We start from the raw sequence: 56929 nt of genomic DNA, 5'->3' as shown, positions 1-56929 counted from the left end.
GGCATCAGCCGCGCCGCCTCGTGCAGGGCATCCTCCTGGAAGCTCATGAGCACGGTCCGCTCGGCGTCGGCCCGATGCTCGGCGAAGTACCGGGCGAGGTGGGGCACGGTCTCCGGCGCCTTGATCTCGAGCTGGATGCCGGTGCTCGTGGCGTCGTACATCTCCGCGAGGGAGACGACCCCGCGCCCGGAATCGAGCACCGCCGCCTGCAGCTGCGCCAGGGTGAGCTCGGCGGCGGGTCCGAGTCCCCGCGCGGAGTCGGCCCCGGCCGTGCGGTCGAGCGTCGCGTCGTGCAGCAGGAACAGCTGCTCGTCCGCGCTCAGGCGCACGTCGAGCTCGATCTCGTCGACCCCTGCCTCCTCCGCGAGCGCATAGGACTCCAGGCTGTTCTCGGGGGCGTGGGCCATCGCGCCGCGATGGCCCACGATCAGCATGCCGGTCATGTATCCGTCCCTACTCTCCGTTCGAACTTCTCCCGAACCCGGTCGATCGCGGGCTCGAGCTCCTTCTCCATCCGCGTCAGCACCTTCTCGGCGCTCTCGCCGGCCGAGTAGACCGACTGGATGGCGTTCTTCGCCTCGACCAGGGTCTCGGGCACGTAGCGGCGCACGATGTCGGGCTCGCGGGAGATCTCCAGCTGGTCGAGGGCGACCTTGTACCGAGGATCCTGCGCGGCGAGCTTCGCGACCTCGTCGGACTCGATCGCATCCTTCGTGCAGGGCACGTACCCGCTGCCCAGGGTCCAGTCGATCGTGCGCTGCCCGGTGCTGAGGAACTTGATGACCTCCCAGGCGGCCTGCTTCCGCTCGGCCGAGGCGTAGCGCAGGATCGACAGTCCTCCGCCGCCCGTCGGCACCCCCGCGTCCTTCTCCCGGGGGAGGAATCCGCACCCGAAGTCGAAGGTCGCCGCCTCCTTGATGCCGGAGAGGGATCCGGTGGACTGCATCGCGGTGGCGCAGGCGCCGGAGGAGAAGTCCCCCGTCGCGTCGGCCGCCAGGTACCCGGAGCCGTCGTCATGGATGAAGGCGCGGTCGTACTCCAGCGCGGCGATCGAGGCGTCGGTGGTCAGGCGCATGTCGAGCCCGTCGGAGTAGGCGCCGCCGAAGGCCCAGATGGACCCCTGGAAGTACCAGTCGTCCCCGCCCACGTAGGCGCGCATCGGGACCTTCTTGCCCTTGTACTCGATCTCGCCGACCGCCTTCCCCCAGTCGCGGTACTCGCTGAAGGTCTCGGGGGCGCGATCGGGCAGGCCGGCGGCCTCGAAGATCTCGCGGTTGTAGTAGAACAGCGGGGTCGAGCGGCCGAAGGGCAGCCACCAGATCTCGTCCTTGACGGTCCCCTCCTTCAGGAAGCGCTCGTCGAAGCTGTCGGTGCCGAAGTCCGCATCGAAGTAGCCTCCCAGGGGCTCGAGCGCCTCGGCCAGGTAGAAGCGGTTCCAGACCACGTCGCTGAACACGGCGATGTCGGGGACCTGGCGCGCCTGCATGCTCGCGGCGAGCTTCGACTCGACGCCGTCGTAGCTGTCGAAGATCTGGACCTCCGCGAAGATGTCGTCCTGCGCCTCGTGGAAGGCATCGAGGTTCGCCTGGATGACCTCGGCGTTGTGCGCCGTGTAGGCGCTCCAGATGACGACGCGCCGGCGGTCGCGGTACTTCTCGGGGACGTCGCCCGCCGGCTGCTCGAGCACGAGGCCGTCAGTGTCCCCGAGACCGAAGCAGCCCGAGAGGAGCGGGATCGCCCCGCCCAGCAGGCCGGCGCCCAGCAGGGTCCGACGGGACGGGGCGGGTCGGCGGGGGCCGCGGCGAGGGTCACTGGCAGGGGCAGTGCGAGGGTCACGGCCCGCAGGATGGATCGGCATGTCTCTCCTTCGACGATCGGTTCCGGCTCAGCGCCCGCTGCCGGCGGCGGCACCGGTGAGGCCGGTGACGATGTAGCGCTGCGCGCACAGGAACACCAGGAGCATCGGCAGGACGACGATGAGGGTGCCGGACATGAGCACGCCCCAGTTGGTCACGCCGTCGTTCGACTTCAGGTACATCAGGCCGATCGGCAGGGTGCGCATGTTCACCGAGTTCGTGATGATCAGCGGCCACACGAAGTTGTTCCACTCGTCGATCACGGCGACCAGCGCGACGGTGGCGACGGCGGGCACGGACATCGGCAGCACGAAGGAGAGCAGCCGGCGCAGGTGGCCGCAGCCGTCGACCTCTGCGGCTTCGAACACCTCGTCCGGCAGCGACATGAAGTGCTGGCGCAGCAGGAAGGTGCCGAAGGCCGAGGCCACCCCGGGGAGGATCAGGCCCGCGTAGGTGTTGATGAGGTGCAGGTCGCCCATGGTCAGGTAGTTGACCAGCAGGGTCACGTGCCCGGGGACCATGAGGGCGCCGAGCATCACCACGAACAGCCACTTCTTCCCGGGGAACGGGAGGAAGGCGAAGGCGTAGGCCGCGAAGATCGCGAGCACCACCTTCAGCACCGCCCCGACCACCGTCACGATCAGCGAGTTCTTGATGAAGGCCCCGAAGGGGGCGATGCGCCACGCCTCGCGCAGGTTGTCGAACGTGAGGCTGCGGGGCAGCCACTTCATGGGCCAGGTGTAGATGTCGCTGTTCGCCTTGAAGGACGTGGACAGCAGCATGTACAGCGGGATCAGGAAGACCAGGCCGACGGCGATCAGCAGCAGGTAGCCCCACCAGTTGCGCCGGAGGGACCCGCGGCGCCGGCGCGGCGCCCCCTTCCGGCCGACGGAGCCCGGCGCCGACGGATCCTGCGCGGCGGACGGGTCGGGGTCCCCGGACGCGGTCCGGGAGGACACGGAGGTCGTCATCAGTAGTGCACCTTCCTCTCGACGAACCGGAACTGGAAGGCCGTGATGATCATCAGCAGCACGAACATGACGGTCCCCGCAGCCGCGGAGAGGCCGACGTTCGAGCGCAGGAACGCCTGCTCGTAGATGAACCAGCTCAGGGTGGTGGTCGAGGAGGCCGGCCCGCCGCTGGTCATCACCGCGATCAGGTCGAAGGCCTGGAATGCACCGATGGTCTGGGTGATGACCAGGAAGAACGTCGTGGGCGAGAGCAGCGGCAGGATCACCCGCGTGAAGCTCTGGAACGCGCTCGCGCCGTCGAGCTTCGCGGCCTCGAGCACGTCCGAGGGGAGCCCCTGGATCCCTGCCAGGTACACGATCGAGACGAAGCCGACGCCCTTCCAGATCGAGACGATCAGCAGGGCGGGAAGCGCCCAGTGGGCATCGGTGGTCCAGCTGGGCGACTGGGCGCCGAAGAGGTCGAAGACGACCCGGGCGAGCCCGTAGTTGGGGTCGAAGATGAACAGCCACACCACCGCGATCGCCGCACCGGAGACCACGTGCGGCGCGAACACCACGCCGGTGACGACCGGGGTGCCGCGGAGCTTCTTGGAGAACAGTGCGGCCAGCAGCACGCCGAGCAGAAGGCTGATCCCCACGACCACCACGACCCACACCACCGAGACCCACAGCACCTTGTGGAACGAGGGCGAGGCGAGCATCGACGTGTAGTTCGTCAGCCCGATGAACAGCGGCTGGGGCGAGATGAAGTCCCAGTCGGTGAGGCTGAGGTAGAGGTTCGCGAGGATCGGCCAGTAGGCGAAGACCGCGATCAGCGCGAGGTTCGGGAAGGCGAACAGGGCGAACAGCGCGTAGCCGCGGCGTCTGCGCCGGCGGCGGGCGGCCAGCCGCTGAGGCGGGAGCGGACCGAGCCCGGAGGCCGCCGATCCTGAGGCGCGATCGGCGGGGAGGGCAGGGGCTTCGAGGCTCATCTCAGAGCGGTTCCTCTCCGTGGAGCTCCATTGTTCGTGCACGACTGCGCGCCGCAGCATCCGCGGGCCCGCAGTGACCGCCGTCACCGTAGCAATGGCGCTCCGTTGTGCGAGGGGCTCGCACATAAGTGCACGCCGAGTTCATCGGATCGCGACCCCGACTTCGTCGCCCGACCCAGCCGTCGCGCCACCTGGCCTACGCTCGGAAGAGGTCCACCGTCGGACCGACGGCGGACCACGATCCCTGGAGGGCAGCATCGTGGACAGCACCGTGGACATCACCCGAGCCCAGACCGTCGCACACCAGCTCATCGCGTCCCATCTCGTCGAGGGCGACATGGAGCCGGGCGGCGAGATCGGTCTGCGGGTCGACCAGACGCTCACCCAGGACGCGACCGGCACGATGGTCATGCTCGAGCTCGAGGCCATGGGCCTGGACCGGATCCGCACCGAGCTCTCCGTGCAGTACGTGGACCACAACCTGCTGCAGACGGACGAGAAGAACCCCGACGACCACCTGTTCCTGCTCTCGGCCGCTCAGCGCTTCGGCCTCTGGTTCTCCAAGGCGGGCAACGGCGTCTCCCACCCCGTCCACCAGGCCCACTTCGGCCGCCCGGGGGCGACGCTGATCGGCTCGGACTCCCACACCTGCGCCGCAGGCGCGCTCGGCATGCTCGCGATCGGCGTGGGCGGCCTGGAGATCGCGATGGCGATGGCCGGCCAGCCCCTGTACGTCTCGATGCCCGAGGTCTGGGGCGTCGAGCTCACCGGCGAGCTGCCGGACTGGGTGAGCGCGAAGGACGTGGTGCTCGAGATGCTGCGCCGGCACGGCGTCAGCGGCGGCGTCGGCCGCATCATCGAGTACCACGGCGAGGGTCTCGCGCAGCTGACCGCGATGGACCGGCACGTGATCGCGAACATGGGCGCCGAGCTCGGCGCGACCGCGACCGTCTTCCCCGCCGACGACGCCGTCCGCGACTACCTGCGGGCCGTCGGCCGAGTCGACGAGTTCACGCGTCTCGAGGCCGACGACGGCGCGGAGTACGACGTCACCGAGCACATCGACCTGAGCGCCCTCGAGCCGCTGATCGCGGCGCCCTCCTCCCCCGGCAACGTGCGTCCCGTCGCCGAGGTCGAGGACGAGAACGTGTTCCAGGTGGTCGTCGGCTCCTCGGCGAACCCCGGACTGCGGGACTTCGCGGCGTTCGCCGAGGCACTGCGCGGCCGCCAGGCGCACGAGGCCGTCTCGGTCGACGTGAACCCGACCTCCCGCGAGGTCCTCGCGGACCTGATCGGCGGCGGCTGGCTCACCGATCTGGTGGCCTCCGGGGCGAGGATCCACCAGTCCGGATGCCTGGGATGCATCGGGATGGGCCAGGCCCCCGCGAGCGGGCGCAACTCCCTGCGGACCATGCCCCGCAACTTCCCGGGCCGCTCGGGCACCGAGGAGGACTCGGTGTGGCTGTGCTCGCCCGAGACCGCGGCCGCGGCGGCGCTGACCGGGCGGATCACCGATCCGCGCACGCTCACCGACTCGTTCGGGATCCCTGCCCCGAAGCCGCAGCTGCCCGAGTCGTTCACCCGTATCGAGGACATGCTGCAGCCGCCCCTTCCTCCCGAGGAAGCCCGCCACGTCGACCTGGTGAAGGGGCCCAACATCTCCTCCCTGCCCGAGTTCTCTCCGATCGACGACGACCTCCGCGCGCCGGTCGTGCTCGTGATGGGGGACGACGTCTCGACCGACGAGATCATGCCCGCCGGCTCGCGCGTTCTGCCCTTCCGATCGAACATCCCGAAGATCTCCGAGTTCACCTTCACGCGCATCGACCCCGACTATCCCGCGCATGCGGCGGAGACGAAGGACGCGGGAGGACATGTGGTGGTCGCGGGGAAGAACTACGGGCAGGGCTCCTCGCGCGAGCACGCCGTGATCGCTCCCTGCTACCTGGGTCTGAAGGCGGTCATCGCGGTGTCCTTCGCCCGCATCCACTGGCAGAACCTCGCGAACTTCGGGATCCTCGCCCTCGAGTTCGACGATCCCGAGGACCATGACCGCATCTCCGCGGGAGACGTCGTCGAGATCGACGGCATCCATGCGGCGCTCGCTGCGGGCACATCGCTCACCGCACGCATCGGGGACCGGGAGATCGCCGTGCACCACCGCCTCTCGCCGCGCCAGGTGGAGATGGTGCTCGCGGGCGGACGGATCCCGCTCGCGGCGCGCGAGGCGTGAGTCGCGAGTCGTGAGGCGTGGTTCCCGAGGGACGACAATGGCCCCATGATCGACTGGGACCTCATCTGGCGCGACTACGTCGGGATCAGCGGCAGCGCAGTCCTCGGCGTGATCGCCTCGACCATCGTGCTGTACGGCTTCTTCTCCCTGCTCATGCAGGTGATCGGCCCGCGCCTGATGGCTCGGCCCAGCGCCGGCAGCTTCGTGGTCCTCGCCGTCGTCGGCGGCATCACCGCCCGCGCGACCCTCGGCGAATCCCCGACGATGCTCGGCGCGATCGTCGTGCTGAGCACCCTGGTGGTCCTCGAGTACGTCACGGGCAGGTTCCGCCGCGTCCCCCTGCTCCTGCGGCGCACGCGTCCCGTCGTCGTCATGGTCGACGGGGAGCCGATCGCGGCCGGCCTGCGTCGCAGCAGGCTGACGCGCGGCATGCTGCTGGATCGTCTGCGCGTGAGCGGGGTGCTCGCCCTCGACGAGGTGGAGCTGGTGATCCTCGAGGTCCGCGGCACGCTCACGATCGTCCGGCGCGGCAGCCGGATCGACCGCGATCTCGTGGCCCAGGTCGACGGTGGAGACCGGATCCCCGAGCGTCTGCTGTCCGAGCTGGGGTCCGCCTGAGGACACGCCCGCTCATTCCAGGACGGCCAGCGCGAGAGTCGCCAGGGGCACCGTGATCACCACCGCGACCGCGCCCAGCGCCATGAAGCGCACCCAGGGGATCCGCACGCCCATCGCCTGCATCCGCTGATGCCACAGGAGCGTGGCCAACGATGCCCACGGGGTGATCAGAGGACCTACGTCCACACCGATCAGCAGGGCCATGGTGGAGGCGGGATCGTCCCCCGCGCGATGCTCGAGGAGGAGAAAGGCGGGGAGGTTGTCGAGCACGTTCGCCGCGAGCGCCGAGGTGCCGGCCGTGCGCAGCAGCCCCATCGGCCCCGTGCCGCCGTCGGCCGCGCGCAGCACGAACGACGTCGCGCCCTGCACGTGCGCGGTCTCGACCAGCACGAAGAGGGCGAGGGCGATCGCGAGCGGACGCCAGGGCACCAGGTGCGCTCCGATCGCCTCGCGGCGCCGCAGCGCGAAGGCGAGCAGCAGCACGAGCGCGGCGGCGCCCGCCGGGATCCACACCGCGGGCACCACCACGAGCAGGGGCAGCAGCACGACGACCACGCATCCGCTGATGCGCAGCAGCGCGCGGTCGCGGATCTGCGGGGCGGGCGACGCCCGGAATCGACCCTGCAGCTCCCGGCGATGGACGACGGCCAGGATCGCCACCGGCACCACGATCGCGACCAGGGTCGGCGCCGCGCTGCGGGACAGGAAGGCCGCCGTGCCCCCGCCCAGGACGTCCCTGGCCAGCAGGTTCGTGAGGTTCGAGACCGGCAGCAGCAGAGACGCCGTGTTCGCGAGCCACACCGTGGCCAGGGCGAAGGGCACCGCGGGCACGTCGACGCGCCGCGCCGTGAGCACGACCACAGGAGTCATGATCAGCGCCGTCGTGTCCAGGGAGAAGAAGGCCGTGCACACCACGGCGAGCGCGCACACGGCGCACCACAGCACCACGGTGCGTCCGCGTGCGAGGACGGTGAGGCCGTGGGCGATCACGTCCAGGAGCCCTGCCTCGCGCGCCAGCTCGGCGAGCACTGCGATCGCGAGGACGAATCCGAGCACGGGCGCGACCCGCGCCATCAGCGCTGCGAGATCCTGCGAAGGGAGCCCGCCGCTGAGGATGCACAGCACGGCGGCGAGGACCAGCGCCCCGATCGCGAGCGCACCGGAGCGCCTGCGCAGGAGTCCGAGCATGCTGCGAAGCGTAGACCGCGGCGCCCTCCCGCAGGTCCCGCTCCCTCTCACGCCGCGGGACGGCCGTGTCCGATGGACTCGGCGGCGATAGCCTCGCACGTGCACGGGGTGCCCTGACCAGGGCTGAGAACACACCCGCTGAACCTGATCGAGCTCGTACTCGCGGAGGGATTGCCGCCATGACACCTGCCCCACGTCCGTCCACCGAGGACGCCGCCTTCACGGCGTCCCTGCGCCACCAGCACGCCCGGGCGTGGGAGCGCGCCGTCGGCCACCGCTTCGTGCGCGAGCTGCACGCGGGCTCCATCCCGGACGAGGCGATGGCGCGCTACCTGGTGCAGGACCATCGCTTCCTCGATGCCTTCCTGCAGCTGATCGGCGCCGCGCTGGCCACCGCCCGCACCCCCGCCGCCCGGCTGCGCTTCGCACGCTTCGCCGGGGAGGTCGCCGGCGACGAGAACACGTACTTCCTGCGGGCCCTCGAGGCGCTCGGCGTGAGCGAGGAGCAGCGCGCACAGATCCCGAACACCGCGGCCACCGACGGCTTCCTCGACGTGTTCCGGGAGGCCGCGGAGACCCGCGACCACGCCGCGATCCTCGCGGTCCTGCTGGTCACCGAATGGCTCTACCTGGACTGGGCGAGCCGGGCGCCCTCTCCCCTGCCCGCGAGCTTCGTCCACGCCGAGTGGATCTCCCTGCACGACGGTCCCGGCTTCCGCGATCTCGTGGGCTTCCTGCGCGCCGAGCTCGACGCCGCCGAGATCGAGGACCCCGAGCGCGTGCGCAGCTTCTTCGCGCGCACCGTCCAGCTCGAGAACGACTTCTTCGACTCGGCCTTCGAGGCCGGCGGCGAGGAGGCGACGGCATGAACTCCTCCGTCCTGTTCGACGGGCTCAAGGCCTCCGCCGCCGAGGACTGGGATGCCTACGTCCACCATCCCTTCGTCACGCGGCTGGGCGAGGGCACGCTCCCCCTGGCCGCCTTCCAGGACTATCTGGTCCAGGACTACCTGTTCCTCTTCCAGTTCGCGAGGGCCAACGCCCTGGCCGCGTACCAGGCCGACACCCTCCAGGGCATCCGCTCCGCCGCGGACTCCCTGACCGCGATCCTCACCGAGACCGCTCTGCACGTGCGGCTCACGGCCTCGTGGGGCATCGACCAGGAAGTCCTCGAGACGGCCGACGAGAAGCCCGGCACCGTCGCCTACACGCGCTTCGTCCTGGACACCGGCATGGCCGGGGACGCCCTGGACCTGCAGGTCGCCCTCGCGCCCTGCGCGATCGGCTATGCGGAGATCGGGACCGCCCTCGCGCCGCGCCTCGCCGAGGGCGGCGAGCACCCGTTCGGCGAGTGGATCGCCGAGTACGCGGGGCAGGAGTTCCAGGCGAGCGCCGCCGCGGCCGCCGCGCGGCTCGACGAGCTCGCGGGCGGCGACCTTCCCGCCCGCCGCCGCGCACGGCTCGAGCGGATCTTCCGCACGGCCACCCGCATGGAGGCCGCGTTCTGGCAGCAGGCGCTGGGCTGATCGCCGACGCGAATTCGCGGAGCGCACGGGGACCGTGCGTGCAAGCATGAAGCGGTGAGCACGCACGCGTCCTCCCCGAACCCGTCCGCGGCGCGGCAGGTCGAGAACCACCAGTCGTTCCTCCACGGCCTCGCCGTGGTGCTGCGCGCTCCGCTGCAGGCGTGGTCGGCGCCCGACGGCACGATCAGGGGCGTCGGTGCGCAGGGCATCTATCTCGGCGATGCCCGCGTCATCTCCGACCTGACCTGCGAGGTCGAGGAACGGGCCGAGAACGAGGACGAGGACGAGGACGAGGGGCATCCCACTCTCTCGCCCCTTCCCGCCGAGGTGCGCAGCGCACACGAGGTCGTGTTCCGCGGGGTCGTCACCGCGCCCGATCTGCCGGGCGACCCGCTCGTCGTCCTCGAGCGCACGCGCACAGCGTCCGGCTGCGGCATCCGCGAGACGCTGCGCCTGCGCAACGACGACGACCGCCCGCGCACCCTGTCCCTGCGCCTCGGGCTCGTCACCGACGGTGCGACGATGTCGCAGGTCAAGGACCCGCGCCTGATGCTCGCGCAGGCCCCCGCCCGCCCCGTGGCCCGCATCCGGGACGGCGCGGCGCGGTGGCGGATCGGTGAGCGGGGCGAGGCGGCGCTCCACGCGAGCACAGGCACCGACACCGACACCGACACGCTCGTCCTGGACGTCGACGGACCCGTCGTCACCTGGCGCTGCGTCCTCGAAGCACCGGCGCGCGGAACGGCCGAGGCGGACTGGGAGCTCGCGCTCACCGACCCGGACGTCCCGTTCGAGGCCGCCGAGCCCTGGCGCCTCCCGCTCGCCGTCGAGCCGGACGCGGACCCCGAGCGTCGGGCCGCCCGCGACCTCCTGGTCCGCTCCTTCGCGGATCTCGACGCGCTGCGTCTGCAGGTGCCGGGCGATCCGGCGCGCAGCTTCGCCGCGGCCGGCGCGCCGTGGTTCTTCACCCTCTTCGGCCGCGACTCGATCATCGCCGCCTCACTGGTCCTGCCCGTGGACGTCGCGCTCGCGGAGGGCACCCTGCGCACGCTCGCGAGCATGCAGGGCACCCGCCTCGTCACCGACACGGCCGAGCAGCCCGGCAAGATCCTCCACGAAGTGCGGGCCCAGGGCATGGAGATGGCCGAGAGCCATCTGCCGCCCGTCTACTTCGGCACGATCGATGCGACGCCCCTGTGGATCGAGCTGCTGCACGACGCGCTCGACGCGGGCCTGGACGCCACGGTGCTCACCGATCTGCTCCCGCACCTCGAGGCCGCCGCCCGCTGGCTCCTCGAGCACGCCGATGCCGACGGCGACGGTCTGCTGGAGTACATCGACGAGAGCGGGCACGGCCTGGCGAACCAGGGCTGGAAGGACTCCGACGACTCGATCCGCCGCGCGGACGGCTCCCTCGCGAGCGGCGCGATCGCCCTCGCCGAGGTCCAGGGATACGCCTATGCCGCCTCCCTGCACGCCGCCGACCTGCTCGAGCGCAGCGCCCCGAGGGACCCGTCGTCCGCGGATCTCCCCGCCCGCCTGCGCGCCTTCGCCGCGCGCCTGCGCGAGGCGTTCCACGCGCGCTTCTGGTGCGAGGGGGCGCGCGGCCGGTACCCCGCGCTCGCCCTCGACGGGGCCGAGCGCCCGGTCGACGGCGTCGCCTCGAACATGGGGCACCTGCTGGGGACCGGCCTGCTGGACGCGGACCAGGAGCGGATCGTCGTCGGCCGCCTCATGGACCCGACGCTGTTCTCGGGCTTCGGCATCCGCACCCTCTCGACCGACAACGGCGGGTTCGGGCCGCTGCGCTACCACGGCGGCAGCGTGTGGACGCACGACACCGGGTACATCCTGCGCGGCATGCTCCGCGCCGGTTTCGAGGACGAGGCGCGCGTGCTCGCGCGCGGTCTGCTGCGGGCGGCGGGCGCCTTCGACCAGCGGCTTCCCGAGCTCTTCGGCGGGCAGAGCGCCGACGAGGTCTCCGCGCCCCTGCCCTACCCGGCCTCGTGCCGTCCGCAGGCGTGGGCCGCGGCGAGCGCCGTCCCGATCGCCCGAGCGCTCGGCGTGCTCTGAGCGGAGAGTCGAGCGACAGGCCCGCCAACCCACCGCTCCTGCGACCCGCTCGGGCCCCGCCCATCCGACGACGAGCCGTCGGTCCGGACGAGCTGACGCACCGACGATCAACGGACAGGTTCTGACCTGCATCGGTTCTACGGTCACGTCCATGACGACTTCCCACGCCACCGCCTTCGTATCGACCCGCATCATCACGGACGACCTCGACGCGATGGTCGACTTCTACGAGCAGCTCACCGGCACGATCGCCGTGCGCCCCGCGCCGGTCTTCGCAGAGATCCTCACTCCCACCGCCACCCTCGCGCTCGGCAGCACCGCCACTGTGCCGCTCTTCGCACCAGGGTCTGCCGAGGCGGGCGCCAACAGGCCGACGATCTTCGAGTTCCTCGTCGACGACGTCGACGCCGAATACGCCCGCCTGTCCGCACTGGGCACGGAGTTCGTCGCCGCGCCGGCACTGATGCCGTGGGGCAACAGGGTGTTCTTCCTCCGGGACCCCGACCAGAACCTCGTGGGGGTGTTCAGCCCCGTCACCCCCGAGGCGATCGAGCGCTTCGCCGGACGCTACGGACGCTGAGCACGCGGGACGACGAGTCCGGTCGGTGCCCCGGTCTCCGGTGACCACCGCGGCATCCCGCCCGCTCCGGGGCGACTCAGCGTGAAGGCCGGCCGTGCACAGGGGCCGCTGTCGTCCGTACGATCGACGGAGGCCACCCACGACGATGCGGAGATCCTCCATGACCCAGTCCCCCAGCCCCTCGAACACCACCGCGACCGAGGCCGCTGCCGCGGGGGCCGCGGCCGGCGCGCTCGGCGAGGGCGGAGAGAGCACCCCGAAGCCCGAGGACCGCCTGGAGACCACCGCCCACCTCCTCGAGCTGCCCGACGGCTCCTCCCTCACCTATACGGCGACGGCCGGCACGCACGTGCTCACCGAGGAGCCCGAGGGCGAGGCGTATGCGCGCGGCACCGCCTACGCGGAGCTGTTCGCCGTCAGCTACGTCGCGACCGATCGCGGGCCCCAGCGCCCCGTGGTGTTCGCCTTCAACGGCGGCCCCGGCTCCTCGACCGTGTGGCTGCACCTGGGGCTGCTGGGTCCGCGGCGCGTCGACTCCGGTGACGCCGGCGCCCTCACCCCGCCCCCGTTCGGCCTCCTCGACAACCACGAGACGATCCTGAAGGACGCGGACCTGGTGGTCGTCGATGCGATGTCGACCGGCTACTCGCGGCCCGCGCCCGGCGCGAAGCCCGATCGTCATCACGGGATCACGGCCGACCGCGACCTCGTGGCGGACTTCATCATGGACTGGCTGACGCGCAACGAGCGCTGGCTCTCCCCGGTGCACCTCGTCGGCGAGTCCTACGGCACCACCCGGGCGAGCGCCGTCGCGGGCCGGCTCGTGGACCGCTTCAACGTCGCCCCCGCGGGCATCGCCCTGCTCTCCCCGGTCCTGGACTTCTCCACGATCGTGTTCGCCGAGGACTTCCCCGCCGGCAACGACGCCCCCTACCTCCACTACCTCCCCACGTATGCGGCGATCGCCCACGCGCACGGCAAGCACCCGGGCCGCTCCCTGCTCGAGGTCGTCGACGAGGCCGAGGCGTTCGCCGAGACCGAGTACCCGCAGCTGCTCGCCCAGGGCCACCGCCTGGACCCCGAGGAGAAGCGCGAGGCCGCCGAGCAGATCGCGGCGCTCATCGGCGTCAGCCCCGACTGGGTGGAGCGGGCCGAGCTGCGCGTGGAGCACATGGCCTATCTCGCGGAGGTGCTGCGGGAGGAGGGCAGGATCGTCGGCCGCATCGACGGACGCTTCAGCGCCCCCGCCGGGAACCTCAACGCGGCGAGCATGGAGACCGATCCGTCGACCGACCAGCTGGGTCCCTCGTACACCGCCGCCATCAACCACTACCTGACCGCCGAGCTCGGCTTCACGTCCGACGTGGTCTACGAGATCTTCTCCCCCAGGGTCCACCCCTGGAGCTATAAGGAGTTCGAGAACCGCAGCGTGGAGGTCGCCTCCGATCTCGCCCGGGTGCTGCGGAAGGTGCCGTCCACCAGGGTGTTCGTCGCCCACGGCTACCACGACGCGGCGACCCCGTTCCACGCCAGCGAGCACGTGCTCGCGCACCTGCCGATCCCCACCGACGACTACCGCGAGCGGATCCGCATCGAGTACTACGAGGCCGGCCACATGATGTACGTCCACGAGCCCAGCCGCGTGGCCCTCGGCGAGCACCTCGGCCAGTTCGTGCGCGGGGAGTGAGCGCCATGGCCATACGCGGGCTTCGACTCGGCGTCGACCATGATGAGGCCCACAGCCTCGCCGAGACCGACGACACCTGGATCGACGAGATCACGTCCCGAGTCGACGAGATCCTCGCAGGCGGCGTCGATCTCGTGGATCCCGACGAGACCCTGCGTCTGCTCACCGCGGAGCTCGCCGAGAAGCGTCGATGAGGCTCGCCCAGCGCGAGCCCCCTGAGGCTCGTGCGGAACTGCGCGACGGCGCTGACTGGTAGGCGGGCTCCGGAATCGGCCAGGAGCGCTCGACGTGACACGTGACGCCCGCGCACCCATCGCCCCGTCGACAGAAGCCTTATCGCCGGTGAGCGGCCGATTGCGACGGACTGTCATCCGTCGTCGGGGCGTTCGGGGCTTTGCTCGGCTCATTCATGAGTGCAGTACGTATCGACGCCGACGACTCGTCGGAGGCGCAGTGGGAATCACGATCTCCGCGTTCACGAGTCGTCGGAGTATCGGGCGCAGCGCGGCAACGCTGGATCCCGTGCGCTCGGCAATATCCCGGATCGACAGTGGTGCCGAGGCCGACATCGCATCGACGATAGAGGACTCCGCCGAGGTCAAAGCCCTCGACGCACCCGCGGGGCCCGGCCGATCGGCACCCTGGCTTCCACGCTCCGCCTGGCCCAGCAGATCCCCCGCAAGGCGCCAGCCATCAGGAGTGCGCTCGAGCACCCCATCATCAGTGAGCGTTCGGAGGATGGAGCGCACGTCGTCAGAATCGAGCTGAAGCGCGCCGTGCACTGACTCGACCGTGAGCAGCGGGAACTCCCGCGCTTGCAGAAGCACTTGGCTCTCCCGGTGGTTCGCGTCTCGCCCAGCCAGTTCCCTCAGCCACTCCCGGTTCCCGGGCACCTCGACCCCATGGCGTCCCAGCACCACCGTCACTGACGCGGGAGTGACGGCGAACAGCGGGTCCGGGAGCGTATGAGCTCGCATTTCGTTGACCATGAAGGGAACCCCGCTTCCCTGACCCTCGACGATCGCTCCGGGCGCCTCGTCCAACGGCAGATCCCTCAAGACATGAATCAGCGCCTGATTGCGACATTGCGACACTCCGTCTGCAATGTTCTCCCTGGTTCGACCACCCCAGAGCCCTCCTGGACTCCGCACCTCGACCCGGTCCGTGAACACATCCACAGCAATGCCCTCTCCGAGGAACGGCCCAGCGTACTCGCGATGTATCACGGCATTGCTGATCGCCTCGCGCAGGACTTCTCTGGGGATCTCCAGCTCATCGATACGCCTGGTGCCGGAGACCGTCGAATAGGTCCTCAGGTTCCGCACGATCGCCTGCACAGCTTCCTCCACCATTTCCGCGAGCGACCCTTCGCAGATCCTCCTATCGAGGAAACGAGTCAACGAGTCTGCCGTCGACTTGCTCGCGCCGGGGTGCACAGCGACGTCGATGTGCAGCTGCGGGAAGTGCTGCTGAGGGTAGACCCCCATCGTGAGCAGTCCGGCCATCCGCACCGAGCCGGAGCGGTCCACGATATTCAGGCGACGCAACGCCGTCTGCCTGTCGTCGCCCACGCCTTTCAGGGCCCTCGAGCCGGATCGACGTGAAAGGTACCTCTCGAGCAGGTCAGGGTCGAGGTCTTCGATCGCAGTATCCGGCACCACCGACCGGTCGGCATCGCTGGGCTGCAGCACCCTCTGCATCTCGAAGATCTCGACAGCCGACAACCGCAGATCCTTGTCACCGATTCGCTTGAAGGAGCCGGGATGGATTCCTCTTTGCGTGATAAAACAGGGCTTCGTGTCCAGCGAGTTCTCCATGATGTCGACGACCAGGACCGTTGCCCCGTCGAGAGCGGGAGTCGAGACGGAGTACCGCGGCGGATTGGAAACCTTCGCTCCATCTTTCCCGCCGTCACCCACGCCCTCGATCAATTGGTCGAGCACCCGATCCGGCGAGAATCCCTCCGCTGGGCGGAATCCGTCACCCTCATCGATCCCCAGAAGCAGGGTGCCCCCACGCGTGTTGGCGAAAGCGCTCACCGTCTCCCAGACGTCCGCACTCAGCCTGCGCACCGACGCCTTCGCTTCCGTCGTCTCGTCGTCTCTTCCGAGTGCACGCAAGTGTGCGACGACATCTGCGAGCGTCTTATCGTCCACTTCCCCACCCCCGGATCGCCACGGGACGGAACACCCGTGACAGTGAACTTCCGTCACTGAACAGCGTCACTCTATACAGTGACGACGTCACTGTATAGAGTGACGACCTCTGTGGCGAGCACCGGGCAGGGGCGCGGTCAGAGCCATTCGCACTGGGGCACGACCCGCCCGCTCACTCCGTCAGCAGCGCCTCGAGGTCGGAGGCGTCCACGAGCGGGTCGTCGAGGTCGACGGTGATGCGGGAGCGCGCCAGCAGCCGCGCCGAGCCGGTGGTGGTCGAGTCCCAGGCGGGCAGGCCGCCGACTTCTGCCGGTCCCGTCAGCGTGCCGAGGAACCGGGAGCCGCGCGGGGAGATCGTCTCCAGCGTCCCTCCGGGCGCGAGCTCGCCGTCCGCGGCCATCAGCGCGAGCCGGGCCGAGGTGCCCGTGCCGGTGGGGCTGCGGCAGATCACGCCGGGGTGGACATAGGTGGCCGACGCCGACTCGAGCCCACCGTCCAGCGTGGGGCGGATCTCGCCCATGAAGTGCACGAACGGCAGCGGGCCGACGTCCCCCAGCGAGGGATGCTCGTGCCGCAGGCCGGGGCGGGCGGCGCGCACGAAGGCGTCACCGAAGGCGGCGAGCGCGATCTGCTCGTCGGCCGCGACCGTGAAGCCGTGGTCGGCGGCGCGGACCAGCGCGTAGTAGGCCCCGCTCCACACCAGGTCGAAGCGCACGGGACCGATCTCGGGCACGTCGACGACGAGGTCGCGATCCGCGACGAAGGCCGGCTCCCCGCGCGTGGTCACGGACTCCACGCGACCGTCGGCGCAGTCGGCGGTGACCCGGGCGAGCCCGGCCGGCGACTCCAGGACGACGGACTGCTCGCCGTCGGTCATCTCGATCGTCCCGCTCTCGAGCAGGGCGGTCGCGGTGCAGATCGTGTTGGACCCCGAGTACATCGGGTACCCCATGGCCTCCATGATGATGTAGCCGGCCTGCGCCTGCGGATGCCCGGGCTCGACGATCAGGTCGACCGACATCGCGGGGTCGCCGTAGGGCTCGGAGAGCAGCAGGCGCCGCAGCCCGTCGCCCTCGCGCTGCAGGAATCGCGCCTTCTCGAGCGCCGTCGCGCCGGGGATCGGCTCGATGCCGGCGATCACGATGCGGCTGACGTCCCCGCCGGACTGCGTGTCGATCAGCTCGATCGTGCGTTCACGGCGCATCGGGATCGCCCGCCGCGCCGTCGTGGGCGAAGGGCGCCCCGACCCGGTCCCAGTGCCGGTCGGGCACGACCACGAGCTTGCCGATATAGGTCTTGCCCAGGAAGGTGCGCTGGGCGTCGTGGAAGTCGGAGAGGCGGAACGTGCGGTCCAGCAGCGGCCGGATCCTGCCCTCCTGGATCCATCCCACGAGGCGGCGGAAGGCGGTGCGCGTCCCCTGTGAGGAGCCGTGTAGCTCGAGCTGCTTGAGGTACACGGTGCGCAGGTCGAGGTCGACGACGGGCCCGCCGATCGCGCCGGCCGTCGTGTACCGGCCCTCGGGACGCAGGATCCGCAGCAGATCGTTGAACAGGGGCCCGGCGACGAGGTCGGCGACCACGTCGATCGGCCCGTCGGCGACCCGCCCGACCTCCTCGACGAGATCGCCGGAGCCGCGCAGGATCACGTCCTCGGCGCCGATCGCCCGCAGCGCCTCCTCCTTGCCGGGGCTGGAGACCGCGTACGGGATCGCCCCGCGCACCCGGGCGAGCTGCAGGATCGCCGACCCCACCCCGCCGGATGCGCCGGTGACCAGCACTCTCTCCCCCTCGGAGAGGCGGGCGCGCACGAGCATCTGCTCGGCGGTGAGGTAGGCGCAGCAGAAGGTCGCCAGCCCCGCGTCGGGGATGTCGGCCGTGATCTCGTAGGCGTTCTCCGCGGGCACGGCGACGTACTCGGCATAGCCGCCGTCGCGGCCGTGGCCGATGTAGTCGATGTCGGCGAGGGAGTCGTCCCCCTCCGGCCGGTTGTAGATGCTGAAGTCGACCATCACCCGCTCGCCGATGCGCGAGGCGTCGACCCCGGGGCCGACGGCGACGATGCGGCCGACGATGTCCGTGCCCTGGATCCGCGGGAACGCGAGCGTCGAGCGCCCGCGGCGCCAGGTGGAGACCTCGCTGGGGTCGGTGTCGCTGCCGTAGGCGCCCTCGCGCACCCACACGTCGGTGTTGTTCATCCCGCAGGCGTGGACGTCGATCAGCACCTCCCCGGCCGTCGGGCTCGGGGTGGGGACGTCGCGGGAGTACTCCAGCTGGTCGAGGCCTCCGTGCCCCATGAGCCGCACGGCCGCCATGGTGAGAGGGAGCGTGGGCACGGGGCCGGGCGGGACAGCGCCGGGCGCGGCCGTGCCGGGCGCGGCCGCGTCCGCCGGGGCTGTGCCGGGCGGGCCGACGCCCGCTGGGTCACGCGGATTCGGGTCCTGCGGGGTGTCCTGGGTCGGGGTCATGCCGAGCTCCCGTCGAGGGGTCCACGCGGCGCTGCGCGGAGCGTAGGACGAGCATGGCACCGCCGGACGGCGTCGTAAAGGGAGGCCCCGCGCGGGTCCGGGGATCCGCGCGGGTCCGGGGATCCGCGCGGGTCTGCGGACCATTCACACGCGCGAATGGTCCGCAGACCGGCACGGACTCGAGCTGCCGGACCGGTCCGCCGACCCGATCACTCAGCGCGAAGGACGTCCCGACCCGGACCTCCCCGCCCTCAGCAGCAGCCGGCCGACGGGTTCTCGTCCTGCGCGGCGTACTTCTGCCGCCAGAACTCCTTCTCGCTGAGCGGCGCGTGCGCGCACCCGGTGATGCGGTGATGGTGCAGGTAGCGGTCGTAGGCGTCGGACCCGAGCACGCCGCGGGCGAAGCGACGCACCCCGCGCAGCGCGCCGACGAGGCGACCGGGAACAGCCCCGGCCCCGCCCGTCGGCCGCACCCCCGCCACGACCCGCGCGCTCATCAGTGCCCGACCGTCCCGGCGAGGTCCTTCTCGGGGTGCTCGCGCAGGTGGTCCTGCCAGCGGCCCTCGAGCTCCTTCTCGCCGGGCGTCGGCACCATGCCCGCCGGCGCGAAGTAGGCGGACTCGACACGCGGGGCCTCGGTGTCCAGGAGGTTCCTCCCGTGCAGCGCCTGCCAGGTGCGCCAGAGCGAGACCACGATGACGATGATCGTGCAGACCACGAAGAGGATCGAGAGCGAGCCCTGCACGGCGGTGTTGAAGACGACCGCGTGCATGTCCTCGGGCGTCTTCGCGAGGCCCAGCTCGGTCTTGCCCGCGGCGAGGGCGTCGCGGTAGGCGAAGTGGTTCGCCCAGTAGCCCACGCCGGGGTCGGAGGAGAAGATCTTCTGGAACGAGCCGGTGATGGTGACGACCGCGGTGAAGGCGAGCGGCACGAAGATGATCAGCAGCGACCAGGTGCGGCCCTTGCGGGCGAACACGACCAGGCAGATCGCGAGGGCGACCGCGGCCAGCAGCTGGTTGGCGATGCCGAAGAGCGGGAACAGGGTGTTGATGCCGCCCAGCGGGTCGAGCACGCCCATCATGAGGATCGATCCCCAGCCGGCGACCATCACCGCGGTGGTGATCCACGCGCCCACACGCCACGAGTGGTCGCGGAAGCGGGGCTTCCAGCCACCCAGGGCGTCGGCCAGCATGAAGCGGGCGACGCGGGTGCCGGCGTCGACGCTGGTGAGGATGAACAGCGCCTCGAACATGATCGCGAAGTGGTACCAGAACGCCATCATCGCGGGCCCGCCCACGAGCTTGTGCATGATGCCCGCGAGGCCCACGGCGAGCGTGGGTGCGCCGCCGGTGCGGGAGACGATCGACTCCTCGCCGACGTCCTTCGCGGTCTGCGCGAGCGTCGCCGGATCGAGGTTCACGCCGGTGAGGCCGAGGGAGTTCACGAACTGCGCGGCGCCCTCGATCGTGCCGCCGGTCGCGGCGGCCGAGGAATTCATCGCGAAGTAGATGCCGCGGTCGATGGAGACGGCCGCGACCAGCGCCATGATCGCCACGAAGGACTCCATGAGCATGCCGCCGTAGCCGATCATGCGCATCTGGCGCTCCTTCTCCACGAGCTTCGGAGTGGTGCCCGAGGAGATCATCGCGTGGAACCCGGAGAGGGCGCCGCAGGCGATGGTGACGAAGAGGAACGGGAACAGGCCGCCGGTGAACACGGGCCCGTCGGTGCGGGAGGCGAACTCGGAGACCGCCGGGGTGGAGATGCTGGGGCGCACCACGATGATCGCGACGGCGAGCATGGCGATCGTGCCGATCTTCATGAACGTCGAGAGGTAGTCGCGCGGGGCGAGCAGCACCCACACGGGCAGCACGGCGGCGATGAAGCCGTAGACGATGATGAGGCCCGCGAGCACAGGGCGGTCCAGGTGGAAGAGGGCGTCGCCCCAGCCGGTCTCGGCGACCCAGCGTCCGGAGATGATCGCGAACAGCAGCAGGGCCACGCCGATCACGGAGACCTCGAAGACCTTGCCGGGGCGCAGGAAGCGCAGGTAGAGGCCCATGAAGATCGCGATCGGGATGGTCAGGCCCACGCTGTACACGCCCCAGGCGCTCTCCCCGAGGGAGTTCACGACCACCATCGCGAGGATCGCGACGATGATCAGCATGATGGTCAGGGTCGCGATGAACGCGGCCACGCCGCCGACGACGCCGAGCTCGTCGCGGGCCATCTGCCCGAGGGAGCGGCCGTGGCGGCGCGTGGAGATCACGAGCACGAGGAAGTCCTGGACGGCGCCCGCGAGCACCACGCCCACGATGATCCAGATGGTGCCGGGCAGGTAGCCCATCTGCGCGGCGAGGACGGGGCCGACGAGCGGGCCGGCGCCGGCGATCGCGGCGAAGTGGTGGCCGAAGAGGATGCGGCGGTCGGTGGGGACGTAGTCCTTGCCGTCGTACTCGGCCTCGGCGGGGGTGGCGCGGGTGTCGTCGGGCCTGACCAGCCGGTTCTGGATGAACTTCGCGTAGAAGCGGTAGGCGACGAGGTAGGTCGCGACGGCGGCGAACACGAACCAGATCGCGTTGATGGTCTCGCCGCGCGCGAGGGCGAGCATGACCCAGCCGAGCGCGCCCACGAGCGAGATGGCGACCCACAGCGCGATCTTCGCGGGGGTCCAGCGCTGCTCGGCGCGCACGGTCTGCTCGGGAAGGGCTGCGGGAGGGGCGTCGGCCGTCGCAGCGGCCGCGCCCGAGGAGGGTTCAGGGGACGAGGGGGACATGGGGAAGACCTCCTGGGTCGTCGTCGACCGGCCGCCGGGGAGAACGGCCGACGACAGGCTACCGCCGTCGGACCCGTGCCCCGCGATGTGGCGCGCGACTCACATACCACGCGGACCCGCTGGTCGTCCGGCGATTGCAGGATGTCGCCGCCGAAGGCTCCCTGCGCGGTGGTAGCGTGACCGCCCGGCGGCCAATCCCCCGCTGCTCCTCCGAGTGCCATGAGCGCGCTCGCGACGGCGCCCCTTCCCCTGGACTCCGAGGCCCTGTCATGGTCGACATCCGGTTGGATGCGCAGTGGATCGATTACGCGATCATCGCGCTCTACTTCGTCTTCGTGCTCGGTGTGGGCTGGTTCGCCAAACGCGGCGTCTCCAACTCCATCGAGTTCTTCCTCTCCGGCCGCTCCCTGCCCGCCTGGGTGACCGGCCTCGCGTTCATCTCCGCGAACCTCGGCGCGGTCGAGATCATGGGCATGTCCGCCACCGGCGCCCAGTACGGCATGCCGACGATGCACTACTTCTGGGTGGGCGCGATCCCCGCGATGCTGTTCCTGGGCGTCGTGATGATGCCCTTCTACTACGGCTCGAAGGTGCGCAGCGTCCCCGAGTTCATGCGCATGCGCTTCGGCACGGCCGCGCACCTGGTGAACTCCATCAGCTTCGCCGCCGCGCAGCTGCTGATCGCCGGCGTGAACCTGTACCTGCTGGCCACGATCGTGAACCGTCTGCTGGGCTGGCCCCAGTGGGTGGGGCTCATCGTCGCCGCCGCGTTCGTGCTGTTCTACATCAGCGTCGGCGGGCTCTCCGCGGCCATCTACAACGAGGTGCTGCAGTTCTTCGTGATCGTCGCGGCGCTGCTGCCGCTGACGCTGATCGGCCTGCACCGCGTGGGCGGCTGGAGCGGCCTGAAGGAGAAGGTCGCCGGCGACGGCATGCTCGGCGCCGAACAGCTCCACTCCTGGCCGGGCGAGCAGCTCTCGGGCTTCAACAGCCCGATCCTCTCGGTGGTCGGCATCGTGTTCGGCCTGGGCTTCGTGCTCTCCTTCGGCTACTGGACGACGAACTTCGTCGAGGTGCAGCGCGCGATGGCCAGCAAGTCCATCACCGCCGCCCGGATGACGCCGATCATCGGCGCCTTCCCCAAGATGTTCATCCCCTTCATCGTGATCATCCCCGGCATGATCGCCGGCGTGCTGGTCTCGGACATGACCGAGTTCAAGAAGCTCGACTTCGGGGGCGATGCGGCCGGGGCGGCCGCCACCGGCGTCTCGTACAACGACGCCCTGCTGCTGCTCATGCGCGACGTGATGCCCAACGGCCTGCTGGGCGTGGCGATCGCGGGCCTGCTGGCCGCGTTCATGGCCGGCATGGCCGCGAACATCTCGGCCTTCAACACGGTGGTCAGCTACGACCTCTACCAGCAGTACGTGAAGAAGGACGCCCCGGACAGGCACTACATCCTCGTGGGCCGCATCGCGACCGCCGTGGCCTGCGTGATCGCGATCTTCACGGCGCTCATCGCCGGGCAGTTCTCGAACCTCATGGACTACCTGCAGACCCTGTTCGGGTTCTTCAACGCGCCGCTGTTCGCGACGTTCATCCTGGGCATGTTCTGGAAGCGGATGACGCCGGCCGCCGGCTGGTCGGGCCTGGCCTCGGGCACGGTCGCCGCCGTCATCCTGTGGAGCCTGTCGACGTTCGGCGAGGTGTTCGTCCTGCCGGGCCAGGGCCTCGCGTTCCTCAGCGCCGCCACCGCGTTCGTCGTGGACATCATCGTCTCGGTGGTCGTCACCCAGTTCACGCGCCCCAAGCCGGTGCACGAGCTGAAGGGCCTCGTCTACTCCGAGACCCCCAAGACCGATCTCGTGGACCCCGACGAGAAGGGCCTGCCCTTCTTCCGTCGTCCGGTCCCGATGGCCGGGATCGGCCTGGCGCTGGTCATCATCCTGAACATCGTCTTCGCGTGAGCCGGGACGGAGGAGAGAAGTCATGAACGACAACGAGAACCTCGAGGGCGGCCCCGCCGCAGTCCCAGATTCCGCAGGCGCCAAGGTCGAGACCGCCGGCGCCTTCGACATCCGCAACTTCATCGGACTGCTGGTCGCACTGTTCGGCGTGATCCTGCTGCTGGTGGGACTCTTCGACTTCACCGACGTCGAGGCCGCCAAGACCGGCGGCGTCAACGCCAACCTGTGGGCCGGCATCGTCATGGTCGTCGTCGGCCTGCTGTTCGCCGTGTGGGCGAAGGTCGAGCCGATCCGCATGATCGTCAGCGAGAACGAGGAGGGGGCCGAGGAGCCGCGCGACATCGCGGGCCTCGACTGACCTCCCCCGTCCCCGCCGGCCCTCCGGCCGACGGCAGCGCCCCCGCCGCCCGCGCACCGCTCAGCGCTGCGCCGGCTGCGGGGGCGCTTCGCTGCGCGGATCACCCGTGCGCCGGGCCCCTGCCCGCCCCTACACTTGTGTACGACCGTACGCCTACGTGATCTGGAGACGCCCGTGCCCGGCGCACCCGCTTCCCTGCCCCTGCGCCGCCTCGCGCTGAGCGCCCTGTTCTTCCTGCCCGGGATCAGCATCTCCTCCTGGGTGACGCGCACCCCCGCGATCCGCGACCTGCTGGGCGCCTCGACCGCGCAGATGGGTCTCGTGCTGTTCGGCCTGTCCGTCGGCTCGATGCTCGGGATCCTCACCTCGGGGCCGGCCGTGATGCGCCTGGGCGCCCGACGGGTCGTGCTCGTCGCCTCCGCGCTGCTGGTGCTCGCGATGCCCACGATCGCCGCGGGCGCGGCCACGCAGCAGGCGCTCGTGGTCACCCTGGGCCTCGCCCTGTTCGGCGCCGGCACCGGCGGCGGCGAGGTCGCGATGAACATCGAGGGCGCCGAGGTCGAGCGGGAGTCCGGCCGCACCTTCCTGCCCACCCTGCACGGCTGCTTCAGCCTGGGCACGGTGATGGGGGCGGGCGCCGGCATCCTCGCGAACGGCGTGCACCTGCCCGTGGTGCCCCACCTGCTCGCGATCGGCGTGATCGGCGCCGTGCTGCTGGTCTGGTCGATCCGTCTGCTGCCCGCGGCGACGGGGCAGGTCAGCGCCGAGGAGCGCGCCTCCCGCGGGCACCGCACCGGCCCGCCGGTCTGGAAGGACGGCCGCCTGCTGCTGATCGGGGCGATCGTGCTCGCCATGGCGCTGGCCGAGGGCACCGCGAACGACTGGCTGCCGCTGGTCATGGTCGACGGCCACGGCTTCGACGCGGCGCTCGGCAGCGCCGTCTACGCGGTCTTCGCGGCTTCGATGACGCTCGGCCGCTTCGCGGGCGGACCGATCATCGATCGCCTGGGCCGCGCTCCCGTGCTCGCGGCGAGCGCCGCCTGCGCGACCGCGGGGCTGGTGCTCGTCTCCCTCGTGGACAACCAGATCGTCGCCGGCATCGCGGTGATCCTCTGGGGCCTCGGCGCCTCCCTCGGCTTCCCCGTCGCGCTCTCGGCAGCGGGCGATTCCGGCCCGCAGCCCGCCCAGCGCGTCGCGCTGGCCTCGATCGTCGGTTACATGGCGTTCCTCGTGGGCCCGCCGGTGCTGGGCTTCGTGGGCGAGCACGTGGGGCTGCGCGGCGCCCTGCTGCTGCCCGCCGCGGTCGTCGCCGTCGCGATCTTCCTGGCCCCGTCGACGGGGAACCGGAGCCTGCGCCGCAGCAGCTGAGTGCGCGTGGAGTGGGCGTGAAGGCCGTCTCGGATCCGGCGCGGCACCCTGGCATCGACGGGCGACCCGTGCGCAGGATGGACGCACCATGGATCGCGATCTCGTCTGGTACGTCAGCTACGGCTCGAACATGAACGCCGAGCGCCTCGCCTGCTACATCCAGGGCGGCAGACCGCCGGGCGCGCTGATCGGCTACACCGGGGCCCGCGACCGCACTCCCCCGCGCGAGGCAGCGGGCGTGATGCTCCCGGGCCGCCTGCACTTCGCGGGCGAGTCGCGCGTGTGGAGCGGCGGGATGGGCTTCTACGACCACGACGCCGAGGGGCCGACGCCGGCGCGCGCCTTCCTGCTGACGGTCCCCCAGTTCGCGGACGTCGCCGCCCAGGAGATGCACCGCCCGGTCCAGGAGGGCGACCCCGTCGAGCGCCTCGTGCGCGAGGACCTGGGCATCGGCGGCGGAGACGCCGGCGGCGCGGCGAGCGCGGGCACGCGCGTGGCCGTCGGCCCCGGACGCTACGAGACCCTGGTGGTGCTCGGCGAGCGCGCGGGCATCCCGATGCTCACCTTCACCGCGCCCGACGGGATCGGCGACGTGCCCGCGACCCAACCCGCCCCCGCCTACCTCGACATGCTCGCCGAGGGCCTGCGCCAGTCCCACGGCTGGGACCGCGACCGGGCCGACGCCTACTTCGCAGCGCGCGGCGCGGACCTGGAGCGGGTGGGGGTCTGAGACCGCGCCAGGGCAGTCGTCGCCCTGGGTTCCCCCCATTCCGCCCGAGAGGGCGCAGGATGGAGGGACCGGCCGCGCCGTCGACCCCGCCCGTCGGCCCCGCCCGAGACCACGACTCGAAGGAGCGCACCATGACCACCAAGCCCCGCCTCTCCCCCGCGAAGGTCACCGACCTGCTCGAGCGCACCCCGCGCAGCTCCTTCATCGGCGGCCGCTTCCTGGGCGGCACCCCAGATCTCGACGTCCAGGACCCGGCGACCGGACGCGTCCTCACCCAGATCGTCGACGCCGACGCCGCGCGCATCGGCACCCAGGCCCTCGACGCCGCCGTCGCCGCCCAGGCCGACTGGGCCGCGACCCTCCCCCGCGAGCGCTCAGAGATCCTGCGCCGTGCCTACGAGCTCTGCCACGAGCGGGCCGACGACCTCGCGGCGCTGATGACCCTCGAGATGGGCAAGCCCCTGGACGAGTCGTACGGCGAGGTCACCTACGGCGCCGAGTTCCTGCGCTGGTTCAGCGAGGAGGCCGTGCGCCTGCCCGGCCGCTTCCGGCAGGCCCCCGCGGCCGAGCAGGCGATCCTCACCACCGCGCGGCCCGTCGGCCCGGTCCTCGCGATCACCCCGTGGAACTTCCCGCTGTCGATGGGCACCCGCAAGATCGCGCCGGCCCTCGCGGCCGGCTGCACCGTCGTGCTCAAGCCCGCGCAGATGACGCCCCTGACCTCTCTCGCCTTCGCGCAGATCCTCGCCGACGCGGGCGTCCCCGCGGGCGTCGTGAACGTGGTCGTCACCTCGGACTCGTCCGGACTGTCCTCGACGCTGATGGCCGACGGTCGCCTGCGGAAGGTCTCGTTCACGGGCTCCACCTCGGTGGGCCGCGCTCTGCTCGCCCAGGCCTCCGAGCACGTGCTGCGCACCTCCATGGAGCTCGGCGGCAACGCCCCGTTCCTGGTGCTGCCCTCGGCCGACATGGACACGGCGATCGCCGCCGCCATGCCCGCGAAGTACCGCAACAACGGCGAGGCCTGCACCGCCGCGAACCGCTTCTACGTGCACTCGTCCGTCGCCGAGGAGTTCACCCGCCGCCTGGTCGCCAAGACCGAGGAGCTGCAGGTCGGCGCGGGGATCGACGAGGGCACGACGATGGGGCCGATGATCGAGCCCAAGGCCCTCGACAAGATCGAGGAGCTCGTGGCCGACGCCGTCGAGCGCGGAGCGAGGGTCCTCACCGGCGGGCGCCGCCCGAGCGCCGAGGAGCTGCCCGAAGGCTGCGAGGACGGCTTCTTCTACCTGCCCACCGTGCTCGGGGACGTCCCGGCCGATGCCCGTGTGAACCGCGAGGAGATCTTCGGCCCGGTCGCGCCCGTGATCGTCATGGACGACGTCGAGGAGATGGTGCGCGCCGCGAACGACACCGAGTTCGGGCTCATGAGCTACGCCGTGGGCGCGGACCTCGCCGAGGTCACCGACGTCGCCGGGCGCATCGAGTCGGGCATGGTCGCGGTGAACCTGGGCGTCGCCTCCGATGCCGCCGCCCCCTTCGGCGGCGTCAAGGAGTCGGGCCTGGGCCGCGAGGGCTCCCACGAGGGCTTCGCGGAGTACCTCGAGACCACGTACGTGCGGCTGCCGCTGTGAGCGGGGCGGGCGCCCTCCTGCGCACGTGCATCGCCTCCGACGTCAGGCGCCTCGCTGCCATGCGCCGAGCCCGCGAGCAGTGGATGCAGCAGCAGGGCATCGCCCAGTGGAGGGTCGGCTCCCTCGGCGCGGAGCAGATCTCGATCGAGGTGGGACGCGGCGAGTGGTACGCCCTGGTCCCGGACGGATCCCCTGAGAGCCACCACGAGTTCGAGGCCGCCGTGCGGCTCGTCGACGAGGATCCCTTCTTCTGGAGCGCTCACGAGCGCGCCGCAGAACCGGCCCTCTACGCGCATGGCCTGATGACCGCTCCGTCGGCCGGCGGACGGGGCCTCGGCGCCCAGGTCCTGGACCTCGCACAGGCCGAGGCAGGGCGCCGCGGAGCCCGCTGGCTCCGCCTCGACTGCGCGCCGCACCTGCTGGACTACTACCGGGCCCGGGGCTTCACCCCCGTCGGCCGGAAAGAGACCGAGGAGTTCGTGACGGAGCTGCTCGAGCGGCCGGTGACCTCCTTCCCCGTGATCTCGATCGGTCGCAGCGTGACCTCCGAGGACGTCGTCGACATCCTGGATGGCGGCCGCTGAGCAGCCCCGGCGCCCGGCGCTGGGCACCAAGTGCCCACCCGTGCCCCGCTTTGGTCAGGATTCGTGCCGACAACGACCAATTTCGGCACGAATCCTGACCGAAGAGGCCGCCGCGCGCGGCCGCACCGCGCCGGCCCGCCCGCCAGCCACCCGGCACCCCGCTACTCTCTGAGCATGACGACGATCTACCTGACCGGAGAGGCGAAGTCGCCGAGCAACAATCCGATCACGACGCAGTGGGGACTTTTCTTCATCGGCCTCGTCGTCGATACTGAGTCGCACGTCATCCGCGCGGTCGACTGCACCGCCACCCTCGCTCTCACGGTCGAGTTCGTGAGGGAGCTGCTGGTGGGACGCTCGATCCTCGAGGACGACGCCCTGGTGGAGTCCATCACCGAGAGGTACCACGGGTCCTCGCAGAAGGCGCTCGCCGCCTCCGTGCGCAATGCCGCAGCGAAGTACCGCGACCTCTCGGCGGATCCCACCGCATAACGCCATACGCCTCCGTCCGCCCGGGACCTCACAGAACCGGAACCCGTCGGAAGCACCACGAACGCGCCCGCCCGGGCGCGCCGCGTCGGTGCTTCCGATTTTTTCTTGCCCGATCTCCGACCCCTTCCCCACCCCGAGGAGAACCCATGATCACCGACGGCCTGCTGATGCTCGGCGTCCTGCTGGGACTGTCGTGCGTGCTGATCGTCCTGGAGAAGACCACCGGCTGGAAGCTGTTCAAGTTTGTGCCCGGCATGGTGCTGATGTACCTGCTGTGCGCGCTGCTGAACACGCTCGGAGTCTTCGGCCAGGACGACGCGACCCGCGCCCCCATCGCCCAGGTCAAGGACGTGCTGCTGCCGGCGATGATCTTCCTGTTCCTGTTCGGCTGCGACCTGCGCAAGATCATCCGCCTGGGCCCGAAGCTGCTGCTGACGATGTTCGTGGCCTCGGCCTCGCTGTGCTTCGGCATGGTGCTGGTGTACGTGGTCTTCCAGGCGGCGGTCCACCCTGAGGCGTGGAAGGTGTTCGGCGCTCTGCTGGCCAGCTGGACCGGCGGCAGCGCGAACATGGTCGCCGTCCAGGACATCCTCAAGGCCCCGGAGAACATCTTCGGGTACGCCCTGATCACCGACACGCTGATGTACTCGCTGTGGCTGATGCTGATGTTCGCCTCGGTCGCGGTCTCGCCCCGCTTCAACCGCTGGACCAAGGCCGACACCTCCTACCTCGACGCCCACGAGGGCGCCTTCGAGGTGGAGGAGAAGCCGGTGACGGTGTCCTCGCTCGCGATCGTCGTGTTCGGCTCGATCCTGGTCTCGACCTTCTCGATCTGGATCGGCGGCCTGCTGCCCGAATGGGGCGCGGTCGTCAACGGCACCACCTGGTCGATCCTCATCGTCTCCCTGCTGGGGCTCGCCGTCGCGCTGACCCCGCTGGGGTCGACCGCCGGCTCGAGCGAGGTCGCCACGCTGATGCTGTTCGTGGTGATCGGCCAGATCGCCTCCGGCTCGGACTTCTCGGCGATCACGCAGGCTCCGATCTACATCGTGATGGGCATCCTCGTGGTCGCGATCCACGCCGCGATCATGGTGCTCTACGCGAAGATCGCGAAGGTCGAGCTGTTCTCCCTGGCCGTCGCCTCCACCGCGAACATCGGCGGCATCGCCTCCGCGCCCGTGGTCGCGAGCGCCTTCAACCGCCAGCTGGTCCCCGTGGGCGTGCTGTTCGCCCTGATCGGCTCGTTCATGGGCACGTTCGTGGGCCTGATCGGCGCCCAGGTCATGCACGCGCTGTGACCGCCGTCGCGAGAGGAGGGGGAGCGATGACCCCGCAGAGCCCGCAGGATCCCGACGTGCACGTCGTCGCGGTCCGCCACCACCGCCACGTCGCGCCGCTCAAGCGGCCCTTCGTGACCGCGGCGCGACGCACCGAATCCGTGCACTACGTGGTCGCGGAGGTCGAGCTGGCCGACGGCACGGTCGGCCAGGGCTCCGCGGCCGAGACCGTCGCCGTCACGGGTGAATCGGCCGAGTCGATCGCCGCGTGCCTGGCAGTTCCGCTGCGCGGCGCGCTCGAGGGCGCCCGGGGATCGCTGGGCGAGGTCGGGCGTCGGATCGGCGACGCGGTCCCGGGGAGCACGAGCGCCAAGGCGGCCCTCGACGTGGCCCTGCACGACGCCGCCGCGCGCGCCGCGCGGGTGCCGCTGGTCGAGCTGCTGGGCGGCACCCGCTGCGGCACCCTGACCAACGACATGACGATCTCCCTCGAGGACCCCGAGGTGATGGCCGGCCATGCCCGCGACGCGGTCGCCTCGGGCGAGCAGATCCTGAAGATCAAGCTGGGCCGGGACATCGACGAGGACCGTCGGCGGCTCGCCGCGGTGCTCGAGGCCGCCCCCGGGGTGAGCCTGCGTCTGGACGCGAACCAGGGGTGGGAGGCCCGCGAGGCGATCAGCATCATCACCGGCTTCGAGCGCGATGGCCTGCCGATCGAGCTCGTCGAGCAGCCCGTTGCGGCCGGGGATCTCGAGGGGCTCGCCCTGGTGCGCGCCGAGGTGGCGACCCCGGTGATGGCCGACGAGGCCGTGTGGAACGCGCAGGACGCCCGCCGCATCGTCGAGGCGGGCGCGGCCGACCTGCTGAACATCAAGCTCGCCAAGACCGGCGGCCTGCGCGAGGCCCTCGCCGTGGCCGATGTGGCCCTCGAGGCGGGCATCGCCTGCATGGTGGGCGCCATGATGGAGCCGAGGATCTCGATCACCGCCGCGGCCCACCTGGCCTTCGCGCATCCCGCGATCGCGCTCATCGACCTCGACCCCCCGGCCTGGTTCACCTCGGGGGTGCCGTCGGGCGGCTACCGCCAGCGCGGCGCCGAGCTCGAGCTGATCGGCGGTCCGGGGCTCGGCCTTGCGATGCTCGAGCCGATGCAGGACGCTGATGACGCAGGAGGTGGTAGGTGACGTCGACCCCGCAGGTCCCCGGCATGCCCGAACCCGTCTCCTCGAAGGAGGACACCATGTCCGCCCACCGCAGCCCCTCCCCGCACGACCCCTCTGATGCCCCGCAGGTCAGCCGACGCGCCGGACTGCGGCTCGCCGCCACCGGGGCCGCCGGCCTCGCGGGCCTCGCCGGCGCCGCCTCCGCTTCCGCCGCTCCCGCCCACCGGGGCGGCCACGGCGGCCACGGCCATGGCCACGGGCACGGCAGCGGCGGCAGAGCCCCGAAGGCCGGCGAGACCGCGCACGTGAAGGTCACGGCGACCACGCTGTGGGTCGACCCGCGCACGAACCGCGACGGCATCGACGACGGCGCCGTCTCCACGCCCGTGGACCTCGACGCGTGGAATGCGAAGATGCCCGACGAGGAGACCCGCAAGTGGCTCACCGGGAAGCTCGAGTCGCAGGCGGTGCTGGGCAGCGAGGTCATCGTGGACGAGATCGACGGCGAGTGGGCACACATCGTGGTCACCGCCCAGGGCACCCCGCGCGACGACCGCGGCTACCCGGGCTGGGTACCGATCGACCACCTCACCGTCGACGAGCGCTTCGCGCGCCTCGCGCGCTGCGCCTCGACCGCGACCGTCACGGCGCTCACCAGCACCCTCAGCTCGCCGAGCCGCGGCGAGGGCGCGCGCCTGCCCGTCTCCTTCGACACGATCCTCCCGGTCACCGGCCAGAACGAGGACAGCATCGAGGTGGCCGTCCCGGGCGCGGGCAGCATGCTGCTGAGCGTCGAGGACGCCGCCGTGCGCGCGCACGGCGAGAAGCCCCCGCGCCCCACGGTCGAGGACATCATCGCGACCGGCGAGCGCTTCCTGGGGCTGCACTACCTGTGGGCCGGCGTGAGCGCCTACGGCTACGACTGCTCGGGCTACACGTACACCCTGTTCCACCACCACGGGATCACGCTCGAGCGCGACGCCGGCGACCAGATGCACGAGTCGGGCCTGAAGAGCGTCGAGCGGAAGGACCTCCAGCGGGGCGACCTCGTGTTCTTCGCGACCGAGCCGGGCGCCGAGTCCATACGCCATGTCGCGCTGTACGTGGGCGACGACAAGATCATGCAGGCCCCGAACGCGGCCCGCAGCGTCGAGGTGGTCTCTCTGACCGAGTACGACACCGACGGCGAGTACGCGGGTGCCCGCCGTGTGGAGCTCGCGAAGGGCTGACCTCAGCCCAGCAGGTCCGCGGGCAGCAGCTCGCGGGCCGTCGCGAGGATCCGCTCGTCGGCCGCCTCCTCATCCCATCCGCAGGTCATCACGGCGAGGACGAGGGGGCGGTCCTCGTCGGCCCCGCCGCCCACCGCGGCGACGTCGTGGCGGAACCCGTCGACCCAGCCGGACTTCGACAGGACGTGCACGCCGGGCCGCACCGCGCGGCCGATGATCCGGATCCGCTGCGCGCCGAGCGCCGCGCGCGCAAGATCCCGGGAGCGCGATCCCAGGACGGAACCGTCCCGCACGATCGCGTCCAGGGTGCGCGCGAGGTCCCGTGCACTGGTCTCGTTCGTGCGGCCCGCGGCCAGCGCGGCGCCGTCGCCGATCATCCGCTCGACCCGTGTCACGGGCAGCTCCAGGTCCGCGATCACGGAGGCCACGGCGTCGAGGCCGACGAGGGAGAGCACGTGGTCGGTCGCCTCGTTGCTCGAGCGGTCGATCATGCGCACCAGCAGGTCGCGCACCGTGATCGGCTCGCCCTCGCCCGGGTGCGTGGGATCCAGGTGGTCCCCCGCCAGGGTGAAGTGCGCTCCGCCCTCCCCCGTGAAGGTGCGGGTCGCGGGGACGGTCGCGTCCGGATCGAGCTCCCCGCGGTCCGCGGCGCGCAGCGCGGCGAGCAGCACATGCAGCTTGATGGTGCTCGCCGCGTAGAAGGGCCGATCCGCGGCGCTGCTCGAGAGCTCGCGACCCTGCGGGTCCCGGAGGCACCAGGCGATCGCGGTGGTCGTCGGGGCGGAGGCGGTGGGCATCATCATGCTCTCGACCCTACGGGCCTGCGCTCACGCGGCGGCCAGTCCCGCGCCCACGATCAGCGGGGCGAGGGTGACGGCGAGGATGAACACGCGCTCGCTGATCCCGAAGGTGCGCTCGCGCAGCGCAGGCACCAGCAGGGACACCACGAGGCACACCAGTGCGATCGCCGCGATCACGTGCAGCACGGGCAGGATGCCGGGAACGGGGGTCCCTGTCGCCTCGGCCAGCATCCGGCTCTCCGGTCCGATGGTCGAGTACGCGATCGCGAACCAGGCGACGGCGAGCAGCAGGTGCAGTCGACCGCGCGCGGTCGTGGGCTGCCCCGCGCCATCGGTGGGCACGCGCGGCATCACCGCGAGCACCACGGCCAGCACCAGCAGCCACACGCCGAGGCCCGTGTGGTCGGAGGCCGCCGGGTACTTCAGCGCGAGAATCCCGAGGACCGCCCACGCGGCGGCGGCGAGCCATGAGGCCGCGGCGGCGAGGCCCCGGGTCCCGGGCGCGGACGACGCGGCATAGTCGCTCACCGCGTGCCGCACGGGATGGATGCCGCCGGGGCGCACGTGCAGGGCGACGAGCGCGAGCAGACGGAGGATGAACAGCACGGACGCGACGGTCGCGAGCACCTGGACCACGGGATCTCCTGTCGAAGGGGCGAACGTCTGGGACGCTAGACCTTCCAGCTGCTGGAAGGTCAAGGAGAACGCGCATGCGCATCGGAGAGTTCGCCCGCAGGGTGGGGCTCACACCCTCGACGGTCCGCTTCTACGAGGAGCGGGACATGTTCAGCCCGGGACAGATCACCCGCGGCGCCAACGGCTACCGCGCCTTCGGGGAGGACGCTGTGCAGCGCATGCGGCTCATCCTCGCCGGGCGCGACGCCGGCTTCTCCCTGCAGGACATGCGCACGCGCATGGCGCACTGGACGGAGATGGACGACGCGGAGCGCCGCGCGCTGCTCACCGAGCAGCTCGCCGTCATCGACCGCCGCCGCGAGGAGCTCGCGCACAGCCGCGCCACGATCCTCGGAGCGCTCGCGGTGCTCGAGGAGCGTCGGCCGACTGCCTAGATCTTCGCCGCGGGCCTCACGCGCCCTGGTGCCCCGCGAACTCCCCGGGGTGCTTGCCCTGCCGTCCGCTCTCGCCCCGGTGCAGGGCGGTGATCCGCGCGATCTCCTCCCCGGTCAGGGAGAGGTCGAGGGACTCGAGGTTCGAGACGATGCGTGCGGGCGTCACGGACTTCGGGATCACCACGTCGCCCAGGGCGAGGTTCCAGGCGATGAGCACCTGGGCGGGATCGGCGTCGTGCGCGCGGGCGATCTCGAGCACCGTCGGGTCCGTCAGCTCCCCGCCGCCCTGGCCCAGAGGTGACCAGGCCTCGGTGACGATGCCCTTCTCGGCGTGCAGTGCGCGCAGCTCGGGCTGGTTGAAGTAGGGATGCAGCTCGATCTGGTTGAGCACGGGCAGCACGCCGGTCTCCGTCTCGAGCATCTCGAGGTCCTCGGCCCGGAAGTTCGAGACGCCGATCGAGCGGATCCGCCCCTGCTCCTGCAGCTCGATGAGGGTGCGCCAGGTCTCCAGGGCGAGCCCGTTCTCGGGCGCGGGCCAGTGGATGAGGTAGAGGTCGAGCTCGTCGAGGCCGAGGTCGGTCATGGTGGCGTCGAAGGAGCGCAGGGTGGCCTCGCGACCCTGGTCCTGGTTGGGGACCTTCGAGGTCACGAAGTAGTCGTCGCGTGCGAGGCCGGAGGCCGCGAGCGCGCGGCCCACGCCGTCCTCGTTGTCGTACCCGCGGGCGGTGTCGACGTGCCGGTAGCCGGCCTCGAAGGCCTTCACGACCACGTCGGCCGCGACGTCGGGCTCGACCTGCCAGACACCGTAGCCGAGCTGCGGGATCGAGCGTCCGTCGCGGAAGGGGATGGAGGGTGCGCTGGTCATGGTGCTCCTCGGGTCGGGTCGCTGCGGTCCTCCCCAGCCTAGCCAGGGATGTCAGTCGTCGTCTGCGTCGGCCCCGGGCCCGCTCTTGTGCTTGGCGAGCGAGACCCGCTCGACCCCGGCGACCTCGAGCAGCGGCGGGATCAGGTCGCGCACGGGCGGTCGGCCCAGGAAGCGGATGTCCATGACGATCTTGGGTTCGCCGTCGTTGCCGGTGATCTTGCGGGAGTTCTCGATCGAGTTCGTGAAGCCGGCGCCGGTCGCGGTCGCGAGGATGTCGCGCAGCGCGCCCCGGCCGTCGGCGTAGGTGACGCGCAGCAGGCGATGGCGGTCGGGCCCGGGGACGCGGCGCACGAGCGGGGCGATGAGGAACAGCGTGATCAGGTGCAGCGCGGTGAGCATGATGCCGAGGGAGAGCATGCCGCTGCCGCAGGCCATGCCCACGGCGGCGGACACCCAGACGGTCGCGGCGGTGGTCAGGCCGCGCACCATGGAGCGGCCCTTGAAGATGACGCCGGCGCCCAGGAAGCCGATGCCGGAGACGATCTGGGCGGCGATGCGCGAAGGGTCGAGGTTGACCTCGTCGCCGAGCACCGCCGCGAAGCCGTAGGCCGAGACCAGCGTGAAGGCGCAGGAGCCGAGGCCCACGAGCACGTGGGTGCGGTAGCCGGCGCTCTTCTGCCGCATCTGGCGCTCGAGGCCGATCAGCGAGCACAGCACGAACGTCGCGATGAGCAGCTCGGCCTCCACGAGGCTCGTCGGCTGCACGAGTCCCACCAGGGGATCCATGTCCGCCCTCCTTCCTAGAGCTCGACGGGGCCGAGGCCGACGGGCCGGATCGACGGGTCGGCCTGCAGCCAGTCGGCGATCGCACGCGGGCGCACATCGAAGCGGTCCAGCCGCTCCACGGGCAGCCAGGAGGTGCCGACCTGCCAGGTGTCCATGCCGGAGCTCGCCTCCGCGCGGGGCTCCTGGCCGGGCTCGAGCCCGCACCAGAAGCCCACGTTGAGCTGGTGGGACAGCGGGATCTGCTCGTGGCGGAAGCCGCCCACCTCCGTGAGGAACTCCCACACGCACGCGACGCCGTGGACGCGCACGCGGGCGCCGATCTCCTCGGCGCACTCGCGCACGAGCGCCTCGGCCTGCGTCTCGCCGTACTCCTGCCCGCCTCCGGGAAGATCGAAGACGTCGTGGCCGTCGACCTCGGAGCGGTTCATGAGGATCGCCCCGTCGCGCAGGATCAGCGCCTTGACGCCGACACGGGGCCCGAGGTCGTGCGCGGGGTGGGCCGGAACGTGATCCCCCCGGCTCACCCGAGGGCCTCGCCCGAGAGCGGGTCCTCTCCGCCGTCGGTGCCGTCGAGGTCGACGGCGTCGGCCGCGGTGTCCTCGTCGGGGCCGCCCAGCGCGTCCACGTCCTGGGTGTCGCCGTCGAGCTCGGAGACCTGCTCCGCATCGTCCCCCTCGGAGACCATCTCGTCGCCGTCGCGGTTGCCCTGCTCGGCGGCGGCCGAATCGTCCTCGCCGAGAGTGCTCGGGTAGTCCGAGTCGTAGAACGAATCGTCCTCGGCGTCGCGGTCGCGATCCTCCTCGAGGATGTCGTCGGCGCCCTCGACGCCGGTGCCCTCGGGTCCCTCGGCGCCGGGCTCCACGTCGGGATCCTCGTCCTCGTCCTCGTCGTCGATGGCCGCCTCGAGGCTGCTCTCCTCGGAGAGGTCCGACGGCGTCGGGTCGGTGAGGTTCGTGAGGTCCTCGTCGTACTGCTCGGTCATGATCGACTCCTCCGTCTCGGGAACTCCCCGAGTCTACGGACCTAGAGTGGACCCCCGTGGCATCCTCCCCTCTCTCCTTCTCGCTGGGCCGTGCTCCGGGCTGGGCGCTGCCGGTCGCTCTGGCGGGCGGACTGCTCTCCGCCGTGCAGTCGCGCATCAACTCGCGCCTGTCCACCGAGCTCGCCGACGGTTTCAGCGCCTCGGCCATCTCGTTCGGCACGGGCCTCGTGATCGTGCTGGTCATCGTGCTCTCCCGGAGGTCTCTGCGAGAGCGCGCAGCATCCTTCGGCCACGATCTGCGCATCGGCGCCCTCCCCTGGCCGCTCGCGCTGGGCGGGATCGGCGGGGCGACCTTCGTGCTCGGCCAGACCTTCACCGTCGCCCTGATCGGGGTGGCCCTGTTCATCGTCTGCGTCGTCGCCGGTCAGACCGTCACCGGCCTGGTCGTGGACCGTGTCGGCCTCGGCCCCGGCGGCGTCCGCCCGCTCACCGCGCCCCGCCTGATCGGGGCCGCGCTGATGGTGCTCGCGGTGGGGCTCGCGATGTCCTCGGGCGTGGGCGGCGACGTCCCCTGGCCCCTGCTCGTGCTGCCCGTGGTCGCGGGGGCCGCGATGGGACTGCAGCAGGCGGTCAACGGCAGGGTCTCCCAGCACACCGGGCACTACATGATCGCCACGCTCGGGAACTTCGTCGTGGGCACCGCGCTGCTCGTGCTGGTCGCGGTGGTCCACGCCCTCGTCGTCGGGCAGGGCCCGGCCCCGCTGCCCGCGAATCCTCTGCTCTACCTGGGCGGCGCCATCGGCGTCGTGTTCATCGCGGTGGCGGCGCGGCTCGCGGCCCCGCTGGGCGTGCTCACCCTGGCGATGACGACGATCGCCGGACAGATCGTGGGCTCCGTGCTGCTGGACGTCCTCGCCCCCACGGGCGCTGAGCACCTCACCCCGCTCACCCTGGTCGGCGCGGTCCTCACCCTCGTCGCAGCAGCCGTCACCGCGGGCATCGGCCCCGCGCGCAGGGGGCGCGCCTCCTGACCTCGCCCGGATCCTGACCGCCGTCTGCGCCCGCGGGTGCAGAATCGGGAGGCATGGAGCATCGCGAGCACCGCATCGAGGACCACGCCCTGCTGTCCGACCGCCGAGGGGCGGCCCTCGTCACGCGCGAGGGCCGCGTCGACTGGCTGTGCATGCCGCGCTTCGACTCCCCCGCCGCGCTGTGCGCGCTGCTGGGGGACGACCGCAACGGGCACTGGACGCTGGGCATCCGCGGCGGCGAGGCCGCCTCGCGCCGGTACCTCGAGGGCACGATGATCCTCGAGACCACGTGGAAGGGGCCCGACGGGACCGCGCAGGTCATCGACATGATGCCCTCGGACATCACGCCTGAGGAGGCCGCCGAGGACCCGTCGGCCGACGAGCGCGCCGACCTCGTGCGCCTGGTCCGCTGCACCGAGGGCAGCGTCGAGGTCGAACAGGAGCTGCGGATCCGCTTCGAGTACGGGGACGTGGTCCCGTGGGTGCGGCGGCGCGAGGACCCGGATGGCGCCTCGGTGGTCTCCGCGGTGGCCGGCGCGAGCGCGCTGGCCCTGCGCGGCCCGGGCCTCACGGCGAGCGACCACGTGCACACGGGGCGGCACGCGCTGCATGCGGGCGAGGAGCAGGCGTGGACGATGACCTGGCATCCCTCGTGGACGGCACTGCCGAGGCCCGTGGATCCGCAGGTCGCGATCGAGCGCACGGCGGCGGCGTGGCGCGAGTGGCTGGGGCGCGTCGAGGTCGATGACCGCTACCGATCGGAGGTGACGCGCTCGCTGCTCGTGCTGCACGGCCTCTCCGACGTGATAGCGGGCGGCATCGTCGCGGCACCCACGGCGAGCCTGCCGGAGGACTTCGGCGGGGAGCGCAACTGGGACTACCGCTACTGCTGGCTGCGCGATGCGGCACTCTCGCTCGAGGCCCTGCTCGCGCACGGGCACGTGGAGGCGGCGGTGGGCTGGAGGGACTGGCTGCTGCGCGCGATCGCCGGGGACCCCGAGCACATGCAGATCATGTACTCCATCTCCGGGGAGCGCTCGCTGCCGGAGAGGGAGCTGGCGCACCTCTCCGGGTTCGCGGGCTCGCGACCGGTGCGGATCGGCAACGGCGCCGCGGCCCAGTACCAGGGCGATGTGGTGGGCGAGGTGCTGGTGGGCTTCGCGGCCATGCGCGAGGCGGGGCTCGAGGAGACCACGTGGTCGTGGTCGCTGCAGCGCGCACTGCTGTCGTTCGCCTGCGAGCACCTGGGGACGAAGGACCAGGGCCTGTGGGAGATGCGCGGGGAGCCCGCGTTCTTCACGCACTCGCGGGTGATGATGTGGGCCGGATTCGACCGGGCGGTCCGCGGTGTCGAGGAGCACGGGCTGCGCGCGAAGGACGGTGAGCTCGAGCGGTGGCGGGCGGCGCGCGACCAGCTGCGGGCGGAGATCCTGCGCGAGGGCGTGGGGCCCGACGGGGCGTTCACCCAGACCTACGGCAGCACCGAGGTCGATGCCTCGCTGCTGCAGCTCGCCCGGATCGGCTTCGTGGACCCGGAGGATCCGCGCATGCTCGCCACGGTGCGCCGGATCGAGGAGGACCTGATGACCGAGGGTGGTCTGGTGCTGCGGTATCGCACGACGGGCCAGGACGGGCTCCGTGGGAACGAGAATCCGTTCCTGGCGTGCTGCTTCTGGCTCGCCGAGTACTACGCGCGGGCGGGTCGCACCGAGGACGCCCGGCAGATGCTGGATCGCGTCCTGGCCTGCGGGAACGATCTCATGCTGTTCTCCGAGGAGTACGACGGCGCCCACTACCGCATGGCCGGCAACTTCCCGCAGGCCTTCAGCCATCTGGCCCTGGTGCGCGCGGTCGATGCGCTGTGCGAGGCGGAGGGCGCAGCGCAGCCGCAGGGGGAGACGGGCAGCGCCGCGCGCTGATCAGAACGGCGGTGGCGGTGCGCTGCCGATCTCGGGGTCAGGGGGCGCGGCGGGAGCGGATGACGGCTTCTCCACAGGCGGCGCATCCGGTGGCCCGAGCGAGGAGCCCTCCTCGGGTGCGGGGCCGTCGGGCGGATGATCCTGCGGTGGGTCGCCATCGGCCGAGGCGGCTTCGTGCTGGGCCCTCCGGAGCTGGATCCGTGCCCAGGAGTCCTCGAGGTCGGTCACGATCGCGGGGGTCGCGAGGTCCGTGTCGTCCTCCTGGAAGATCTGCATCTCCTCGTCGATGCTCCAGAAGGTTCCGGTGCGGCCGGTCGGCGAATGGGAGGCGTCCACGCGCACCGGGTCGATCCGGCGGGAAGTCTTCAGGGCGTGGTGCTTCCAGCACAGCAGGTGGAGGTTGTCCACGGCGGTGCGGCCCCCGTGGAGCGGGTCCTCGTGGTCGTACTCCTCGATGTGGTCGGCCTCGGTCGCGCAGGATGCGGGGCGCCGGCAGCCGGGCACCGCGCGGGTCGTCATCCGCACGCGCAGGTGCTCCCGCATGGCCTGCGGCGCCGAGTAGCGCTCGGCGGGCGCGGGCAGGAACTCCCCGCTCACCGGGTCGGTGAGCAGCCGGTACCAGGCGTCCTCGCCGGCGGCGAGCTCGCGGGCCATCTCGGCCGGCATCGGGATCCGCCCGTCGAGCATGCCGGGGGCGTCGCTGTGACCCATGAGCGTGAGCAGCGGGACCGTCACGTTCATGCGGAAGGAGGCGGGGCTCAGGCCCATGCCGTCGGTGTCCAGATCTGCCGTGGTGAGCAGGTGGTAGCGCAGCTCGGTCAATGACAGGGGCCGTCCCCGCTCGACTGCGCGGCCCTGCGGGTCCAGGGGGACCTCGACTCCGGCCTCGAGCGCGTGGCGCTGGGCGGCCTGGAGCGTGCGCGCAGCATCGTCGAGCCGGCGGGCGAGCTGCAGCAGCTCGGGGACGGGGCCGACGATCCGCAGGCATGCGGTGCCGTCGTCCCCGCCGTGCTCGAACTCGACCCGGCGCCGCGCTTCGACGTCGAGGCGTGGCGGCAGCTCGCGTCGCTCCAGGAGCGTCGCGACGACGGTGCCGAGGCAGCGGCTGAAGTGCTCGGAGGTGATGCCCGGGTCCCAGGCGCTCACGGTCGCGTCGACCAGCGTCATCTCCTCGTCGGCGAGGCCGAGGGTGCGGCGCAGCAGCTCGCGGAACCAGGCGGCGGGGAACTCGCCTGCCCGCAGGCGGGCGAAGATGCGCGGGCAGAGATCCACGGCGCGGTGGCCGTCGCGGATGCGGCGATAGGCGACGGTGTCCGAGCAGCGCAGCGCGGCCGCGACCAGCAGGTCCTCGCACTGGGCGTCCTCCGCGGTGCAGCCGCCCGTGTCGCGCCCGCGCCACGACGGCGCGAGAGCGGAGAGGGACTCGGCGAGCTCGCGGGACTCGCGCACACCCTGGTCCCAGATGCTCTGGACGCGCTCGGTGACCTCGAGGGTGGGCGACACGTCGACGCGGCCGGCGACGGACTCGCGCGTGAGCGGCCTCGGCGAGCGCGGGCAGATGCGCTGGACCGGGTCCTGGGCGGCCCGCTCGGCCTGCTGGGCGCGCAGCAGCTCCGCCCGCTCGCGCGGGAGAACCACGCCGGGGAACAGGGCATGGTCGCCGAGGATCTCCTGGCGCGGCCCCGGGTCGAGCACGGTCATCCTGTCCCCTCCCTCCACAGCTAGGCGTCGAACACTCGTTCGATTCGTGACCCATCGTATCGGGCGAATCGGACATGCGGAAGAGTTAGATGGAGGTGGTGGAAAAGTGGGGGCTGGGGAGGAACGGAGCGCGCGGTGTCGGTCGCTCATAACGCCGTGACCAGTGAGGCTGTCGAGCAGATCAGGCCGCTCGGCGCGCGTCGCGCACTCCTCCTCTCATTCCCCCGCGAGCACCCTCCGGATCGCCTCGAGCGTGGCGGGGATGCCGGCCTCCGCAGCCGTGCGGCGCGTCGCCATCTCCTCCTCGGCGCGGTCTCCGTAGCGCTCGGCGAAGGTGGTCTCGAACAGCGGCGTGGTGCGCGTGTACTCGGTGAGCAGGGTGCGCGGCCCGTCGGCCCCGTCGGCCCCGTCGGCCGGCTCCATCCGGTACCCCCATTCCGCGCGACCGGGGCCGACGGACCAGGCGAAGTGCTCGCCCGGGACGTCGGCGACGACCTCCGAGGTGGTGTGCCATTCCCGCTCGGGCGTGCGGTTCCAGCCGGTGAAGCGCGCACCCGTGCCGCGGGCGTCGTCGTCCCACGCGCAGCGATAGCACTGCTGGCTCCATTCGCCCGTGCGGGTCACGTCGCTGAGCAGGGCGTACACGTCCTCGGGAGTGCCCGGGACGATCAGGGAATCCTCGATCTCGTAGGTCATGCCCCGATTCTGCCCCGAGCACTCCGTCGTGCACTCGACGCGAAGTGTTCGCCTGCATGTCACCTGCCGACGGGAGGGCCCTGCATACGGTGGTCCTGCAGCCGCAGCTCGACGAGAAGAAGGAGGTCGCCATGAGCATCACGGATCGGATGCGCACCCTGCTGAACGGGGACGGAGCGCACGATGCGCACACGGCGCCCGTCGACGACGTCCTGCGCGCCGGAGCGCCGGCTCCGAGCATCGACCGGCAGGTCGGCATGCTCGCCGCGCTCGGCCTCACCCTGCGCGAGCACGTCACCGCCGAGGCCGTGGCCCGCGCCGTCCGCACCGCCTCGCGCCGCGACCTCGAGCTCGTACCCGCCGCGGACGAGCAGCCCGAGACCACTCCCCCGGTCCCCGGCCTGCAGCGCTGCGCCTTCTGGTGGCTGCTGCACGAGCGGATCGACGGGCGCTACGTGATCGGCGGCCGCCACCGCGTGCTGCCGCCCCGCGCGGACCTCTTCGGGGAGTCCGCGCCGAGCGCCGAGCAGCTCGCGCGCAGCATCCACAAGGTCGCCCAGCGCCTGTGCTCGGACACCGGGGCCCGCCTGCCCGAGATCGAGGTGAGCGACCTGCGGGTGCGCTCGCAGCTGCTCACCACCGCGACGGTCCGCCTCGACGGCCGCCCGCACATCTGGTCCGACGTGCGCGACCGCGACTTCGTGCGCACCCTCGCCCGCGTCTGCTCGACGCCCGAGCAGACCATCATGGTGTTCGACGACCACGGGGCCGACACCCACTGGACCCGGCCCATGGTCGACGTCCTCGTGGTGCCGGCCGAGCACGTCGACGGCGTCGCCGCGCTCCTGCGCGAGCACGTGCGCCCCGCCGTCGCCGCAGCGCACGCGTGGATCGACCTCCCCTATTCGGGACGCGACGAGGCGCGCCGGAGCGGCCGACGGGCCGCGGGCCGCCGCCGCGGGCAGCGGATGACGCCGTGGGCGCCGCCCGCGCTCCTCCGCCGGGCCGCCTGAGGGACCTGCTCGCTTCCCTACTTCCGCCCGGCGATCGCCGCGCTGAGACGATCGGTGAGTTCCCGGTCCACGGGCAGCTCCGCATCGTCGAGATGCGTGATCGGGCAGGCCAGTCGCACCGAGGAGAGCAGCCAGGCGCCGTCCGCCTCGGCCACCTGCGCGGGCGTCATCAGCTCCTCCGCGGCCTCGGAGCCCTCGCCGCGCACCAGCTCGAACACGGACCCCAGGCTCGTCCCCGGCAGCACGCCCGCATCCACCGGCGTGCTGAGGAAGCGGTCGCCCTGCTTGACCAGCAGGGTCGACGTCGGCCCCTCGAGCGCATAGCCGTCGGAGGAGACGAACAGGACCTCGTCGGCCCCGCGCCGCGCGGCCTCGCGCAGACCGGCCATGTTGATCGCGTAGGAGAGGCTCTTCGCGCCCGCGAGCAGCCACGGGCTGGTCCGGGGTGCGGTGGTGGGGATGCCGCGGTCCAGGGCCGCGACGCGCAGGCCCGCGCGGGCGGAGGCGTAGCTCGGGGCGGCGTCCGCGAAGACCCAGGCGGTGGGCCGGGGCTGCCCCTCGACGCCGCGGGAGACGACGATCTTCACGAGCAGCTCGGGGACCGGCAGGTGCGCGGTCACGGCCGCATCGACCGCCTGGGAGAGCACGTCGCGATCGAGCTCGGGCAGGTCGAGCATGCGGGCGCTGCGCTGCAGGCGCTCGAGGTGCGGGGTGAGGTTCGCGGCGCGGCCGTCGAACACGCCGACGGTCTCGAAGACGCCGTCGCCCCTGGTCGCGGCGAGATCGGTGACGCGCAGCTGCGAGGTGCCCTCATCGACCAGGCGGAACGCCGGTCGAGCCTTGAGCTCGGGATCGGCGGCGACCCCGGGGATCATCACCAGGACGGCAGGACGAGAGGACACGACGACTCCTTAGCGGGCGCTGCGAGGGGAACGGCCGATTCTACGCGCGCTCATTCGCCCGTCACCACCACCACGAACCCTCCGTCGCGCCAGGCGATGCCGATCTCGAGCGGGTCGCCCGGCAGCTCGGCGTCCATGACCTCGACGCGCGCGCCGGGGGCCGCGCGGCGGAGGTCAGCGGCGGCGATCGCGTGCTCGGGGGCGTCGATGCCGGCCGGGATCCCGACGCTCAGGGCGATGGCGCGCTCGGGGTCCTCGGCGAACAGGGGCGCGAAGAAGGACTCCTCCATGCGCTCGGCGACGAGCTCGGCGTCGGCCGCCGCGACCTCGCCCCCGGCCGGGGCGACGAGTGCGAGGTCGAGGGCCTCCGTGAAGCGCTGCACGTAGTCGGCGAGATCGGGGGCGACGAGAGTGAGAGCGAGGTCCTCGCCGATCGCGAACACCGGGCCCGCCGCGCCGTGCTCATCGATCGCGAGGACCACGGCCACGTCGTCGCCCTCGTACAGCGGGGTGAAGGAGACCGGGTCCGTGAGGATCGTGTAGGGGCCCAGGTCGCTGCGCTCGTCGACCACGATCGTGAGCGCGGCGTCGCCGCCGAGCACCCGGATGCCGCCGAACTCGTCGGCGATGCTCGCGAGCACGGGCGGGAGGTAGGCGCGCGGGTCGCCGGCGACGCCGCCTGCGAGCGCCGCGGTGCCCGACTCGTCCTCGACCTCGAGGGGCGCGATGAGCTCGAGCGCGCTCTCGTGGCGGGCGGCGAGCGCGGTCAGGCGGTCGATGGCCCCGCGCAGGGGCTCGATGGGCAGGGGCGAGGCGTCGTGCGGCCAGTCGAAAGCGGGCATGGGCTCATCGTGGCACAGGAGCCGGTCGGGACGGCCCTACTCGTCCCGGCGGTCCGAGACCACGCGGGCGATGTGGGGGAAGCGCCCGCCGCCGAGGTCCCCGAGACGGCCGTGGGGGTCGACGACGACCACGCGGTGCCCGTCGGCCGCGAGGCGCGCGAGGCCCTCGTGGAGCATGCGCCGCGCCACGTCGTTGAGGGAGGAGACCATGCCGACGTCCACCACCACGTCGCCCTCGCTCGGATCGATGCGCTCGAAGTGCCGCAGCGCCATCTCGGCCGAGGCGAAGTCGAGCGCGCCCTGCAGCACGACCAGGCGGCGCCCGCGCAGCGTCCGCTCGCGGCGGCCGATGACCTCGAGCGACGGCTCGGGGATCCGCATCAGGTGCAGGTTCATGTCGCGGCTCAGGCGCTCGAAGACCCGCACCCCGCGCACCGAGTTGCCGAAGCGGTCCAGGCGCGGGGAGAAGGTGCCCGCGCCCACCTGCCCGGGCAGCGCGCCCAGGATGCCCCCGGCGACGCCCGACTTCGCGGGGATGCCGACGGTCGAGAGCCAGTCCCCCGCCGCGTCGTACATGCCGCAGCTCGTCATCACCGAGAGCACCTGGCGGGCGACCTCCTCGGGGACGACCTGGTCGCCGGTCAGCGGGTTCACGCCGCCGCGGGCCAGGGTCATGCCCATCACGGCGAGGTCGCGCACGTCCACGAGCGCCGCGCACTGGCGCGTGTACCCGCGCACCGCCTCCTCGGGGGAACCGGAGATGATGCCGTTCGCGCGCACCAGGGAGGCCAGCGCCAGGTTCCGCCAGACCTCGGACATCTCGGAGGCGAAGACGTCCTCGTCGACCGCGAGCTCGCGGCCCGCGAAGGCGCCCAGGCCCTCGATGACGCGGGCGGTGCGGGCGTCCTCGTCGAGGTCGGCGGGGCCGACGAGGGTGTGGGTGGTGATGGCGCCGATGTTGATCATCGGGTTCTCGGGGCGGCCGGTGCGCTCCTCGAGGCTGATCTCGTTGAAGGCGTCGCCCGACGGCTCGACGCCGACCTTCTCGAGCACCGCGTCGATGCCGTGGTCGCGCAGCGCGAGCGCGTAGGCGAAGGGCTTGGAGATCGACTGGATGGTGAAGCGGCGCTCGGCGTCCCCCGCGCTGTAGAGGGTGCCGTCGGGGGTGCACAGGGCCACGGCGAGCGGATCGGGGTCGGCCGCGGCGAGCTCGGGGATAAAGTCGGCGACGGCGCCGTTGTCCTCCGCGCATTCCGCGAGGATCTGCGCGAGGTACTCGTCGACGGGGCTGCGCACGACCTCAGGCGCTCCGCACCCGGTGGGCGGGCGGTCCCGGTCTCGTGACCAGCCAGGTCGCGGCGCGGCCGGCGACGGGGAAGGTGTCGGCGTAGCGGTCGACCCAGTCGACGGCGAAGCGGTCCGCGCGCTCAGCGGGGACCATCGCCCAGACGCTGCCGCCGAAGCCCGCGCCGAAGGCGCTGGCGGCGTCGGCCCCCATCTCGCGGGCCAGGCGCTGCAGGGCGACGGTCTCGGGCGTCTGGTTGCCCAGGCCCTCCTCGGCGAGCTGCTGCGACTCGTCGACGAGGCCCCCGAAGGCGGTCAGGTCGCCGCTCGCGAGCGCGTCGGTGGCCGCCGGGATGATCCGCTCGGACTCCTCGAGGAACTGGGAGAGGCGGGCGGAGAGGTAGGTGCCGGGGTCGATCAGGGCGCGCAGCTCGTCCGCGGCGCCGGGGTCGGCGGCCACGACGTCGCCGAGCGTCGCGTCGTCGCGGCCGGTGCGCTCGTTCCAGATGCCCACGATGTCCCGGGCGGAGAGGGAGACGCGGTTGTAGCGCTCGAGGGCGGAGCCGGTCTTCTCCGCCTGCACACCGGAGACGGCGATGACCAGGGCGCGGTCCTCGGCGAAGGGCACGGCGCGCTCGAAGGCGACGGGGCAGAAGGAGTACTGGACCATCTGTCCCCCGCGGCCGCACAGCATCGCGACGTGGTCCTCGCTGCCGCCGAAGGTGCCCACACCGCGGCGGCCGGCGAGCGGGCCGTAGCTCTGGCCGTTCTCGACGCAGCCGAGGTACTCGGCGAGGCGCTCGCGATCGGTGACGACCTCCCGGTAGGCGGGCTCGTCGCCCATCCGGCAGAGCTCGCCGTAGGCGAGGGCGAGGCCGACGACGAGCGCCGAGGAGCTCGACATCCCGGCCGCGAGCGGCAGGTCCGATTCGATGGTGATCTCGGCGCCGCGGGAGCGGCCGGGGAAGTTCGCGCGCAGCCGGTCGACGACGGTGCGCACGTAGCCGGACCAGTGGCCCGCACCGAGCCGTCCGGTGGGCTCGGCGTCGAGGTCGATCTCGAGGGTCTCCCGGGCGATGGAGCTCGTGACCAGCAGCGTCCGGTCCTCGCGGGCGCGAGCGGTGACGGTGTGGCCGCGGTCGACGGCGGCCAGCAGGGAGCGCCCGCCGGCGTAGTCGGTGTGCTTGCCGAGCATCTCGACGCGGCCCGGGACGAACCAGGCGACCTCGTCGGGCAGGGGGGAGGGCGCGCTCACAGCTGCACCTCGATGCCCGCGAGCGCCTCCTGGACCGAGGCGATGTCCCCGCGCGAGGACATGTCGAGCACGCCCGCGGCGGCGGGCACCACGGTGAAGACCTCGCCGTCTGCGACCTGACGGCGCACGGCGTCGATCACCTCGTACTCGCCGCGCGGGGAGGGGTCGATGCGTGCGCAGGCCTCGAAGATGCCGGGGGTGAACAGCCACGCGTTCATGGAGACGGGGGCGTCGTCGCCGAAGGCGGCCAGGGTCTGCGCGTCGGGCTTCTCGACGATGTCCCGCAGGTGGCCGCGCTCGTCGACGTCCACGAGGGCGAAGGCGCGGATGCGCTCGGCGGGGATGTTCGACTGCGCGACGAGGGCCTCGCGGTCGAAGCCGACCAGGGCGCTGCCGGGGGCGGCGGCGAGGGCGCGCAGGGCATCCGCCGGGTAGTGGTTGTCGGAGTTCAGGACGATCACGCGCTGGTCGCCGGCGAAGTCGCGGGCGGCGGCGACCGCGTCGGCCGTGCCGCGGGGCTCGGTCTGGATCGCGGTGGTGACGGTGACGCGCCCGCCGCTCGTGCGCTCGGCGTACTCGCGCAGGGCGTCGTGCTCGGGGCCGATGACCAGGCACACCTCGGTGACGCCGACGTCCGCGAGGGCGCTGATCACGAAGTCCAGGAAGGGGCGGCCCACGTCGATGAGGGCCTTCACGCCGCTCGCGGCGACCGCCGCCTGCTTCTCGTCGACCTGCGCGCCGTCGTCGGCCCTCCGCATGCGGGTGCCGAGCCCGCGGGCGAGGATCACGGCACGGGTCACGGGGGCGGCAGGGCTCGTCGTCGTCTCGCTCACGGGGACGAGTGTAGAAGGCTTCACCCCGGAGGGCCGGGAGACGGGCCGACGGAGCGGCCGGATCAGCACCACGCCGTGTAGAGTTGCGCGGGTCGTCCCCACCCCGTCCACCCGAGGAGATCCGCCCATGGCAGGCGTGCGCGCACGCTCGAACGGCGCCCTGGAGGCGCTGGTCATGCGTGCTCTCTGGCAGGCCGACGAGGCGCTCGGCGCCCGCGCGATCCTCGGCACCTTCGCCGACCCCGTCCCCGCGTACACGACCGTCCTCACGGTGCTCACGCGCCTCGAGGAGAAGGGGATGGTCGAGCGGGAGGCGCTCTCGCCGCGCAAGGTGCGCTTCCGCCCGCGCGTGAGCAGCGCCGAGGCCCACGCCCGCGACATGGTCGAGACGCTCGAGGAGGCCGACGACCGCCGCGGCGCGCTCCTCGCCTTCGCCGACACCCTGAGCAGCGAGGACATCGAGCTCATGCGCCGGGCGATCGACGCGCGCCGACCACGGGGCGCGGCCTCGTGATCGTGCTGCTTCTCGTGCTGGCCGGGGCGCTGCTGTGCGCGCCGGCCTCCGTGCTCCCCCTCGTCGCGGGCCGCTGGCAGGTCTGGCATCCGCGGCTCGCGCTCGGACTGTGGCTCGCGATCGGCGCGGCGGGCGTGGTGCTCGCGGCCGGCTCGGTCCTGGCCGCGGGCCTGCTCGTCGCCTTCTCGGGGCCGACGGGAGCCGTCTCCCTCTCCGGCGCAGCGCGGGCGCTCGCGCTCGTGCTGCTCGCGTGGGTCGGGCTCGGCGGCGCGGGAGTTCTCGCGGCGCTCGCGCTCGGGGGGCCGTCGCGGAGCGCGTCGGCGGGCGGCGTCGATGCTGACGCCGTGGCCGAGGACGCGCTGCTCGATGCGGAGGGGCCGGGCGCAGCCCGCCCCAGCGCGCACGGCTCCGCCGCGCCCCGCTCCCCCGCCACCGTGCGCATGGCCTTCGACGCCGAGACCGGAGCGGTGCTCTACGAGGTCGACGACCCGCGCCTCATCGCCCACGCGATCGGCGGACGCCACCCCGAGATCACGGTGTCGCGGCAGGCCCGCGAGGCCCTCACCGCCGCCGAGCTGCGCGGGGTGCTCGCGCACGAGGTCGCCCACCTGCGCGGCCGCCACGGCGAGATGCGGCGGCTGTGCGCCTGGCACGCCGCGTGCCTGCCCCGGCGCTCCGCGCTGCGCCGCCTCCTGGTGGGGCGCGTGCACCTGCTCACCGAGCTCGCGGCCGACGATGCCGCCGCCCGCGCCGTCGGCGAGGGGCGGCTGCTCGCAGGGCTGCGCGCCTCCCACGCCCTCGTGGCCTCGCCCGCACTGCTGGTGCGCGCCGAGCGCCTCGCCGCCCGCGGCGCCCAGGACCGTGTGACCTCGGCTCCAGCACCCCTTCCCGGCCCGGCCGGGAACGTCTACACGAAGTAGAGTTCTGGGCGTGAGAACCCGAGTCGTCGCGTGGATCGCCGTGGCGGTCGCGCTCGTGTGCGTGCCGCCGCTGATCGCCGACGCCGCGCTCGGCGAGCAGCTCTTCACCTCCATCCACCGCGAGTACCCGGGGGCGACCACCGCGATGGTCGCGGGGCTCGTCGAGTCCGCGGCCGCCCTCGCGGGAGTGCTCACCCTGGGATCCCTGGTCACGGTCACCTTCCTGCACGGACGCACCCGCAGGACCGCGCGGCGCGTGCAGTCCGCGCCCGATCTCACCGCGCTGCTCGTCTCCTCGATCAGCTGGTGCGTGCTCTCGCTCGCGAGCATCGTCGCGAGCGCCGCCGACACCAACGGCCTGGCCCTCTCGCGGGTGATCAACCCCGACACGATGCTGCGGGTGTACTCGTTCGGGTACATGCCGCGGGCCTGGACGGTCACCGCGGTCGCGGCGCTCGTCGTCGTCCTCACCGCCTTCCTCGCGACCCGTTGGGCGACTCTCCTGCTCGCCCTCTGGGCGGGCTGCATCGGCATCCTCGCGCCGGTCGTCGTCGGGCAGATCCTCGTCGGCCCGAACCACGACGTCGGCTCGGACGCCGGCACCCTGCAGACCCTCGTGGTCGGTCTGCTGCTCGCCCCGCTGCTGATCGATGCGATCCTCGGCGCGGCGGGCGCCCCGCAGACCGACCGCGGCCGCCTGCGCCTGCTGGCGCGGATCGGCGTGCCCGCGGCGCTCGTGCTCGAGGTCTTCCTCGCCTGGTTCAAGCTCCAGGGCGCCGGCGCGCTCGCCACCCCGACCGCGGCGCTCGAGGGCGTGCGGATCCTGCTGCTGCTCGCGATGGGCGCGCTGCTGCTGATGCGGGGCTCGGGGACCCTCGGGGGCCGACGGGTCGCGGCGCTCGGCGTGCTGCTGCTCGCCGTGCTCGGCGCCGGCGCGGCGATGCTGCGGATCCCGCCGCCCCAGTACTTCATGCCCACCTCGATCCCCGAGGTCTTCATGGGCTACGAGGTGCCCGAGGCGCCCACGGCCGAGGTGCTGGTCTCCACCGGACGACTGAATCTGCTGTTCGGCGTGCTCTCGCTCGGCATGATCGTGCTCTACCTCGCGATGGTGGTCTCGCTGCGGCGGCGCGAGGACCGCTGGCCGCTCTCTCGCACGATCTTCTGGATCGCCGGCTGGCTGGTGGTGCTGCTCGCGACCAACAGCGGGATCGGCCGCTACTCGGCGCCCGACTTCGGCGTGCACATGGCCGTGCACATGAGCCTGGGCATGCTGGCGCCGATCTTCCTGGTCCAGGGCGGGATCATCACGCTGATGCTGCGCGCGTCGGCGGCGCACGCGCGGACCGTGGGCATCCACGCCTGGATCACGCAGGCGCTGAACTGGTCCGTGCTGCGCACCGTGTACCACCCGGCGCTCGTGTTCATCGTGTTCATCGGCAGCTACTACGGCCTGTACTTCTCCCCGCTGTTCGGGCTGATGATGCGCTACCACTGGGCGCACCAGCTGATGAACCTGCACTTCCTGATCGTCGGCTACCTCTACTACAGCCTCATCATCGGCGTGGACCGCCCGCCGCGGCCGCTGCCGCACATCGGCCGCCTCGGCTACATCCTCGCGGCGATGCCGTTCCACGCCTTCTTCGGCGTCGCCATCATCTCGAGCTCCACGATCCTCGCGGAGACCTACTACACCTACCTCGACCTGCCGTGGGCGGACCTCGCCCACTCCCAGCAGGTCGCGGGGTCCGTGGCCTGGGCGGGCGGCGAGGTGCCGCTCGTGATCGCGATCATCGCGCTCGGCGTGCAGTGGGCCCGGCAGGACGACGTCGAGGCCCGGCGCCGCGACCGCCACATGGATCGCGGGCTCGACGACGAGTTCGACGCGTACAACGAGATGCTCAAGAAGCTCTCGGACAGGAAGGGCAGCTGATGACCCCGCCCGTGCTCGAGTCCCGGACGCCCCCCGACGGGGACTCCGCCTCCCCCGCGACCGCTCCCGCCCCGATCGATCCGGCCGAGCGCTGGAGCTTCGACGTCTCCGGGATGACCTGCGCGGCCTGCGCGAACCGCATCGAGCGCAAGCTCAACAAGGCCGACGGCATCTCCGCGACGGTGAACTACGCGACCGAGCGCGCCCTGGTCACCGGCATCGAGGCTCCGGACGAGGCGATCACCCTGATCCGCGCCGCCGGCTACGACGCCGCCGTGCACGACGAGGCCGACGACACCTGGTCCCGCCGGGCGACGGAGATGCGCATCACCTCGCTGCGGCGCCGGCTGATCGCGGCCGCGCTGCTGACGATCCCGCTGATGGACGTCTCGCTCGTGCTCGCCCTGGTGCCGCAGTGGCGGTTCCCGGGCTGGGCCCTGCTGTGCGTGCTGCTCGCGATCCCGGTGGTCACCTGGGCCGCCTGGCCCTTCCACCGGATGACGCTGCGGAACCTGCGCCACGGCGCGGTCTCCATGGACACCCTGGTCTCGATCGGGATCGCGGTGTCCTTCGGCTGGGCGATCGTCTCGATGCTCGTGGGCCTCGAGCCGCAGGACGGCTTCTGGCTCGGCTTCGGGCGCGCACCGGCCGGGGCCGACGCCCTCTACCTCGACGTCGCGGCCGGGATGACCACCTTCCAGCTGGCAGGGCGCTACTTCGAGTCCCGCAGTCGCCGCCGCGCGGGCGATGTCCTCGGCGCGCTCACGGCGCTCGGGGCGAGCGAGGCGCGCGTGCGCCGCGACGGCGCCGAGTCCATGGTCGCGATCGATCAGCTGCGCCGCGGCGACCTGCTCGTGGTGCGCCCCGGCGAGACCGTCCCGGCCGACGGGGAGATCGTCGAGGGCTCGGCCGCCCTCGACACGGGCGCCATGACCGGCGAGTCCGTGCTGCGCACGTGCGGGATCGGCGACGAGGTCGTGGGCGGCACCGTCTCGACCGACGGGCTGCTGGTGGTGCGGGCGACGGGCGTCGGCGCGCACACGCAGCTCGCCCAGATGGCCGCGATCGCCGAGCAGGCGCAGGTCCGCAAGGCGGACGTGCAGCGCACGGTGGACGCCGTGGTGCGCGTGTTCGTGCCGGTCGTGCTCGTGCTCAGCGTGCTCGTCGCCGGCGTCTGGCTGCTGCTGGGCGCGAACATCGCCACCGCCGTCTCGAACGCGATCAGCGTGCTCATCATCGCCTGCCCGTGCGCGCTCGGCCTCGCGACGCCCACCGCGCTGATGGTGGGCGTGGGGCGCGGCGCCGTGCTCGGCATCCTCGTCAAGGGCCAGGACGCCCTCGAGGCGAGCGGCACCGTGACCACCGTCGTCCTCGACAAGACCGGCACCCTCACGGTCGGCGCCCCGAGCGTCGAGCGCGTGGTGGTGACGGGCGAGGCGAGCGCCGCGCAGGTGCTGCGCTGGGCGTCGGCCGCCGAGTCCTCCTCCGAGCACGCCGTGGCCACGGCGATCCGCGAGCACGCGGAGAGCCGCGTGGCCGACGTCCCCGAGGCCCGCGACTTCCACGTCACCCCCGGGCTGGGCGTCGAGGCCGTGATCGAGGACGCGCAGGTGGCCGTGGGCAGTCCCGCGCACATGGAGAGCCTCGACATCGCCGTCCCCGCGGACCTCGCGGAGACCGTGAGCGAGGCGGAGTCCTCCGGGCGCTCGGCCGTGCTCGTCGCCCGCGAGGGCGGGGCCGTCGGCGCGATCGTGCTGGCCGACGAGATCAAGCCCGATGCGCGCGGAGCGATCGCCGCGCTCCACGAGGCGGGCCTGCGCACCGTGCTGCTCACCGGCGACTCCGAGGCCGCCGCCCGGCGCGCGGCCGCGGACCTCGGCATCGACGACGTGCGCGCGGGCGTGCTGCCCACGGGCAAGGCCGCCGCGATCGAGGAGCTGCGCGCCGAGGGCCACTCGGTGGCGATGGTCGGCGACGGCATCAACGACGCCGCGGCGCTGGCCGCGGCGGACCTGGGGCTGGGCATGGTGACCGGCACCGATGTCGCCCTGAAGTCCTCGGACATCATCCTGGTGCGCGAGGACCTCTTCGCCGTGATCGACGCGATCGCGCTCTCCCGGGCCACCAACCGCACCATCCGCGCGAACCTGGTGTGGGCCTTCGGCTACAACGTGGCGGCGATCCCGATCGCGGCGATCGGCCTGCTGAACCCGCTGATCGCTGCGGGCGCGATGTCGCTGTCCTCGGTGTTCGTCGTGCACAACTCGCTGCGCCTGCAGAACTTCCGCTCGCGCCGGCCGCGCTCGGGGCGCTCGGGGCGCTCCGGGCGCTGAGCGCCCCGCGGGTCGACTTGCAGTCCCCGTCGGCCGACCCTAGAGTTCTCTACAGAACGTAGAACTACGACGGGCGGAGCGGGATGCACGGGACGATCGGCGCGGTGGCGCTCAGCGCCCTGTTCGCCGTGCTCGGCGTCCATGCCCTCGTGCGCGCGGTGCGGCATCGCGCGCGGCCCGTCGACCTCGTGGGCGATCTGCTGCACGTGCTCATGTGCGCGGTCATGGTCGCCATGTCCTGGTCCTGGTGGAACGTGCTCCCGGCGCTCCCCCAGATCATCCTGTTCGCCGTCTCGACCGCGTGGTTCGCCCTGCTCGCCCTGCTCCGGCTCGCCGAGGGCCGCACGGACGCGAGCACCCACGGGCCCCTCCACCAGGGCCAGCACGCGGTGATGATGCTGGCGATGGTCTGGATGGTGGTGACCATGTCCGCCGACCCCGGCGCGAGCACCCACTCGATGACCATGCTGCCCACCGGCGCGGGCCTGCTGGGGGTGGCCTTCACGGGCGCGCTGGCGGTCTCCGGCCTGCTGCAGCTCGCGGAGGCGCACGAGTCGCCCGGCCCGCGCGCAGGCCTGCGGATGATGGCCGCGATGGACCTCGCCATGGCCCTGGCCTGCTGGCTCATGCTGCTGCACTGATCGACCCATCCGATCCCCGTCCGATTCCGAATCCCTGCCGATCCCCCCACCTCGAGGACAGCCATGACCGCGAACACCGCACGCCGACTCCCCCTCCGCGCAGCTCTCGGCCTCGCCGCCGCAGGGCTCGCCTTCGCCGTGCCAGCGGCCGCGCAGGCGCACGTGACCGCGAGCGCCGCGGACACGACCGCCGGCGCCTACACCGTGGTCACCTTCAGCGTCCCGCACGGCTGCGACGGCTCGGCCACCACGAGGGTCGCCATCGATCTGCCGGAGGGGGTCGACGAGGTCACGCCCACGCGCAACCCGTACTACGACGTGACGACGAAGAACGAGAAGCTCGCGGAGCCCGAGACCGACGCCCACGGCAACGAGGTCACCGAGCGCGACGCCCAGGTCGTGTACACGGCGAAGACCCCGCTGCCCGACGGCCAGCGCGACAGCTTCGAGCTCTCCCTGCAGATCCCCGAGGACGCCGCGGGCACCACGCTCACCTTCCCCACCACCCAGACCTGCGAGAAGGGCGAGACCGCGTGGACGCAGGTGCCGAAGGAGGGGCAGAGCGAGGACGACCTCGAGTCCCCGGCGCCCTCCGTCTCCGTCGCGGCCTCCGACGAGTCCTCCTCCGCGACCGCCGCCGCCCAGCCCCAGGCGTCGCGCGACGGGACGACCACGGCGCTCGTCGTCACCAGTCTCGTGATCGGCGCGCTCGGGCTGCTGAGCGGCGCGGCGGCGCTGATCACCGTGCGCAGGAGGCGCTGATCCCGTCGTGACCCACCTCCGGATCCCCGCGCTGCGGGTGCTGCTCGGGAGCCTGCTCGGCCTGCTGCTGATGCTCGGCGGGGCCGCTCCCGCCCTCGCGCACGCCCAGCTGGAGTCGAGCAGCCCCGACGACGGGACCGTCCTCGAGCACGCCCCCGCCTCGGCGACCCTCACCTTCGACGAGCACGTGCGGCCGATCGACGGCGAGACCCGCCTGACCCGCCCGGACGGCACCTCGACGACGCTCGAGGCGCACTCGCGCGACGACGACGTGCTCGCCGCGCTGCCCTCGGACCTCCCCGACGGCAGCTATGTGCTCACCTATCGGGTGGTCTCGGCCGACGGGCATCCGGTGACGGGGACCCTCGACTTCTCCGTGGGCGCCCCCTCCACGATCCCTGCCGCGCCGTCCGCCGGCTCCGACGCCGGTGCCGACTCCGGCTCCGGCACCGGCACCGCGGCGCACGAGGAACCGGGCGCGGGCGCTTCCACGCTGGTCCCGGTGCTCACCGTGCTCGAGTACCTCTCGCTGCTCCTGATGGCCGGCGCGCTGCTGTGCTCCGCGCTCGTGGCGCGCGGCGCGGCGGCGCGGGACGTGATGGCCTCGCCCCGGGGGGCGCGGGCCCTGCGGGTGCTCGCGCTGGTGGCCGCGGCCTCGGCCGTGCTCCTCGTCCCCGTGACCGCCGCCGAGGCCGCCGGCTGGACGCGCATGGGCGCGGGGCTCTCCGCCCCGCCCGTCGTCGGAGCCGGCGCCGTGGTCCTCGGGGCCGCCCTGGTGATCGGGGCGGGAGGAGCGCGCAGGCCCGCGCTCTCCGTCCCCGGTGCGCTGCTGGCGCTGGTCGCCCCGGTGCTCGTCGGCCATTCGGCGTCCATCGCGCCGCGTCCCCTGATGCTCGTCGCCGATGTCGCCCATCTGCTCGCCGGCGCCGTGTGGTCCGGCGGGCTGCTCGCGGCGATCGCGATGCTCACGGTGCTGCACCGGCACTCGGCGGCCGCGGAGGGCGTCGCCGTGGTGCGGCGGTTCTCCCTGGTGGCACTGGTCAGCGTGCTGGTGCTCGCGGCGAGCGGCACCACGATGGCGGTGCTGATCCTGGACACGCCGGCGGCGCTGGTGACCTCGGCGTGGGGCCGCACGCTGCTCGTCAAGCTCGTGGTCGTCGTCGTCGCGGTGGGGCTGGCGGCGTGGAACCGCACCCGCCTGCTGCCCGCGATCGCCTCGGCCGACGCCCCCTGGGAGCGCCTGCTGCGGACCATGCGGCGCGAGGCCGCGCTGCTGCTGGGGGTGCTCGCGATCACCGGCCTGCTCGTGAACCTCAGCCCCCACGTGCACTCGATGGAATCGATGAGCGGCCCGGAGTCCGCCCAGGTCGACGCGACGGTCGCACCGGCGACGCCCGGGACCGCGTGACCCAGCGCCCGCGCCCCGCCCGTAGGATGGCCGGATGACGACGCCCGAGGAGGAGCCTGCCCCCGCGGCGACGGCATCCGCGGACGTCCTGCGCGGACTCCTGCTCGCGGTCGCCGGCGGCGATGCCGAGGCCTTCCCCCAGCTCTACGACTCCACGAGCGCGCGCGTGTTCGGCCTCGTGCTCAGGGTGCTGAGGGACCGCGCGCAGTCCGAGGAGGTCACCCAGGAGGTGTACCTCGAGGTGTTCCGCCGGGCATCGTCCTTCGACCCGTCGAGGGGATCGGCCCTGGCCTGGATCCTCACCATGGCCCACCGCCGCGCGGTGGACAGGGTGCGCGCGTCACAGTCGCAATCCGATCGCGATGTCGCCTACGAATCACGATCGTCGACGGAGCAGCCGGACCCGACCAGCGAGACGGCCCTGGACGGCATCGAGGCGCGTCACGTGCGCGGCGCGCTCTCGCAGCTGTCGGACAGACAGAGCGAGGCGATCCGCCTGGCCTATCTCGACGGACTCACCCAGTCCCAGGTCGCCGAG

53 protein-coding genes and 1 riboswitch (2 of these 54 only partly in view) are annotated in these 56929 nt (G+C 72.1%); of the genes, 30 read left to right on the top strand and 23 right to left on the bottom strand.

Annotated features, from left to right (window positions below):
• The 4 genes in view from FHG10_RS15490 to FHG10_RS15475 are tightly spaced (at most 27 nt apart) and all read right to left on the bottom strand, a layout consistent with a single transcriptional unit that may run on beyond the window.
• On the bottom strand, positions 1-443 hold the 5' portion of the coding sequence (locus FHG10_RS15490; RefSeq protein ID WP_152354243.1) for a glycerophosphodiester phosphodiesterase. The gene continues 373 nt to the left of window position 1, outside the view; 443 of the gene's 816 nt are visible here — the first part of the coding sequence; its start codon is at positions 441-443; the stop codon falls past the left edge of the window.
• On the bottom strand, positions 440-1858 hold the full coding sequence (locus FHG10_RS15485; protein ID WP_152354242.1) for an ABC transporter substrate-binding protein: 1419 nt from the start codon (positions 1856-1858) through the stop codon (positions 440-442). The genes FHG10_RS15490 and FHG10_RS15485 overlap by 4 nt, the downstream gene beginning before the upstream one ends.
• A gap of 27 nt (positions 1859-1885) precedes the next feature.
• The gene (locus FHG10_RS15480; protein ID WP_152354241.1) at positions 1886-2827 is read right to left on the bottom strand and encodes a carbohydrate ABC transporter permease; all 942 of its coding nucleotides are present in this window, start codon (positions 2825-2827) and stop codon (positions 1886-1888) included.
• Positions 2827-3798 (bottom strand): carbohydrate ABC transporter permease, encoded by a 972-nt coding sequence (locus tag FHG10_RS15475; RefSeq protein ID WP_152354240.1) that lies wholly within the window; start codon positions 3796-3798, stop codon positions 2827-2829. Before FHG10_RS15475 ends, FHG10_RS15480 begins: the two co-directional genes overlap by 1 nt.
• A gap of 259 nt (positions 3799-4057) precedes the next feature.
• Between FHG10_RS15475 and FHG10_RS15470 the strand changes: the two genes are divergently transcribed.
• Both FHG10_RS15470 and FHG10_RS15465 read left to right on the top strand, forming a co-directional pair.
• On the top strand, positions 4058-6031 hold the full coding sequence (locus FHG10_RS15470; protein WP_227488307.1) for an aconitate hydratase: 1974 nt from the start codon (positions 4058-4060) through the stop codon (positions 6029-6031).
• A 45-nt stretch (positions 6032-6076) separates the two neighbouring features.
• Complete coding sequence (locus tag FHG10_RS15465) at positions 6077-6649, top strand: DUF421 domain-containing protein (protein ID WP_152354239.1); 573 nt, start codon at positions 6077-6079, stop codon at positions 6647-6649.
• 12 nt (positions 6650-6661) lie between these two features.
• Here the strand turns inward: FHG10_RS15465 and FHG10_RS15460 are convergent, their stop codons facing one another.
• Complete coding sequence (locus FHG10_RS15460; protein ID WP_152354238.1) at positions 6662-7837, bottom strand: ArsB/NhaD family transporter; 1176 nt, start codon at positions 7835-7837, stop codon at positions 6662-6664.
• A gap of 94 nt (positions 7838-7931) precedes the next feature.
• Positions 7932-8026, top strand: a riboswitch (TPP riboswitch).
• On the opposite strand from FHG10_RS15460, the gene FHG10_RS15455 reads away from it, so the two are divergent.
• From FHG10_RS15455 to FHG10_RS15430, 6 genes are all read left to right on the top strand, one after another.
• Positions 8017-8706 carry a TenA family protein gene (locus tag FHG10_RS15455; protein ID WP_152354237.1) on the top strand — a complete coding sequence of 230 codons (690 nt, stop codon included), beginning with the start codon at positions 8017-8019 and terminating at the stop codon, positions 8704-8706. It overlaps the preceding riboswitch by 10 nt.
• Positions 8703-9362 (top strand): TenA family protein, encoded by a 660-nt coding sequence (locus tag FHG10_RS15450; protein ID WP_152354236.1) that lies wholly within the window; start codon positions 8703-8705, stop codon positions 9360-9362. The genes FHG10_RS15455 and FHG10_RS15450 overlap by 4 nt, the downstream gene beginning before the upstream one ends.
• Positions 9363-9416: 54 nt before the next feature.
• Positions 9417-11435 (top strand): glycogen debranching N-terminal domain-containing protein, encoded by a 2019-nt coding sequence (locus FHG10_RS15445; RefSeq protein WP_152354235.1) that lies wholly within the window; start codon positions 9417-9419, stop codon positions 11433-11435.
• A gap of 151 nt (positions 11436-11586) precedes the next feature.
• Positions 11587-12015, top strand: a complete 429-nt coding sequence (locus tag FHG10_RS15440; protein WP_152354234.1) for a VOC family protein — start codon at positions 11587-11589, stop codon at positions 12013-12015.
• A gap of 160 nt (positions 12016-12175) precedes the next feature.
• Positions 12176-13702 carry a S10 family peptidase gene (locus FHG10_RS15435; protein ID WP_152354233.1) on the top strand — a complete coding sequence of 509 codons (1527 nt, stop codon included), beginning with the start codon at positions 12176-12178 and terminating at the stop codon, positions 13700-13702.
• Between the two features lie 5 nt (positions 13703-13707).
• Positions 13708-13896 (top strand): hypothetical protein, encoded by a 189-nt coding sequence (locus FHG10_RS15430; RefSeq protein ID WP_152354232.1) that lies wholly within the window; start codon positions 13708-13710, stop codon positions 13894-13896.
• Between the two features lie 213 nt (positions 13897-14109).
• Here FHG10_RS15430 and FHG10_RS15425 read toward each other — a convergent pair whose 3' ends face one another.
• The 5 genes from FHG10_RS15425 to FHG10_RS15405 form a co-directional block, all read right to left on the bottom strand.
• Positions 14110-15858 (bottom strand): ATP-binding protein, encoded by a 1749-nt coding sequence (locus tag FHG10_RS15425; protein ID WP_193636349.1) that lies wholly within the window; start codon positions 15856-15858, stop codon positions 14110-14112.
• A 172-nt stretch (positions 15859-16030) separates the two neighbouring features.
• Entirely contained in the window at positions 16031-17062 is a 1032-nt protein-coding gene (locus FHG10_RS15420; RefSeq protein WP_152354230.1) for a proline racemase family protein, read from the bottom strand.
• Complete coding sequence (locus tag FHG10_RS15415) at positions 17052-18323, bottom strand: alcohol dehydrogenase family protein (protein ID WP_227488306.1); 1272 nt, start codon at positions 18321-18323, stop codon at positions 17052-17054. The genes FHG10_RS15420 and FHG10_RS15415 overlap by 11 nt, the downstream gene beginning before the upstream one ends.
• Before the next feature lie 251 nt (positions 18324-18574).
• Positions 18575-18820 carry a YbdD/YjiX family protein gene (locus tag FHG10_RS15410; RefSeq protein WP_152354229.1) on the bottom strand — a complete coding sequence of 82 codons (246 nt, stop codon included), beginning with the start codon at positions 18818-18820 and terminating at the stop codon, positions 18575-18577.
• Positions 18820-21099, bottom strand: a complete 2280-nt coding sequence (locus tag FHG10_RS15405; protein WP_152354228.1) for a carbon starvation CstA family protein — start codon at positions 21097-21099, stop codon at positions 18820-18822. The genes FHG10_RS15410 and FHG10_RS15405 overlap by 1 nt, the downstream gene beginning before the upstream one ends.
• Positions 21100-21368: 269 nt before the next feature.
• Between FHG10_RS15405 and FHG10_RS15400 the strand changes: the two genes are divergently transcribed.
• The 10 genes from FHG10_RS15400 (at position 21369) to FHG10_RS15355 (ending at position 31901) form a co-directional block, all read left to right on the top strand.
• The gene (locus FHG10_RS15400) at positions 21369-23066 is read left to right on the top strand and encodes a sodium:solute symporter family protein (protein ID WP_152354227.1); all 1698 of its coding nucleotides are present in this window, start codon (positions 21369-21371) and stop codon (positions 23064-23066) included.
• Positions 23067-23088: 22 nt separating this feature from the next.
• Positions 23089-23424, top strand: coding sequence for a hypothetical protein (locus FHG10_RS15395; RefSeq protein ID WP_152354226.1), 336 nt, complete (start codon positions 23089-23091; stop codon positions 23422-23424).
• A gap of 174 nt (positions 23425-23598) precedes the next feature.
• Positions 23599-24792, top strand: coding sequence for an MFS transporter (locus FHG10_RS15390; protein WP_152354225.1), 1194 nt, complete (start codon positions 23599-23601; stop codon positions 24790-24792).
• Positions 24793-24880: 88 nt separating this feature from the next.
• Positions 24881-25522 carry a histone deacetylase gene (locus FHG10_RS15385; RefSeq protein WP_152354224.1) on the top strand — a complete coding sequence of 214 codons (642 nt, stop codon included), beginning with the start codon at positions 24881-24883 and terminating at the stop codon, positions 25520-25522.
• Positions 25523-25653: 131 nt separating this feature from the next.
• On the top strand, positions 25654-27156 hold the full coding sequence (locus tag FHG10_RS15380) for an NAD-dependent succinate-semialdehyde dehydrogenase (RefSeq protein ID WP_152354223.1): 1503 nt from the start codon (positions 25654-25656) through the stop codon (positions 27154-27156).
• A 59-nt stretch (positions 27157-27215) separates the two neighbouring features.
• Positions 27216-27740, top strand: a complete 525-nt coding sequence (locus tag FHG10_RS15375; RefSeq protein ID WP_152354222.1) for a GNAT family N-acetyltransferase — start codon at positions 27216-27218, stop codon at positions 27738-27740.
• A gap of 174 nt (positions 27741-27914) precedes the next feature.
• Positions 27915-28232 (top strand): DUF3870 domain-containing protein, encoded by a 318-nt coding sequence (locus FHG10_RS15370; protein ID WP_152354221.1) that lies wholly within the window; start codon positions 27915-27917, stop codon positions 28230-28232.
• 146 nt (positions 28233-28378) lie between these two features.
• A complete protein-coding gene (locus FHG10_RS15365) occupies positions 28379-29530 on the top strand; it encodes a DUF819 family protein (protein WP_152354220.1) in 1152 nt (383 codons plus the stop codon).
• A 26-nt stretch (positions 29531-29556) separates the two neighbouring features.
• On the top strand, positions 29557-30693 hold the full coding sequence (locus tag FHG10_RS15360) for a dipeptide epimerase (RefSeq protein WP_152354219.1): 1137 nt from the start codon (positions 29557-29559) through the stop codon (positions 30691-30693).
• Positions 30690-31901, top strand: a complete 1212-nt coding sequence (locus FHG10_RS15355; protein WP_227488305.1) for a C40 family peptidase — start codon at positions 30690-30692, stop codon at positions 31899-31901. The genes FHG10_RS15360 and FHG10_RS15355 overlap by 4 nt, the downstream gene beginning before the upstream one ends.
• Positions 31902-31903: 2 nt before the next feature.
• Here the strand turns inward: FHG10_RS15355 and FHG10_RS15350 are convergent, their stop codons facing one another.
• Both FHG10_RS15350 and FHG10_RS15345 read right to left on the bottom strand, forming a co-directional pair.
• Positions 31904-32704 (bottom strand): serine hydrolase, encoded by an 801-nt coding sequence (locus FHG10_RS15350; RefSeq protein ID WP_152354218.1) that lies wholly within the window; start codon positions 32702-32704, stop codon positions 31904-31906.
• Positions 32705-32728: 24 nt separating this feature from the next.
• Complete coding sequence (locus FHG10_RS15345) at positions 32729-33337, bottom strand: DUF998 domain-containing protein (protein ID WP_152354217.1); 609 nt, start codon at positions 33335-33337, stop codon at positions 32729-32731.
• A 74-nt stretch (positions 33338-33411) separates the two neighbouring features.
• Here FHG10_RS15345 and FHG10_RS15340 point away from each other — a divergent pair, with 74 nt between their 5' ends.
• Positions 33412-33771 carry a MerR family transcriptional regulator gene (locus tag FHG10_RS15340; protein WP_152354216.1) on the top strand — a complete coding sequence of 120 codons (360 nt, stop codon included), beginning with the start codon at positions 33412-33414 and terminating at the stop codon, positions 33769-33771.
• Positions 33772-33787: 16 nt separating this feature from the next.
• Here the strand turns inward: FHG10_RS15340 and FHG10_RS15335 are convergent, their stop codons facing one another.
• Genes FHG10_RS15335 through FHG10_RS15320 form a run of 4 tightly spaced genes read right to left on the bottom strand, consistent with a single transcriptional unit; the run spans position 33788 to position 36404 of the window.
• Complete coding sequence (locus FHG10_RS15335; protein ID WP_152354215.1) at positions 33788-34636, bottom strand: aldo/keto reductase; 849 nt, start codon at positions 34634-34636, stop codon at positions 33788-33790.
• A gap of 51 nt (positions 34637-34687) precedes the next feature.
• The gene (locus tag FHG10_RS15330; protein ID WP_152354214.1) at positions 34688-35422 is read right to left on the bottom strand and encodes an MgtC/SapB family protein; all 735 of its coding nucleotides are present in this window, start codon (positions 35420-35422) and stop codon (positions 34688-34690) included.
• Between the two features lie 14 nt (positions 35423-35436).
• Complete coding sequence (locus FHG10_RS15325; protein ID WP_152354213.1) at positions 35437-35946, bottom strand: NUDIX domain-containing protein; 510 nt, start codon at positions 35944-35946, stop codon at positions 35437-35439.
• On the bottom strand, positions 35943-36404 hold the full coding sequence (locus FHG10_RS15320) for a hypothetical protein (RefSeq protein WP_152354212.1): 462 nt from the start codon (positions 36402-36404) through the stop codon (positions 35943-35945). Before FHG10_RS15320 ends, FHG10_RS15325 begins: the two co-directional genes overlap by 4 nt.
• A gap of 56 nt (positions 36405-36460) precedes the next feature.
• Between FHG10_RS15320 and FHG10_RS15315 the strand changes: the two genes are divergently transcribed.
• Positions 36461-37435: a DMT family transporter gene (locus FHG10_RS15315; protein ID WP_227488304.1), complete on the top strand. Its 975-nt coding sequence runs from the start codon at positions 36461-36463 to the stop codon at positions 37433-37435.
• A 53-nt stretch (positions 37436-37488) separates the two neighbouring features.
• Positions 37489-39354 carry a glycoside hydrolase family 15 protein gene (locus FHG10_RS15310; RefSeq protein WP_152354211.1) on the top strand — a complete coding sequence of 622 codons (1866 nt, stop codon included), beginning with the start codon at positions 37489-37491 and terminating at the stop codon, positions 39352-39354.
• On the opposite strand, the gene FHG10_RS15305 is transcribed toward FHG10_RS15310, so the two are convergent.
• Together FHG10_RS15305 and FHG10_RS15300 are read right to left on the bottom strand one after the other, a co-directional pair.
• Positions 39355-41055, bottom strand: a complete 1701-nt coding sequence (locus FHG10_RS15305; RefSeq protein WP_152354210.1) for a DUF222 domain-containing protein — start codon at positions 41053-41055, stop codon at positions 39355-39357.
• Between the two features lie 216 nt (positions 41056-41271).
• Positions 41272-41751, bottom strand: a complete 480-nt coding sequence (locus FHG10_RS15300; protein ID WP_152354209.1) for an SRPBCC family protein — start codon at positions 41749-41751, stop codon at positions 41272-41274.
• A 131-nt stretch (positions 41752-41882) separates the two neighbouring features.
• Here FHG10_RS15300 and FHG10_RS15295 point away from each other — a divergent pair, with 131 nt between their 5' ends.
• A complete protein-coding gene (locus FHG10_RS15295; protein WP_152354208.1) occupies positions 41883-42764 on the top strand; it encodes a hypothetical protein in 882 nt (293 codons plus the stop codon).
• 17 nt (positions 42765-42781) lie between these two features.
• Here the strand turns inward: FHG10_RS15295 and FHG10_RS15290 are convergent, their stop codons facing one another.
• Genes FHG10_RS15290 through FHG10_RS15270 form a run of 5 tightly spaced genes read right to left on the bottom strand, consistent with a single transcriptional unit; the run spans position 42782 to position 47880 of the window.
• Positions 42782-43666 (bottom strand): aminotransferase class IV, encoded by an 885-nt coding sequence (locus FHG10_RS15290; protein ID WP_227488303.1) that lies wholly within the window; start codon positions 43664-43666, stop codon positions 42782-42784.
• 50 nt (positions 43667-43716) lie between these two features.
• The gene (locus tag FHG10_RS15285; RefSeq protein ID WP_152354207.1) at positions 43717-44508 is read right to left on the bottom strand and encodes a serine/threonine-protein kinase; all 792 of its coding nucleotides are present in this window, start codon (positions 44506-44508) and stop codon (positions 43717-43719) included.
• Between the two features lie 36 nt (positions 44509-44544).
• The gene (locus FHG10_RS15280; RefSeq protein WP_152354206.1) at positions 44545-45804 is read right to left on the bottom strand and encodes a glutaminase; all 1260 of its coding nucleotides are present in this window, start codon (positions 45802-45804) and stop codon (positions 44545-44547) included.
• A 4-nt stretch (positions 45805-45808) separates the two neighbouring features.
• Positions 45809-47047, bottom strand: coding sequence for a galactokinase family protein (locus tag FHG10_RS15275; RefSeq protein ID WP_227488302.1), 1239 nt, complete (start codon positions 47045-47047; stop codon positions 45809-45811).
• Positions 47044-47880, bottom strand: coding sequence for a nucleotidyltransferase family protein (locus FHG10_RS15270; RefSeq protein ID WP_227488301.1), 837 nt, complete (start codon positions 47878-47880; stop codon positions 47044-47046). The genes FHG10_RS15275 and FHG10_RS15270 overlap by 4 nt, the downstream gene beginning before the upstream one ends.
• 127 nt (positions 47881-48007) lie before the next feature.
• Between FHG10_RS15270 and FHG10_RS15265 the strand changes: the two genes are divergently transcribed.
• From FHG10_RS15265 to sigK, 8 genes are all read left to right on the top strand, one after another.
• Positions 48008-48394, top strand: a complete 387-nt coding sequence (locus tag FHG10_RS15265) for a BlaI/MecI/CopY family transcriptional regulator (protein WP_152354205.1) — start codon at positions 48008-48010, stop codon at positions 48392-48394.
• Complete coding sequence (locus FHG10_RS15260; RefSeq protein WP_152354204.1) at positions 48391-49314, top strand: M48 family metalloprotease; 924 nt, start codon at positions 48391-48393, stop codon at positions 49312-49314. The genes FHG10_RS15265 and FHG10_RS15260 overlap by 4 nt, the downstream gene beginning before the upstream one ends.
• Positions 49315-49324: 10 nt before the next feature.
• A complete protein-coding gene (locus FHG10_RS15255; RefSeq protein WP_193636348.1) occupies positions 49325-51247 on the top strand; it encodes a cytochrome c oxidase assembly protein in 1923 nt (640 codons plus the stop codon).
• Complete coding sequence (locus FHG10_RS15250; protein ID WP_152354203.1) at positions 51247-53580, top strand: heavy metal translocating P-type ATPase; 2334 nt, start codon at positions 51247-51249, stop codon at positions 53578-53580. Before FHG10_RS15255 ends, FHG10_RS15250 begins: the two co-directional genes overlap by 1 nt.
• A gap of 83 nt (positions 53581-53663) precedes the next feature.
• Entirely contained in the window at positions 53664-54221 is a 558-nt protein-coding gene (locus FHG10_RS15245) for a DUF5134 domain-containing protein (RefSeq protein ID WP_152354202.1), read from the top strand.
• 63 nt (positions 54222-54284) lie between these two features.
• Positions 54285-54983 (top strand): YcnI family copper-binding membrane protein, encoded by a 699-nt coding sequence (locus FHG10_RS15240; RefSeq protein ID WP_152354201.1) that lies wholly within the window; start codon positions 54285-54287, stop codon positions 54981-54983.
• Between the two features lie 7 nt (positions 54984-54990).
• Positions 54991-56391 (top strand): copper resistance CopC/CopD family protein, encoded by a 1401-nt coding sequence (locus tag FHG10_RS15235; protein WP_152354200.1) that lies wholly within the window; start codon positions 54991-54993, stop codon positions 56389-56391.
• Positions 56392-56425: 34 nt separating this feature from the next.
• Positions 56426-56929, top strand: the 5' portion of a protein-coding gene (sigK, locus tag FHG10_RS15230; RefSeq protein ID WP_152354199.1) for an ECF RNA polymerase sigma factor SigK. 105 nt of this gene lie beyond the right edge of the window; 504 of the gene's 609 nt are visible here — the first part of the coding sequence; it begins with the start codon at positions 56426-56428; its stop codon lies beyond the right edge, outside the window.

Origin of the sequence: Brachybacterium subflavum (genome assembly GCF_009299795.1) — a bacterium.
GTDB classification, from domain to species: Bacteria; Actinomycetota; Actinomycetes; order Actinomycetales; family Dermabacteraceae; genus Brachybacterium; species Brachybacterium subflavum.
Note: the sequence above shows the minus strand (reverse complement) of the source record. Positions and strands in the feature narration are given on the sequence as shown.

Bases quoted from the DNA above. Each gene is read 5' to 3' on its own strand.
- FHG10_RS15450 (WP_152354236.1), top strand. From the start codon at position 8,703: ATGAACTCCTCCGTCCTGTTCGACGGGCTCAAGGCCTCCGCCGCCGAG.
- FHG10_RS15430 (WP_152354232.1), top strand. From the start codon at position 13,708: ATGGCCATACGCGGGCTTCGACTCGGCGTCGACCATGATGAGGCCCAC.
- FHG10_RS15305 (WP_152354210.1), bottom strand. From the start codon at position 41,055: ATGACCGTGCTCGACCCGGGGCCGCGCCAGGAGATCCTCGGCGACCAT.
- FHG10_RS15395 (WP_152354226.1), top strand. From the start codon at position 23,089: ATGAACGACAACGAGAACCTCGAGGGCGGCCCCGCCGCAGTCCCAGAT.
- FHG10_RS15465 (WP_152354239.1), top strand. From the start codon at position 6,077: ATGATCGACTGGGACCTCATCTGGCGCGACTACGTCGGGATCAGCGGC.
- FHG10_RS15455 (WP_152354237.1), top strand. From the start codon at position 8,017: ATGACACCTGCCCCACGTCCGTCCACCGAGGACGCCGCCTTCACGGCG.
- FHG10_RS15365 (WP_152354220.1), top strand. From the start codon at position 28,379: ATGATCACCGACGGCCTGCTGATGCTCGGCGTCCTGCTGGGACTGTCG.
- FHG10_RS15310 (WP_152354211.1), top strand. From the start codon at position 37,489: ATGGAGCATCGCGAGCACCGCATCGAGGACCACGCCCTGCTGTCCGAC.
- FHG10_RS15380 (WP_152354223.1), top strand. From the start codon at position 25,654: ATGACCACCAAGCCCCGCCTCTCCCCCGCGAAGGTCACCGACCTGCTC.
- FHG10_RS15375 (WP_152354222.1), top strand. From the start codon at position 27,216: ATGCGCCGAGCCCGCGAGCAGTGGATGCAGCAGCAGGGCATCGCCCAG.
- FHG10_RS15370 (WP_152354221.1), top strand. From the start codon at position 27,915: ATGACGACGATCTACCTGACCGGAGAGGCGAAGTCGCCGAGCAACAAT.
- FHG10_RS15435 (WP_152354233.1), top strand. From the start codon at position 12,176: ATGACCCAGTCCCCCAGCCCCTCGAACACCACCGCGACCGAGGCCGCT.
- FHG10_RS15475 (WP_152354240.1), bottom strand. From the start codon at position 3,798: ATGAGCCTCGAAGCCCCTGCCCTCCCCGCCGATCGCGCCTCAGGATCG.
- FHG10_RS15440 (WP_152354234.1), top strand. From the start codon at position 11,587: ATGACGACTTCCCACGCCACCGCCTTCGTATCGACCCGCATCATCACG.
- FHG10_RS15405 (WP_152354228.1), bottom strand. From the start codon at position 21,099: ATGTCCCCCTCGTCCCCTGAACCCTCCTCGGGCGCGGCCGCTGCGACG.
- FHG10_RS15335 (WP_152354215.1), bottom strand. From the start codon at position 34,636: ATGACCAGCGCACCCTCCATCCCCTTCCGCGACGGACGCTCGATCCCG.
- FHG10_RS15300 (WP_152354209.1), bottom strand. From the start codon at position 41,751: ATGACCTACGAGATCGAGGATTCCCTGATCGTCCCGGGCACTCCCGAG.
- FHG10_RS15350 (WP_152354218.1), bottom strand. From the start codon at position 32,704: ATGATGATGCCCACCGCCTCCGCCCCGACGACCACCGCGATCGCCTGG.
- FHG10_RS15415 (WP_227488306.1), bottom strand. From the start codon at position 18,323: ATGACCCCGACCCAGGACACCCCGCAGGACCCGAATCCGCGTGACCCA.
- FHG10_RS15240 (WP_152354201.1), top strand. From the start codon at position 54,285: ATGACCGCGAACACCGCACGCCGACTCCCCCTCCGCGCAGCTCTCGGC.
- FHG10_RS15385 (WP_152354224.1), top strand. From the start codon at position 24,881: ATGGATCGCGATCTCGTCTGGTACGTCAGCTACGGCTCGAACATGAAC.
- FHG10_RS15295 (WP_152354208.1), top strand. From the start codon at position 41,883: ATGAGCATCACGGATCGGATGCGCACCCTGCTGAACGGGGACGGAGCG.
- FHG10_RS15485 (WP_152354242.1), bottom strand. From the start codon at position 1,858: ATGCCGATCCATCCTGCGGGCCGTGACCCTCGCACTGCCCCTGCCAGT.
- FHG10_RS15460 (WP_152354238.1), bottom strand. From the start codon at position 7,837: ATGCTCGGACTCCTGCGCAGGCGCTCCGGTGCGCTCGCGATCGGGGCG.
- FHG10_RS15320 (WP_152354212.1), bottom strand. From the start codon at position 36,404: ATGACCGAGCAGTACGACGAGGACCTCACGAACCTCACCGACCCGACG.
- FHG10_RS15330 (WP_152354214.1), bottom strand. From the start codon at position 35,422: ATGGATCCCCTGGTGGGACTCGTGCAGCCGACGAGCCTCGTGGAGGCC.
- FHG10_RS15360 (WP_152354219.1), top strand. From the start codon at position 29,557: ATGACCCCGCAGAGCCCGCAGGATCCCGACGTGCACGTCGTCGCGGTC.
- FHG10_RS15410 (WP_152354229.1), bottom strand. From the start codon at position 18,820: ATGAGCGCGCGGGTCGTGGCGGGGGTGCGGCCGACGGGCGGGGCCGGG.
- FHG10_RS15400 (WP_152354227.1), top strand. From the start codon at position 21,369: ATGGTCGACATCCGGTTGGATGCGCAGTGGATCGATTACGCGATCATC.
- FHG10_RS15245 (WP_152354202.1), top strand. From the start codon at position 53,664: ATGCACGGGACGATCGGCGCGGTGGCGCTCAGCGCCCTGTTCGCCGTG.
- FHG10_RS15285 (WP_152354207.1), bottom strand. From the start codon at position 44,508: ATGCCCGCTTTCGACTGGCCGCACGACGCCTCGCCCCTGCCCATCGAG.
- FHG10_RS15340 (WP_152354216.1), top strand. From the start codon at position 33,412: ATGCGCATCGGAGAGTTCGCCCGCAGGGTGGGGCTCACACCCTCGACG.
- FHG10_RS15265 (WP_152354205.1), top strand. From the start codon at position 48,008: ATGGCAGGCGTGCGCGCACGCTCGAACGGCGCCCTGGAGGCGCTGGTC.
- FHG10_RS15250 (WP_152354203.1), top strand. From the start codon at position 51,247: ATGACCCCGCCCGTGCTCGAGTCCCGGACGCCCCCCGACGGGGACTCC.
- FHG10_RS15480 (WP_152354241.1), bottom strand. From the start codon at position 2,827: ATGACGACCTCCGTGTCCTCCCGGACCGCGTCCGGGGACCCCGACCCG.
- FHG10_RS15420 (WP_152354230.1), bottom strand. From the start codon at position 17,062: ATGCGCCGTGAACGCACGATCGAGCTGATCGACACGCAGTCCGGCGGG.